This is a genomic window from Paenibacillus sp. FW507-14B1B, assembly GCF_058781425.1.
Window position 1 is genome coordinate 1 of record NZ_JBYSWS010000007.1, and the last position, 57671, is coordinate 57671.

Genomic DNA, 57671 nt, shown 5'->3' on the forward strand with positions numbered 1-57671 from the left:
AAACTCTCCATTAAAGTTAATGAAAAGAGCGATTCGCTCATTTAGAAAAACTGACGAGAATTAAAAATTCTCATTTTGATCTTACCGAAGTAAGATCGGTTTAACTCACTCGTTGTTCAGTTTTCAAAGGTCAATTCTTCGTTTGTCGTCCGCATCTCATTGTCAGCGGCGACTTTTATAATATATCATGTTTCCCTTTGTTTCGTCAAGAACTTTTTTTAAAATTCTTTAAGCGACATTTTCCGAAGAAACATTTATTGTTTCGCCTCTCGAAGGGGCGAAATATAATGTATCATATCTTTCAGTTAGTCGTCAACCTATTTTCAAAACTTTTTTATTGTCTCTTATTTTTATACTAATTAACAAACAAAAAAAGGGCTTCCGCCCTTATTAACTTACTACTTAATAGTCTATAGAATAACGAATATGCTCGTAACCATACAGTGTAGTTTCTTTCCACGCTGAGACTTCCTTTATGAGTTTACGATAAACTAATTTACGCAACATAAGTGGCAGTTCACTGCTTACTGGTTCAAGTTCTGGATGCTGCATAAGTTCCTGGATCGTCCAAGGCATTCTTCTACTCTTAAGTATTCTCAGTAACACAGCAGAACAATCAACCAGCTTTGACGTCATAGAGAACTCGAATGCGAGCATAACAAGTTCTATACGTTGCCCTAATGTCTCTGTGCTTTCTGTCAGTTCTTCAAATAATTTACGAACAGGTGTATTCAAACCAATAATCTGTTCGAACACTGCGGACTCAGGATGGATACCTCTTTCAATGAGTTCAATCTCAGCCCAGTAATGTAGGCCTTCAATAATGCTTTGATAGGCATCCAACTCTCGTCCACTTTTCATATGTAACTTAGCATCTGCATGTTTTCGCAAAAAGTGAGCAAATGCGACAAACAACTGTTGCTCCCGGAGAGAACCAGCAAACCCTAAAAAGTCACTACGTAATACGGCTAATCGACCATCTTTGTCGTTTATGATTTCACCATCCATCATACATTTTAGCAGCATACTATCCTGACCAGAGAAAAGAGCCTCCTGTAACTCTCCCATACCCACGCTTATAACTTGGCAATGTTCCCCACTAATAATGGCATGCTGAAGCACAGGCTCATCCACTTCTCGCTCATAAATAATGATAAGATTCATATCAAAGTCATGTATTGGTACGCCAGTAAATGTATTACCAGAATTCCGATAAGCGATTGCCCCTACAGCTTCATCGTCAACCGAATTGCTATAATAAAAAGAAAAGTTGGTTAATTCCACGATTCCCTCCATACATTTCTTGGCGAATTTTGGCCAATTCAGTTATAATGTAATTCTACATGTCCATGTAAGTTCCTTCTTTTATAGAATAACTATTTGAATGACAGGAGCACTTATCATGATCTTTAAGACTGCAAAGATTAATGCTTTTCGTACTTGGGGCTTGTTGCTGACAATGATCGGCATGGGTCTTATGGTACTCGGGACAGCTGGTATCGTCTTCTGGGGCCAATCCGGAAAAATCGTTGCCGGTATCGGTCTCGTGCTTGGACTAATCACGATGATGGGGAGCCTAGGTATCTACTTCTGGGCAGGCATGCTTTCTACAAGCGCTGTTCAACTCCAATGCCCTGAATGTTCTAAACTGACGAAAATGCTCGGAAAAACAGACCGCTGTATGTTTTGTCGAACGATGCTGACGTTAGATCCTAACGTGGCAAATGTAACAGCTGAAGAACTCGAAGCTCAGCAGGCTGCAGCTAAATCAACAGAAAACTTCTGATCGAGCGAAAACTACAACAGAGACCAATCATAATCATAATGTACAGAAATTTTAGGCACTAGCCGCTTTCAAAGCGATTTAAACGAACAATAGACAAAGGACCGACCCCAAAAGGGTCGGTCCTTTGTCGTAACAAGAAGATTTAATTATGAATACCTTTTAATACATGCCAAGCCTCTTGGACAGCAAGGCTACGTGTCCACGATGCAACTCCACCCAGCTCAAGCGATTGCGCCATCTCAACTCGAGCCTTGAGTGAGGTTTCGTCTTCAATCCAAATTCTTTTCAGTGTCTTATCTTCTTTGTACTCTACATAATTCTGTCCAGCAGCTGCATCAAACTGAGGTTCAAGTTTCTTCTCAAGGATCAACTTTCGAATCGTGTCCATGCCAACGGCAGTTGAGGACACCTTGCCCCCTCCATTCTCACCCTGCTCTGTCCATATACGTGTATACATAGGTATACCCAGAATCAATTTAGATGATGATACATCATCTTCTTCAATAATCCGCTCTATCGTTCTTCTCGACCAGGACAATGAAGATACTGATCCGGATTTTGGGCTCGAAGCCCAATGTTCGTCGTAAGACATAACCATCATGTAATCTACAGCCAATGCCAGTTCACGGCGGTCTAGGAATGCTGACCACATTTCACTATTTGATTTTGGCGTCACATCAATAGATATAATAAGTCCTTTTTGCTGAGCTAGAGGTTTCATTTCTCTCATGAACTGAACAAGGTTTTCTTTATCTTTTGTATACACGTTCTCAAAATCGATATTAATGCCGTCCAACTTATATGTCTCAGCATACTGAAGAATCTGTGTTATTGCACGAGACCTGGTTTCAAAAGATGATAAAAAGGAAGTGGTGATATCGGGATCAAAGCTATTACTCATAAGAGCCCATACCTCCATCTTTTGACCATGTGCCCACTGCACATATTCCGGGTCCGCCTTCGAATCGACGTTTCCTTCGCCATCCACTACACTAAACCAAGTAGGACTAACAACATTGATTCCTGGCAGTTTGCCAATAGATTTCGGATCTGGTCTTCGGGAATAAACAGCTTCCCATACCAGATTCACTGACTTTCCTTTCCACTCGGATTCAGCTCTTGAGACAGGTACGGGCAAAGTATCAACCTGCTTAACGCCTTGGGATTCGATCTGATCTGTCTTTACATAACCGGTAAACCCAGAATCCATCTGCACAAAATACCAACCTTGCTCCTCTCCCCACACACGAAGCCGCTCACCTGCAGGCATGTCCATAAGAATTGGAGACTTTACGGAAGCTCCCTCTCTTAAAGCCACTGTATCACCGCTCTTGGAAGGCTGAGCTTGAGCAAGTGTGATATGGTCACCGGCATTCATCAGAATGACGGCACTGTTCTCTCCTTCCTGATGTACGGTAATACCATAGGCTTTTTTCAAAGGAGCTATAGGCACATAAACCACACCATTGATTAGTTCAGGAACTTCAGAGAAGGAAGTATTCTTTCCGTTCCATTTTCCTTCATTACGATCTATCTTCATACGTGCAACTGTTGAGGCTGTTGTTAATATAATTGATTTTGTTTCTTTCTCATAACGTATATGTGAATCGACGACCTCTTGCAATACAGGCAGTGGAAGCTTTAAATCTTCCCCCGAGCCCATTGCCGGATAGTCCATCATCTTTCCTTGTACAAAAATCGGTTGTTTCATCCCTCGCCAGTCTGGCTCTGTATGTGTAGAATTCGGAAGCAGGTCCATCACTACCCACCAAAGTCCTGCCACAATAAGAATGATGCCAAATAATACAGACTTCCGCCCACGGCGGCGTCTTCTCTGTCTACTTCTAACTGCCAATGCTGTCCCCCCGTTTCACTTCACTCCATTTGTTGTGTATATAAAAAAATAAAAACGTGTGGAATCTGTTATTCCGCACGTTTTATGAGAACAGATATTTATTTACAGGATTTGCAGATCCCATACAGTTCCATTCGAAGTCCATTAACCTGAAATCCCGTGCTCTTCTCTGCCTCACGTTCTACATCTGCCAAAGAAGGATAACTGAAGTCCTCTATTTTGCCGCACTTTTCGCAAATCACATGATAATGATCGGAAACGTTGGCATCAAACCGGCTGGAGTTATCGCCGTAGGTAAGTTCACGCACCATGCCCGCTTCGATAAACATTTTCAAATTGTTATATACTGTAGCTACGCTCATACTTGGAAACTTAGGTTCCAGAGCACGATATATATCATCAGCAGTCGGATGACCCATCGATTCCACCAAATAGGCTAAAATCGCATGACGTTGCGGCGTAATGCGGACACCAGTTGTTTTCAATTGTTCCAGTGCATGCTGCACGGACGTTCCCATGTTGTCCACCGCCTTCATAGTATCAAGATTGTATTACTTAAAGTTTAAAACAGCTTATTTTTTATTGTACGGCTACCTTCGGAATTTTGTCAATGTGGAAGAGGCGTCTGCCCACGTTCAATTGGAATATCATACTTCGGGTAGCTTTTAAAGATATTAAGGTCACTGTTGCCCTCAATCTTGAGGTTAAACTCACCCGTTCCCTGTGTTCCCCGTACCGTCTTTTGCTCGACCGTAAAATACGGAATTTCCGTCTGGATGCTTCCATAGTTGATCACACCTTCAAAGTTGTAATCCCCTACCACAGGAATGTGAACATTCATCTCTCCGACACCACTGTATACATTCCAATCGCCACCGATAAGTCCGGAGCGCACATCTATACTTCCGTTGAGTGATTCAACATTCAGATTCTTTTCAGCGTCATACACCTTTATATTTCCATTCCGGGTCTTCAAGTCAATGTCTTTTGAAAATCTTTTTGCTAAAATATTGCCGACTTGCGTAGAAAATATACCATTACCTGTAACGTCAAATGCTTTTACATTGCCACGATTTGTAGATAACTTCACATCTCCCATTACATTTCGTACGTTCAGATCACCATTTAGTGTTTTGCCCGTCACATCTCCGTAAACACGACTTAGAGTGATTGGCCCATTTCCGCTTTCTAGCACAATATTACTGATTGCCTGTACATTCAACAATTTCAATGCACCATTCATCGTGCGAATCTCTAAATTAAAGCGTCGGTCATCCGGGATTGCGATATTCAGGTTCATCTTGGGTTGTCTTTTTCCAGATTGGCCATAAGCTTTACCCTTCGCCCGAATAATAATCGTATCCCCTTCGTCTGCTGCGACGGTCGACTGCTCTGCGATCCCTTCTGCCACTCCCTTATCTTCTTGATCCACCCATACTTCTGTATCCACGATAATATGATCTACATCTGACTTATAAAGCGTAATATCTCCATTCAAGTGATCTATCATGATTTTACCCGTGTTTAGAGAAACCGGAATTTCTAACGCTTTCAACTGAAAACTATTGTCCGCAGCTTCACTATAATCAACTCCGGCTGCCGTCAAATTCAGACTAACCCTATTCCAAAGATGAAGAAAATGTTCTTGTTGAGTCACAACAAAGACCGAAGCAACTATACATACTGAAATGATTACTCCACGAAAATCGCCACGAAAACGAAATTCTCCCTGTCGTCTCTGGATATAAGATACCGTGAATCGCAGTAAATACTCGATGCCCCAAATGATAAATAGGGCCGGCCACCATTTGAGCAGCAGAAAAATATGATCTGTACCATTCAATTCATCTGCAAGTAAAAGAGCTCCGGTAACGATAAGCAGAACGGATGCTGTATACCGTCCAATTCTAATTCTGTGCTTCATCCCTCTTCCCCCTACTCTCGTATTCCGGCATGACTATGACCGTTTTCGATTACGTCCTGTTTCACGAACCACAGCCAGCAATCCACCAAGGATAAGTAGTACGGCGGTTATCTCCGCGCCATAATCACGTATTCCAACTTGTAGCCACTGCGGTTTCTGATGAAATAAAATCAGAAGTACTCCACCCCCTACAAGCATCAAACCAAATGAAAGCCCACGTTCCCCCTGAAACGGATTTGCCCTAGAAGGCTTGTCATCTTGAATATTCGTGGTGAATGCTGTAGTTTCCTCACGCCGACGCCGGGAGAGTATAAAATCCGCCGTTTGAAGTACATCGTATACGTTATAAAAGTATCCAATTGGAATGAGTAGACCCAGTATAATAAGTAACGGCACATTGATCTGCATACCGATGGATGAGAAATATAACATTGCCGATATATCAAGTATAAGCAGCATTATAAATGTAATTCCTTTACGATATAGGCCCAAGTAGACATGTCCCATGCCCGGGAACAGAGCTGCTAGCAAGAGTGCGGGGAATTTTCGCCGTCTTCTCTGTAATCCCGAATGCTTTTTTACCCTTAGTGTTCTTTTCAATTTCGACTTCGGCTTATGTATTGGTGCTTGATGCTCCGGTACATTCATGAGATGTTCTCCTTCCCGTTCAATAGTACGTACACTTGTCTTGATAGTACCCTAAACGAAAGGCACAGTAACTGTAAAATAACTGGATAACCTATAAAATAAAAAGCCACTGCCCTTAATTTATAAGGGAGTGGCGTTTCTCTCTGTGATCTATTCTGCAGTCACCATCGTCACTCCACCCATATCACGGACCTGTTGAGTCAGTCTTACAGGATCGAATTTCCTGTCCGACAGCACTTGTAATGAGATTTCAACACCTGCGATGGCCGGCTGAACATCTCCATATGGGATAGCGCTTCGTTCGTTAATAATCAGCTTCTTGATCACGCAGCCTTCATGCTTAAGCATTGCGGAAATACCATCTAAAAGTCCAGGAGCATTCGAAGCATGTATTGTAATGAGGTGAAGCTTACTCCCCCGAATGTAGCGCTGCTCCAATTTATTGAACACAACCAGATTTAGAAGAATCAGCATCGTAGAAACGATAGCGGCAAAGTAAAAGCCTGCTCCTATAGCAAGGCCAACTGCTCCAACCACCCAGATCGACGCAGCTGTTGTAAGTCCTGTAATGGATTTACCAGTAAACAAAATGGTACCGGCACCAAGGAAACCAATTCCTGTAATTACAGCTGTCGCCAGACGGGCGGGGTCAATTCGCACATTTACCTCTTTCACAAAATCTGTAAAGCCATAAATCGAAAGTAACATAATAAGGGTCGAGCCTAGACATACCAAAATATGAGTTCGAAGTCCTGCTGCATGATTAGAACGTTCACGTTCCAGCCCAATTAATCCTCCCATTAACATGGAGAGAAGTAATCGTACCAGAATATTTAAATTATCAATAACCCAAGGGTTATTCAAAGCCGTCCCTCCTTTTTTCTAGGTGTTAGTGATAGAGAGATAAAACTCCGTTAGCTCCACACCTGGCGCCACTTCAAATGTATGTACCGGTGTGAACCCAAATTTTTTGTACAAACTGACCGCTGGGGTGTTCTTTGTTCCCGTCGATACGATAAACAACGAGGTGTTCGCATACGTATCCAGTATATATCGTATCAGATTTGCTGCAATCCCTTTTCTAAAATGAGCTGGATGCACCATCATTCTAGAAATTGTCACCTGAGTATCTTCCTTTTCCACTGCAATAGCACCAATCAATTCTTCATCTTCATTGAACACACCGTAAAAATCTTCGCCACTTGATGAAATGGTATCGAATGTGTCCATAAGCGGGGGGAGTTCTGTGAAACCGATCAATTTTCCTTCTAAAGGATACGCCATGTGCTGTAATGCCCATATTTGTTGTACTGTGTCACGACTCTCTAATGACAAAGAACGTATCATCCCCTCTAACCTCCTGTAGTACTGCCTCTAAAAAGCCCGTACTTATATATAATCCCTACGAAGCTAAATGATAACGGGAAAGCTCTAATCAGAAAAAGAACTCGCCTGATTGCACAGGCAAGCTCATCTTCACAAATAAATATATTAACTATTCAATACATCAACCAGTAATTGATTAGCAAGCGCCGGATTCGCTTTACCTTTACTCTCTTTCATAACCTGACCCACGAGGAAACCAATCGCTTTCTGTTTCCCAGCTTTATAGTCCTCCACGGACTGAGGATTAGCAGCGACCACTTGCTCTACAATAGCTTTGATCGCTCCTTCATCACTGATCTGAACGAGCCCTTGCTCTTCCACGATCGCTTGAGGAAGTTTACCGGTCTCCAGCATCGCTTTAAAGACAGTCTTTGCGATTTTGCTGCTGATCGTACCCTTTTCAATTAAACCTATCATCTCGCCGAGGCCTTGTCCGGTGATCTTCACCTGTGAGAGCTCAAGGTTGTTAGCGTTCAGGTAACCCATCAGATCACCCATAATCCAGTTAGCAACGGATTTGGCATCTTTCGTATAGTTAAGGCTATCCTCAAAGAAATCAGCCAGCGGTTTCGAAGCAGTGATAACTCCAGCATCATAATCCGGTAGACCATATTCCGAAGTATATCGAGCCTTACGTGCATCAGGCAGCTCTGGAATCGTAGCTCGTACTGTCTCTTTCCACTCGTCACTAATTCGTACCGTCACCAAGTCTGGATCTGGGAAGTAGCGATAGTCGTGAGCTTGTTCCTTACCACGCATAGAAAGAGTCTTTCCTTGAGCTTCATCCCAGCGGCGAGTTTCCTGAACAATTACACCGCCCTCGTCAAGAGTTTCTGATTGTCTATATTCTTCATATTCCAATCCACGCTGAACACCGCGGAATGAGTTCATATTCTTAAGCTCAGCCTTGGTTCCAAGCTCTTTCTGTCCCCAAGGACGAAGACTGATGTTAGCATCACATCTTAGAGAGCCCTCTTCCATCTTCACATCAGATACATCACAGTACTGCATGATCGCACGAATCTTTTCCAGATAAGCCTTAGCTTCTTCCGGTGAAGAGATGTCCGGCTCGGAGACAATCTCCACAAGTGGAGTACCCACACGGTTAAAATCAACAAGTGATGCATAGCCTCCATCGACATGTGTCAATTTACCCGCATCTTCCTCCAAGTGAAGACGTGTGATTCCGATTCTTTTCGTCTTGCCATCCACTTCAATGTCGATCCATCCATTCAAGCCGATTGGCTGATCGTTCTGCGAAATTTGATACGCTTTTGGCGAATCTGGATAGAAGTAATTCTTTCGGTCAAACCTGCTAACGTCTCCAATTGTACAGTTGAGAGCCATCGCTGCTTTGATCGCATATTCTACGGCCTGACGGTTCAGTACCGGCAGCACACCAGGATGCCCTAAACAGATCGGACACGTATGTGTGTTAGGTGGAGCTCCGAACTCCGTGGAGCATCCACAAAATATTTTGGAATTCGTATGCAATTCAACGTGAACCTCAAGTCCGATTACCGTTTCATATTTAGATGTAGACATGTTTTTGTTTCCCTCCTTCTCTGACGGGCACTTTATAGCGTAGGCCGCTGTTTGTGGTGTTCAGTATTTTGTTCATAAGCGTGAGCAACTCGCAGTACAGTAGACTCATCAAAAGCTTTACCTATCACCTGCATACCTACAGGCATACCACCTGCAAAACCGCAAGGCACACTAATGGCAGGCACACCTGCAAGGCTGACCGGAATAGTCAATATATCATTCAAATACATCGTCAGCGGATCATCAACCTGAGCTCCGAGTTTGAAAGCAGTCGTCGGTGCTGTTGGTCCGATGATGACATCATATTGTTCGAATACTTTATCAAAATCTTGCTTAATGAGTGTCCGTACCTTTTGTGCCTTCAAATAGTAAGCATCATAGTAACCGGAACTAAGTGCATAAGTTCCTAGCATAATCCGGCGCTTCACTTCATCACCGAAGCCTTGGCTACGGGATTCATGATATAGATCTAACAGGTTTCCTGTATCGATACGTTGTCCGTAACGAACCCCATCAAAACGAGCCAGGTTCGAAGATGCCTCTGAGGAAGCGAGCAGATAATAAGTAGCCACGGCATATTCTGTATGAGGCAAGGATACCTCTTCCCATACTGCGCCCAAGCCTTCAAGAACCTTCAAAGCGTTCATTACACTTTCTTTCACTTCAGGGTCGACGCCTTCACCCAAGTATTCTTTAGGAACAGCAATACGAAGTCCGGAAATATCTCCGCTGAGTGCGCTAGCATAATCAGGGATGTCCACTTTCGCAGAGGTCGAGTCCATGGAGTCATAACCAGCGATCGCTTGTAGCACGTAGGCAGAATCTTCAACATTTTTAGTTAAAGGTCCGATCTGGTCAAGCGACGAGGCAAAAGCAACCAAACCAAAACGGGATACAAGGCCGTATGTAGGCTTCAGACCAACAACGCCACAGTATGAAGCTGGCTGGCGGATAGATCCGCCTGTATCTGATCCGAGTGTGAAGTATGCTTCTCCCGCAGCAACAGCTGCTGCCGATCCACCACTTGATCCCCCAGGTACTCGCTCCAGATTCCATGGATTATGAACTGGAGAAAAGCTCGAATTCTCATTCGATCCGCCCATGGCAAATTCATCCATGTTGAGCTTACCAAGCGTTACTGTATCAGCCGCACGAAGCTTAGACGTAACGGTAGCATCATAAACTGGATTAAAATTAGACAAGAACTGGCTTGCACAAGTTGTACGAAGTCCTTCCGTCACAATATTATCCTTAATACCCACTGGTAGGCCGAACAAAGGGCCCCGAGCTTCACCCGAAACCAGCTTGTCATCAAGCCGCTTCGCTGCACGGCGAGCTCCATCCTCATTCAGTGTAATATAAGCCTTTACTCGATCTTCACGCTCCTGGATATTTTGAAATGCGTGATCTACCAGATCGGTAACCGATAGCTCCTTCTCTTGCAGCTTGTTATGTATCTCTGACAATTTATAATCAAACAGACTCAAGACTGTGTCCTCCCTTCAATTTCTACTCTAGTACCGCTGGTACTTTAAACTGTCCATCTTCCTCATCTGGTGCATTAAGAAGTACCTTCTCAATCGGTAAGCTTTCACGCACCTCGTCTTCTCGCATCACATTGCTAAGATCAAGTACATGCGTTGTAGGCTGTACACCTTCTGTGTCCAATTCATTTAACTTCTCGGCATATTGTAAAATTGCGTTCAGCTGGCCGGTGAACATTTGCTCTTCCTCCGGTGTCAAATTCAGACGGGCTAGCTTAGCAACATGCTGAACGTCTTTTGGTGTAATGTTCATCATTTTCACTCCTCTTCGTTCCCCTTCTATACTAAAGGGATAAAGTCTGCGGATAACTTTTCTCATTATATTGTAGAAACATGGACAATTCAATCATAAGGGATATTGCAAAAAGAGCCGGCCCTTAGGCCGACTCTCTTAAATCCAAGCTCGAAGATTCACTTGTTTGATGAAGTCTGCCTGAGACAATGTTTCCTGTGTCTCTTCTTCTTCCTCTTCGGCGGATTCCAAATCCCCGTTCATCAATTGATGAAACAACTTTTCATTATATGTCGACAGGGCAAAATCGATCAGCGCTTCCCGCTCGACACGCTCGGCTTCCTGCTTCAACACAACAGATTCCAGTTCAATATCATCAGCTGGAACAAAAAAATTACGGTTGAGGGAAGGAATTCGAACCACGTAATCGAACGCGTTGTCCGGATTTCGATCATATGCAATCACATAGGCATACTGACCAATCGGAAGATTCTGCTCAAAGGTGTCCTCGATGATTGTAACCTTTTCCCCTAAACGCAGCATCGTCTACCTCCTGAGATGTCATTCTTTTATCTCAATAGTCTACTAAAAAGTAATAGAGATGTCCATGCTGTTTACATAAAAGCTAATGCAGCATTTATTCTAAACTTGTGAGGATAAGGGTCTTTGTCTTAATAACTTCGCTCCTATGGCAACGGACAGTATCAAAATGATCACTGCAGACCAGACAGGTGCCCATGTTATAACGCCACTTCCCGTAAGCCAATCTACTGCAATTTGACTAAGTCTTCCTGGATTCCACATCCAGTTGGAAGGGAGTAGGCTGGAGAGCAATGAGCAAACAGCTGCTATGCCTAGACTAATAAAGGCTACGGCAGGCCCTTTAAGTATTGCACCAAGTGGCAGCACAAGCGTCACAATCCAGGCGAGCCATAGGGCATAAATTGCACCTGCCCCCATAAGCATATCCCATTCCACCGGGCCAATTAACTGATAAGTATAGTAAGCCGATCCCGCCAATCCGAGTCCAATGGAAAGCAAGAGTATGGTCATCATCGCTGCCCATTTGGCAGTGATTACAGAAACGGTTGAAACCGAGCGAGCCAGTACCAATTCTATCGTACCCGTCGCGCGTTCACCGGCGACTACATTCATTGCAGATAACACGAGAACCAAAAGTCCAATCGTACTGAACTGACTTAAGGTTGCAGCAATAACCTCCGCTGGAGGTGGTGTTGTAAACAGTGCAGCTGCTTCAGGCGGAATATCCCCTGACATGCTAAGGATTTCTGGTAGATAGACTGTTGTCACCGGCTGCATGATGCCAAGCAGTAAGAAAACGATGGGCACCCATATGAATTTATGGTTACGCCAAGCTTCAAGCATTTCCTTCTGATAATAGATCCAAATTCCTTTCATGAGCCCACCACCTTCATAAACATATCTTCAAGTGAGGATGCTCCGGCTTCAAAACGTAGAAGTCCAATTCCTGTATCGGCAATCTCGCGAAGTAGAGTCGTTCGAGCAAGATCCATATCTGTTACGAATAACTTGGCTCCGTATGCCCCAAACTCTGACTCTTCTATAAATTCACGATTGGTCAAACTATTTAGCCATTTCTTCTCTCGTTCCCTATGCTCCACCTCAATAATCAACACGGGTTGACGATATTTCATGCGTAGCTCTGCAAGCGTACCGCTCTCTGCCATACGCCCATCTACCATAAGTACCATATCATCGCAGATTTCTTCAGCATCATGAAGCACATGTGTAGAAAATAAAATTGTAACATCTCCACGTAGTGTAGTCATGAGATCCATAACCTCTCGGCGTCCAATTGGATCAAGCGCCGATACCGGTTCATCGAGCAAAATTAGCTCTGGTCTATGAACAAGGGCCTGTGCAATACCGAGCCTTTGCTTCATTCCTCCGGAATAACCAGATATACGGCGTTTGGCGGCTTGCTGTAGACCGACCATTTCCAGCACCTCCGAGCTTCGTTCTACTGCCTTACGTTTCGAAAGCCCTGACAGTTTGGCACTAAAGTTCAAATATTCGATCCCAGACATCCAACCATAAAACTTTGGGTACTGTGGTAAATAACCGATACGATTTCTCCAGTTGATTATCGGTTCTGCACCAGCGGGTATATAAGATATCTCTCCTTGAGTAGGTGTGAGAAGTCCTGCCAGCATACGTAATGTCGTTGTTTTGCCAGCACCATTTGGACCGAGAAGTGCAGTGCAGCTTCCACGCTGTAACACGAACGACAATTCATTAACAGGTACTACACTTCCGATTCTTTTGGTGAGATCTCTAATTCTAAGCAGCTCATTCGTCATACTTCCTTCCTCCCAGCAACAAAGTAAGCGATGCTACCTACTATATTTAATAGTACAATGATGAGCACCCACATCCATTTCGGACCACGCAAGTTCGCCGTCTCTACCTTATACAAGGATATCAACGCAGTAACCATCAGTACGAACTGTAATGCAATCAGAGGCCAGATTAATCCCCAGTTGATATTCATATCCATTCCAATCACCTGACTTTCTTTATCATATATAGAAGCAATTAATTTTTTCGATAATCTCGGCGAATCACAATGAGCCAATACAGCAGTAGTGGAACAGGTAGCGATATCGATCCCCATAGTCCCCAGAACCAAGCCATTTTGCCTAAATCTCGACTTCTTGCATTCCGGAAAAGCCAGGCCCCCTGTAATAATACAAGTATGCAAAGCAAGACCAACAGCCACAGTGGGAGTGTGCTTATATCTTCCTTCATTGGATCTCCCTCTTTCCTTTACCTCTAACTCCCTCGCTAAATAACAAAATAGCGATGCCTGTTAACAAGCTAATTCCGTGAATAATTAAGAAAACTCTTGGTATTGCCAATGCTGCCATCAAACAGCTGCCTACGATGAATACCGCAACCAAGAGAAAAATCAAAAACTCTTTTCTCTGCCGGAGATGACGATTCTTAGCAGTTCGCACAGCCAACATCTCCAATTCCTCAAAGGAGGGGGAATTCACCTCTTCAAACATCTGATCCAATCGATCAAATTGACGATTTAAGCCTTCCATCCACAGTTCATCCTCAAGATTAGGATCCTTCGCCATGTTCACTCATCTCCTTTTCGTAATTGTCGTATACCGTAGGCTACTCGCGATTTCACTGTACCTGCTGGAATGCCGAGCATTTCACCGATCTCATCATATCCATATCCGTAATAGTGCTTAAGCAATATAGCAACACGATGTTCTTCCGTTAATTCGGACAAGCCTTGGAGTAAATCGGTCCATTCCGCTCCCCGGTATTCCACTTGCCATCGCATAGCTCTTGCTGTTTGCTGTTGTTCCTGCACAAGCCATGCTTTCTCCCGTTTCTTCTTCCTAGTCCCATCAATATATAGTCGAGTAGCGATCGTAATCATCCAGGATGTGAACGAGGAAGTGCCATTATATCGAGAGATGTTCTCCATACATCGCACAATGGTATCCTGTGCAGTGTCCTCAGCCAGCATTGGGTCCATCGTTACCTTGATTAGGTACTTATATAGGAAGGAGTAGTGCTTCTTGAACAACTGCGCCATTGCAGCTGTATCTCCTTGTTGTGCTCTGCGAATTAAATCCTTGTCATCAAGGACCATGATGTATCCATCACCTTCTTTCACGTTCTACCTTAATACGTTTAAGATGATCATTTCGTTCAAATCAATCTATATATTTATCGTGCACTAAAAAGTTACGGATTAGATCAATCATTCAAAAATATGTATGCATTTAAGGCCATCGTACGTTGATAACATGAAAAAAGAAGCCCTCCCCGAGCAAAAAAATCTACTTACGGGAAGACTTCTTATTCCTACTTTCTTCTTATCTATGTCGAAGATTCTGTAAACGATGGTGCCAAGGCTGTCGAAATAAACTTGCACCGCTAATAAATCGATCCCAAACAACCTTGGAATTCTTCTCCGTCTCTATTAAGCGATATAATTCTGTGCTATCAGCGATTTGTTCACACCGAACGATGAAAGAATTGTCCAAAAGCGATAGGTCATCATACTTCACAACATTTCCCCCTACACCCTGCCAAATATGAGCGCATAAAAAAAGAACGCAAACCGGGATATACTCCACAGTCTGCGTGCTTCGCAATGGTTATCAATTAATTAACCGTATTGTATCAATCTTGTCTTCATTTGTCTAGCATTAAGCCTCATTATTTGTCGGATATTTCCTATTTAGCTATTCGCCGAAATATATGGGTTCCTCTGTTTCTCATAACCGATGGTTGTACGAGGACCGTGTCCTGGATAAACAGTGACTTCATCAGGGAAGGTATAGAGCGTGTTCTGAATCGAATCGATCAGATCACGTTCACGTCCACCCGTTAAGTCTGTTCGACCCACACCCATCCGGAATAACACATCCCCAGAGAACAAATCATTCCCGCACAAAAAGCTAACACTTCCTGGAGAGTGACCCGGTGTATGATACACCGTAAAGGTATGACCAATGAAGTCCAGCTTCTGCCCAGCGGCAAGATCGAATTCAGCTGGATCTGTAGATAGAGGTGGACTTACCTCTGGCCAATTCAATGAGCCGTTTAATTTCGGATTCGCGAGCCAATCACTTTCCAGATCATGCAGATAGACCGGGCAGCCTTTAAGTTTCCGGATTTCTTCTACGCCACCCATGTGGTCAAAATGAGCATGTGTCAGTAAAATGGCTTCAATGTCTAAATCAGCAATCCGTCTAACAAGTGCTCCAGGATTCATACCCGGATCTATAATGATAGCCTTGCCTTCCTCTGATCCAGTTATTAAATATGCATTCGTCTGCAACGGTCCTAAGTTAAATGTTTCAATATTCAGCATGTCATTAAAACCCTGAGATCAATTCACGCAGTTCTGAAATAATGACTGCGCTAGACTCTTTTCCTTCCCCATAAGCTTGTATCATCTCTTGGCGAACCCGTGCCATCTTCTCCTGATAATGAGGGGCTTCACGATCACTGTTATCCTTCTTGAACTCGATCATATACTTCTGAACATGTGCAGGTCTTGGTCCCCACTGGCCAAGTACGTAACCGCCAGTGTCTGCAAAAATAACAATTGGAACGGAGCGTCCTCCCATGGTCAGAAACTGATCCATCACATCTAAATGCTGCTCCATTACGAGCACTTCGGTGTCGAACCCAGCCGTTTCAAGTGCATGGAAGACTACCGGTACATTACGAACTACATCTCCACACCAATCAGCAGCTAGAATAAGCACACGAATATCATCTCGAAACTGAAGACTTTCGAAGAATTCACGATCTTCATCACGATTCCATGAGAATTGATCATAATTAGCTTGAAACTCTTCCTTATTCTTCTCCATCCCCTCCATAAACTGCTTCGGGGAAATTCCGGTACCTAGCTTGTGAGATAAATCAACTGCCATATTTAAGACCTCCCTTTTCTGGATCTAATCCATTTGATTACAAAATAAATAATCATAAGTGCTAACGCGCCAAGCAAAAAATCTCGAACAAATGGAGCTGCCTTCTCATCAATATTCTCCCATTGTTCTCCAAGCACCAGACCCAAATATAAAAATAACGCCGTCCATGGTATGACCGCCAGGGTGGTAAGAAGCGTAAAGCGCCAAACGTTCATCTTGGAAATACCTGCCGGAATAGAAATCGCATGTCGTACGACGGGAACAAAACGGGCAGTAAAAATTACGCCTGTGCCGTACTTCTTAAACCAATCCTCAGCGTAATCGACATGCTTCTTCTTAATCAAGATATACTTCCCGTACTTATCGAGAATGGGCCTGCCGCCGTATCGTCCGATCCAATACACAAACAGCTGGGCCATAACCCCACCGATTGTACCGAAAATCATAGCTCCAAAAAAGTTAATCTCACCGATGAAAACGAGATACCCGCCATATGCAAGCACAATTTCACTCGGTATAACTTCAACCATAAGACCAAGCATAATACCGAAATACCCTAGGCTCTGTATCCAGTCAAACAATCGTCCGACCAAATCATAAACAACCTCCACGTTCTCCCCTCTTCCTGACAAGCCATCGCTCTTTATATTAACTTATTCTATCACAGCTCTGGACATGCCTTCTAGTGAGCCCAATTGATTCGTCGCTTGTGACTCTGGCCTGTATTATCACATATGGTAAGTTAAAAGGAGTGAGCACAACTTATGCATACATCTCACAATAAGCAGACTGGCAGTCGCCCACCCACACCCAGAGGCATTCGTAGAGCCTGCGGCAAGGAACTGTACCGGACGACAAAGCGACTCAAGCAGTATGTTTCACCCGAATTAATCAAGCAGGGGGAAGATCTGTATTACCGAAAAGTGATTGGTAACCTCATCTGGATTCACGATAACTACAGTAATAAAAAAGCGCTGTGTGACTGGTGGGAGAAAGAGGTATGTGCTGAACTTGCTGAACTATGGCAAATACCTGAAAAACCGCTGGCTTCCGCGTTTAGAGATGCTTTTGGCGGATAACAAGAGGCTGTGTTATAGATTTAATTATTCGTTCCAGTCTTTCACCTTCTAGTGTCGCTTGTTGTGTAATCCGGAAATTCCGATCATTTCTGACCTTAACATCTGTTGCAAGTAGTTCCCCCCTACTTCGATACAATTCATAGAGACCGAGCGCGGCATATGCTGTATGTACAGCTACTTCTTCTCTGCCTGAAGCCCACTGCTTCTGAGCGATATTCGCTAGATAAAATACAGCTTGTGTATGTTTGGTAGCATTATATTTGTCGTTATTTAAGCTGATTCGATACCATTTTGCAGCCTGAACAGCATCTCCGCTCATCGCATGTAATTCAGCCATTTTCCAAGTGAGCTCCGGATGACCCGGTGAGCGGTTAAGACTATTCATCAAAAGAAGGACCGCTTCGCCTGTTGAAAGTTGATTGGACAGCAACAATACAGGTTCTATTGAAGCAGGGTTCCAGCTTATTGCTGATTTCAACAACTTCTCACGCTCTCCCATGTTCGAAGAATGCATTGCCTGTTCATACGCATGGTTACTCTTCCAGTATGAAAAAGCCAGCGCTGTCCAAACGGTTATTCCAACCATGCCTAACACGAATATATGACGCAGGGTGAAGGTTCGATGTGGCTGAGATAAAAGTGTGATCTTGAGGTTAATTTCTTTCCTCTCACTCTCATCTCCCATTACAGCAAGCCAAATAAGCAGAAGCCATATCAAACCAAAGCTCCAATCAAAGTCGATCATACTATGAAGTAATAGGACTAGGAATGAAGGAAGTAGGCGTGGGCAGTTACGGCGAATTCGGAATGCAGCCATGAACAGTAATGTTAAGACGATCAAAAGACCGATGCTACCGATGTTTAACAGTAAATCGATGTAGCCGCTATGGACTTCAGAACCCACATAAGGCTCTGACTGAATTGCTCGGTATGATAGGCGCCATGTGTCTCCACCTTGTCCAAGCCATGGTGCGGACTGAAATAAATCCAATGCATCTTTATACATAAGCTGACGGGCACTCACTGTCTCTCCTTCTCCAGCTAAACGTGAGCCCACCGGGATTAATACCGTAAGAAATGCAATGATGTAACAAACGGCTGCCGTGATCAGGCTAACTGGATGCGAGTGAACGGCGTCCTGTGGCTGAGCAGAAGCCATGCTATGCGAATGCCCGAGGGCGGAACTCGCGGTAGCGGGTAGCCCACTGCCGGGGCTGTGCTTCGCAGCCCGGCATAGCAGCAGGCCGGCGAATATGCTGCCGGCCCAAAGCCCGGCCAGCCATAGCAGGCCGGGCAACACCGCTGGAGCCAGCTGGACGATTGCCAGCTGGCTGTAGAGCAGTGCCGCGCCTAGTATGGGCGCGGCAGCAGCCGCAAAGATCGGCACCGCGAAGCGCCGATCTGCGGCCAGCCCGGCCGCGCACGCTAGTGCGGCCGCGATCCAGGCGCCGCGCGACTCCGTCAGGAGCAGCGCGGCGGTATATGGCGCGAGCGGCAGCAATGCCGCCGCAGCGCGAAGCCAGGAAGCCCGCCCTCGGAGCGCGGCGGGCAGCGCAAACAGCCGCTCGAGCAGCATGGCGGCCATCACTGCCCCGAACGCGTTCGGGTATTGCATTAGACCGCCAAGCCTCGCGCCTGTAGCGCTAATGGAAAGATCATCCGTACGAAATATCCCGTACGGCACATCAAGCAGTCCGTATACGGACAGAAACGCACTGCCACACAAAATCATACCAGTTGTATGCCAGACCCATCGGAGCAGCTTACCGTCCTCTCGCCCTCTTTTAACGATCCAGGAAATCCATAGAACACTGCCATACAAACCCCAGCGAATAATTTCATCCCCCGTTCCCTTCATAGACAAAGGTTTATTCACCCCGTGCCATGTGTAAATGAACAGCATAAATCCTGTAAGAATCAACAATGGAAATAGTGGGCTTTTATGCTGAGTTGAGATTTTTTTATCACCAAAAGCTAAATAAACCATAAGGAATAGCAGACAGACTACTCCCCAAAATGTGCTGATTGCATATACATCCCGATCAAAAAACAATCCAGCCTGCAGACTGGCACTCCACATCACAAGCATTAGTATCCATACACCCATATACTGAACTACCTTATTCATGAATTCCCCCCTTTCACATTGATGATCCGTGTTTATCGCTTTCTATATCTCCATTGTGGTCGAGCACCAAACATTGTATTCGAACGTCAGGCTTGGAAAGTCGTAATTCGTAAAGTAAAAAAAAGCGGATTGATCTTGGTCAAGTCCAAGGTCAATCCGCTACATAAAACTTCATCTACTTCACTTCATCATTTGCTTCTTCCGACAATCTTGCTTGTGGAATCAGATCCCGGCAAGCTTTCTCCAAATATGGAGCAGCGCTCAAGAAATCCCTGAATGCCGTATATTCCTGCCACAATCTATCCTTATCTCCTGCCGTTCCCTTCACAGCCCGAATGAGGATATTTTTCGGTGTATGCTCCATATCAATAAACTCTAGCAACTGAGTACGATACCCCATGATATCAAGCAGCTTCGCACGGATCGCATCCGTTGCAAGTGCAGAAAAGCGCTCCTTCAAGATCCCATGTGACAAGAGAGGATCCATTACAGGATTCTTCACTTGTGAGAACAGCTCGTGCTGACAGCAAGGAACGGATAGAATAACCGATGCCCCCCAGCGAACTGCCTTTTCCAGAGCCGCATCTGTTGCCGTATCACAAGCATGCAATGTAACCACCATATCTACTTGCTCTAATTCATCATAATCCGCAATGTCCCCGACAAGAAATTGCAATTGTGAATAATTCAGCTTTTTCGCCAGCAGACTACAGTGTTCGATGACATCTGCTTTCAGATCCAAACCGACGATTTTCAACGATCTTCGCACGGTGACCGCCAAATAGTGATAAAGTGCAAAAGTAAGATAGGATTTGCCGCAGCCAAAGTCCACAATTGTCAATGGACGATCATCCGGCAAATGAGGAAGCACATCCTCAACCATTTCTAAAAAACGGTTGATCTGCTTAAACTTATCGTACTTTCTCGCAAAAACTTTCCCTTCGTCATTCATAATCCCAAGCTCTACTAAGAACGGGACAGGAATCCCTTCTTCCAGTACATAGGTCTTTTTACGATTATGAGACATGTCACTTTGTGTCTTCGTAGGTGACTTGGTTAGAATAGACACCTTGTATTTTTTAGATACAAGCACCTGGAAATCTGCTTCTGGTGTACAGATGATCGCTTGTCGGAACGTTTCTTCCATTAGCTTCGTCATTACAGCTTCAGCTTCTTCAGCAAGCACATTCTGATGTGTTACCTTCGTTCCAGAATAGTAGGCAAATTGATAATGGAGCTTGTTTTTTAATTCAACGGGTTTAACCGTCACTTTCGTATAAGAAATCCCATCCCGCTTGCGCAGCTGGCTGAGGGTAGCTGTAATCAAAGATGTATCATCAATGATTTGGTGAATAAGTTTACGCAGTGCATCCAAGTGGGTACATCTCACTTTCATGTTGTATTTGCAGCCCATAAAACCACATTAAATATGATAACATCCCCGGTCAATGTTGCCCAAGTTATGCTTACAAATTTCTAGATCAACATCCGGTTTTCTTCGTATCCATCCCATGTAAAAATCGTTCATTCCATTCCTTAAGTCCTTCCTCCACCTCGATCAGCGGAAGTCCTCCTCGCTCCAACACTTCCAGCTGAAGTGCAAGAAGTCGTTCATAAAAAAGCTTACCTATCTCATAGTCTAAAGCTTCACGTCCAAGTAGTCGATAGAGGCTGTCCTCTGCCGTAGCAAACTTGCCTTCCTGTACAGCGTATGTAAATAAAAGGTGTTCTGTCGCATCAGGTAACCCCTGTACACGGACCCGCTTCAGGAGATCATTAATACGGTGCGGTAGCTCGTATAAACGCGGATTACCACCATGTATCGATGCGGATAGATATAAGTGAAGGACCTTCACGAATAAAGTATTCCCTTCCTCCTGCTTATCCATATCCACAAGAATATCAGCCTCTTCCTCTAAAAGCCTCGCTGCACTCTGAAGCTTGTCCGCCTCAACGAGTTCACCATTACGGAAGAGCTGAACGATGTCCTCTGGAGATAAAGAATGTAACAGTTTTGAATTCAAACGGAATTGACGACTTAGCATCTCATCGATTTCCCAGAGGGCTTCGGTATGCTTCTTCTGCTGCTTCAATCCGAATACCTTGGATAACATCTGCGTCATTTCCTCCACAAGACGAAGAAGATAATCCTTCCGATACATACCGCTTCCTCATTTCTAAACTAATCTCTTCCTATTAATATCCTTATAAATTGTAAAATATCTGTCTGTAGATTACCAGTACATGAATTCACTTGCTAAATATAAAAAAAGCCGGAGCATCTCATCTCCGGCTTCACACTTCTCACCTTCATTTAGCAAAAAATCATGAGGAGTGAACGTTATTTAAAAATTGTTGAATGGCTTCGCTCAATTCTTCCGGTTTCTCCATCATACTCATATGTCCCGCCTCATTAATAACAACCTGCGTCACATTAGGATGATCGGTTGTAAAGACACGTTCAGTTGGTATGAGCCCATCTTTCTCCCCTGCAACTAACAAGACCGGAAGAGGTGACGCGGATAGAACATCACGTCGATCTGGTCTCTCTCGCATCGCAAGTGCTGCACCGATGGCTCCTTGCGGAGGTGTTAAATAGCCTATTTCCTTGGCCTTTTGGATACATTCCGGCTGTCTTTCTTCCATTCCCGGTGCAAATAGACCTGGTACAAGACTATCAACAAAGTTCGTGATCCCCTCTTGTTGAATAACACTTACCGCTTTTACCCTCTTCTCCTTGGCTTCCTCCGAATCCGGAAAACCTGTAGAGTGGATCAATCCAAATGCATTCAACCTTGAAGAGTATCGTTGGACAAATGACAACGTTATGTATCCTCCAAGCGAATGTCCAAGCAGTGTCGCCTTTTCAATCTCCAGCTCGTCCATCAGAAGCAGCACATCATCAGCCATCTGTTCAATTGTATAGGGTCCCATCGGCGCATCTGAGCGTCCATGACCTCTAAGATCCGGTACAATGACCCGGTAGTCGTGCAGATAATTCAGTACCTGTTCCCAGTAAGAGGAGCTTCCGCAATATCCATGCAGCAGAATAACGGGTTCTCCCTGTCCCTGTTCCAGATAACATATCGTATGACCGTTGCATTGTACTTTATCCATTACAATACCCTTCTTTCTATTTATTGCTGCTATTTGAAGCAGCTACAGTTTTGTAAAGATGTACTATTATTAACCCATATATCGGTCCGATTGAAACGTCTATCTTCAAGGTTTTAGTCCGAAGGCAGATGCTGCAGCCTGTGCTATCTCCTCCGCCATATTCATCACCAAGTAAAGCGAAGTCACTTGCAGCGTCCAGTACGGCTTAGGTCCCTGTACATTCACCACTGCAGCAATACTATAATCTCCTACAGAAGGAAGTGGTTTTCCCACAGACTGGGCAGGATGAAGAGGGCCAGCAGATACAAAGAAGCTATGGACAGAAGAAGCCTGGCCTAAGCAAGCATCAATGGCAATCACAACCGTTCCTGCTTCAACCTCCATAAGCTTCGCCTCAAGATTACAAGCATCACACGGATCGGGGAGCGTTCCAATTACATTTGGAAATCCATATTCGAGCAGCCTGCTTCCTGTCAGAGGGCCTAGCGCATCACCTGTTGAACGGTCAGTGCCAATACATACAAAAGTAATCTGGTCCTTGGAATATAGCTGGGATATGTTTGTGAAAAAGCTATGCAATTGTTCTCCTGACAATTTGATTTTTGTTGCAGGTTCTGCCTGCCGAAATCCCGCATAATCGCCCATTACCTTCCCCCTTCAAATACAAGCATTTGCTACAGATGCATACAACATATGACTTATCATTCTCCTGATTTTAACCTAATGCGTAAACGGTGGCAAAAACATTGGTTCGTCCGGCGGCGACATGGTACAATACAGGAACGAAATGAGTGAGAGGAATGGTGCCAAATATGGATCTGAATGAACAATCTCAAGAGAACATTGAGTATATGATTGAACAAATTAAGCTAAAGCTCCGCATGGCTTCAGGTGCTGCAATGCAGGCTTCAGCCTTCTCCAAAGATCAATACGAAGATATACGTGACCTGTATGATATGGTTATGAGTAAGAAGACACTAAGTATCTCTGAGGTAGAAGCTCTTGTATCAGAGCTTGGACGCTTGCGTAATAACTAATCTTTAAAGTGTAAATGTTAGCTAAAAGCCCCCACCACGGCCCTTTCTGAAAGGAAAACCGCGGTGGGGGCTATTTCAATTTCTTAGTGAAGTCATTACGGTAAATCAATCAAAATCAATTCTGCATCTCCATCACTTGAAGTACCTTTAAGTGTAATCTGATCGCATCCTTGAAGACGAGCAGCATCGCCTGGAGTTAAGTCAAATGATCCATCTTCACAGGAGATTTCAATATTACCTTTGATAAGATACACATGGACTCTACGTCCCTCCGCAAGAGAATAATTGATTTGCGTTCCGGTCTCAAGAACTGATCCATAGATTATGGTATCTAGAGCAATTGAAAGTGGAGCTTCTCCATCACGCCCACTAACCAAAGGCAACAAACCATTTTTCTGCTGGTCCCGCTCAAAAGTCTTTTGATGACGTGTTGAAGTGATATCCGGCTGATTCGGTAAGAACCACATCTGAATAAAACGTGCATCCTCCGTATCTGATCCATTCTTCTCACCATGCGTTAATCCACGTCCGGTGCTAACAACTTGAACAGACCCCGTTTCGAGCCGTTCCTTACCATTCTCATCTTCGTACTGAATGTTGCCTTCCAATACAATATTAACGATTTCCAAGTCATGGTGTAGTTCCGGATCAAACATCCCGCCTGGCTTTAGAATATGGTCATTATGAGCCAGAAGAGAACCGAAGTGCGCATTATGCGGATCGTCGTACTCCGCAAAAGAAAAGCTATATTCGCTGTGTACACATTCTTTTTGTGATGTATGTCTTTCCGCCGCAGTCATGATCTTAATCATGCCCGCTCACCTCCGCGTCTTCACTTTCCATGTAGGAAAGCGAGATAAAGTTTTCTCCCTTGTGGGATTATACTTTAATACCCCGGCGGATTTTAAATTAATCATTAATCTGAATATAGTCCTTAACTGAAGCAACTAAGATATGAGGAAACTGATTTATCTAAACGCGTTGTAAAGTAAAGACCGTCTCGGCTCTACCCACCTTTTGTCCCCCATCATTATAGATATCCTTGGTGTATGCTTCCTTTAAACGATCTATGGTGGCTTTGTTCTTATAGCCGATCTGATCAAGAATGGATTCCGCAACATAGCCCCACTCTTCTTCAGAACCATCCAATATTTTGAATGTTATCCCCAGTCTCTCTTCCTTGAGCCCAAAGCAGTAAACTCCCTTAAAACCACCCTTAGCAACAATATTCTTATCCTGTAGCAGCAAAGTATCTACTCTGCCGCTTCCTGCCACCATAAAGGGGTGAGTATTCATCGCCTTCGTAATCGTCTTAACTGCTAAGCGTGTAGCTTCGTCTTCAATTCGATCCGGACAAGCAAGCTTCATATAAGCTGTTGCTAAAGCATGCATAGGTAATGCAAACACCGGAAGACCACAGCCGTCTGTTCCGAGAGTAATCTCATCTGTAGATAAGCCACTCATATAGGCTACCGTATTTAATACTTCCTGCTGTACAGGGTGGTTAGGGTTCTCATAACCTTCAAGAGTATATCCCTTCATCTGACTGTAAGCTAATAAGCCCAGATGTTTACCGGAACAATTATGATGAAGTTTACGTTTATTACTTCTGTTACGAATTAAAGAATGTCTAGCTTCATCATCAAGCGGGTAACTAGAGGCACATACAAGCCGATCTTCACCAATCCCTGTTTTGTTCAGAAGGTTAATCAATATCTCTTGGTGCTCATGCTCCCCTCGGTGAGATGCAGTCATAATTGCAATTTCCTGATCTGTCAAATGATAATGATTCGCTAATTGTGCACGAATAGCAGGAATAGCCTGCAGAGGCTTAGCAGAAGACCGAGTGAACGTTACATAGTTAGGGTCACCCGCATACGCTTCAACCTTACCCTCTTCATTAACGATACATATATGCCCACTATGGGCGCACTCCATAACATCTGCACGATATTCCTTCACTAGCATTGTCTCCATGATGCCTCTCTCCTTCTGTTGCTTCATCCCTAAGTTGCTTTTTTAAGTATAGTACAAAAATCAATATAGATCAGTAGGCAAAAATAAACACAAGTAAACATTACGAATTTTGTAAAGCTTCAAAATCTTCAAAATTCAACACTTTTCTCATTCTTACTTATAATTTTTACACAATACCTTTCATTTACTCTATTTCTCATGTTTCTTGTTTCAGTGCCAACTCTCAAGTTTAAATACCAGATAAGCAAGCCCAAACAAACAAGGGTCAAGACATCTGAATAAGGAGGCGATGATATGTGGGGAATTATTATCAGCATCGTGATGGCAATTGTTATTGGAATCATCGGTGATGCCTTAGTGGGTAATGATATGCCAGGTGGTATTATCGGCTCCATGGTTGCCGGCTTTGTCGGTGCTTGGCTCGGACCCATGCTCATGGGTTCATGGGGGCCTGAAATCGGCGGTTTCGCAATCGTTCCAGCTATTATCGGTACAGCTATCTTCGTATTCCTGCTGGGACTCGTATCCAAAATGTTTAGACGCACTACCTAATCTTCCCGATTAGACATATTAAATGAAATTAATCTAAAGGAGTGAATGTCATGAATCACACAGAACAAGAATATCCGGTACAGAGTGGATCAACTTTCTTTAAGGGTGCTTTCATTGGAGCTTTGGTTGGAGCTGCAGCAGCCCTCCTTTTCGCCCCAAAACCAGGTCGTGAACTCCGTGGAGATTTGTCCGAAAAGATTACATTAGTTACGGATAAAACCAAAGAGGTCGCTGGTGTTGTTGGTGATAAAGCTACAGACATTGCTAAGACTGTAGGCACAAAAGCTTCCGACGTTATGACCACAGTCAATGAAAGTCGAGGCAACATCATGGCAAGTGTTAAACAAGCTTCTAATGATGTAAGTGATGAAGTTGCAACTGCTTCCGATGACGTCAAACATGTGACGAAAAATGCTTCCTCTGACGTCAGCCAAGAGTTGAAGACACCTAGAATCTAAACCGCAACTTTCGGGTTATAGCCAGCTGACACAGCTGGCTATTTTTGTTTCAGCTTCTTCCCCATCATTTTCAAAGGAAAGTAGGGATTCGATATGAGCAAAGCAGCCCCCTATAATGGCAGTGGAAGTACAATTGAACATTCAGATCGTCCTGAGCGTTCACGTAAACGCAACCATGAGCGAGATCGTGACAGGAATATAAAAAGAGAAGAATCTTCAAAACACTCTGCTCAAAAGTCGAATACTCGCGGAGTATATGAGGTAGAAGAGCATCCCTTTGAGTTAAGACATGAGGTCAAACGACTGAATACTCGTCTGGACAAAATTGCAGATTCTCTTGAAAAATCTGACTTTAAGGACATTGTTGAGAACTACATGAACCCTAAAAAGCGGATGATTACCAATTTTACCGCTGGTCTTTCAAGAGGACTTGGAATGACTGTAGGTACTGCTATCGTTTTGGGTCTGTTAGGTTATATCTTAAGTTTAGTTGTTAATTTAAATCTCCCGGTTATTGGGGATTTTATCAGCAATCTTCTCAGCTATGTTGAAACTTCTAAATGAAAATGACATTAATTCACAAAAGATTAATGGTTACATCAAATAAAAAAAGAGGCCAATAAAGCTGGGATGGCCTCCAAAAGTTAGAAACGATAATTTCATCAAGCAGCTTTCTAATGAGTTCGGTACTGTACTGAGCTCATTTTTAATTTTTCCTGCAACTGTTCAATAAGGTAATAATACGATTAATTCAACCTAAAGAACCAATTGACTATATGTTCTTATCCCGAGATTTAACCCTAAGAATATCCCCTGTCCATCCCTTCATATGCATCCACAAATACATGCCTGCGGTCATGGCTAGTGTTAATAACATAGAGGCTGTGAAACCCCATGAATACTTGATTAAAGGAAGATTATCGAAGTTCATCCCCCATATTGCACCTATTACCGTGGCCGGTGTAAAGATGACTGTCATGATCGTCAGGGTCTTCATGATCTCATTTCCTCGAAATCCAGCTATCGCATTGTCGATGGAGACAAGTGTATCGATTTCACGTTCATAATGATGAAATAACCTTTCCATTCGTTCTACCCTATAAAATAGTTGTTTATAAAATCGGCTATCATCTAAATCTTCTTGATACCCCTCTTTGGAAGCCGTAATCAATTCCTGAAAGGATATAAATAAATTGTTCCAAAAGATCAACTCGAACCTTGATGTTAAAATACTATCCATTAAATAGCGCTTATTCTGATGCTTCATCCCTGCCTCCAGTTTCCGCAGGCGATGCTCAAACTTATCCATTCCAACATGAAAATAATGCAGGATGGCTCTGGAGAGGACAAACATCCCATCAATCGGCCTCGTACATTGATGCAGCATGGAGACGCGCCCCTCCTCTCGCATAATTCCTCTCGTATGTTCATCCAGATTAAAGGTGATTAACGCGTCTCCATCAATATAAAAATAAAACTGCTCATTCGTATGATTATCATTTATAGCAGAAGCAACGGTATAGAGAATAGAACCCACCATAATAGGATTTTTCCCATCAGGAAAATGAACAGACAAATAGTTCTTATCTTGAAGCGTTGAAACAAAGTCAAACCATTTCGATGAATAAGGAAATTGATTACGTAATTCTCCAATTAGAGGTGAATCCCAATCCCTGATTTGAAGGTCATACCAACTCCAGCCACCTCCAAAATGATATACATTGTCTTCCTTATCCAGCTGCAAGATCGTCACCCATCACTCACGTCCTTCTTCATTTGTCCTATTTCTTATCACTAAAAAGGCACGCTTATCCTTCTTTCAGGAATAGCGTGCCTTTATGTAGGCTGGTCTTTACACCTGATATAGAAAGGCTTGTCCATATCAATACGATGAATTAGACATAATTTGTTTCAGCTTCTCTGTTGCTCTCTTCTGTATACGAGACACACTCATCTGTGAAACACCGAGTTTCTGGGCAATGGCTCTCTGCGATTGACCATCTTGGAACGCAAGTAGTAAGACCTTTTGCTCCTGCTCTTTCAACTGACTTAAAGCCTGCTGCAAATCCATTCGCTTCTCGACGGAATCAAAATCATTCACATCCGAGCTAATAAGCTCACCAAGTGTAGCGCCGGTCTCTTCCTGTGATAATGGAGAATCAAGGGATACATAATGATAGCACTCACGCCCTGCAAGAACTTCTAGCGTCTCCTCAACAGTCAATTCCAGGTACTCAGCAATCTCCTGTACAGCCGGTGATCTTTCTAGTTTGATGGTTAATTCATCGATAGCATGCTGAACGAGTGCGCCCTTCTCCTTAATTCGGCGTGGAACTTGGATATACCAAGATTTATCTCGCAAAAAGTTCTTCATGTGACCGATCATACTCTTCATCGCATAAGGCTCAAAAGGAATACCTAGACTTATATCATATTGTTGAAGCAGACGGATCAGAGCCATCTGTCCAACCTGATATAAGTCCTCATAAAGGTCTGGCCTATTACGGGCTATTTTGCCTGAAGCCATCTTAACCATAGGTTCATACTTTTTAATTAAGACCGTAGCGATCTCATTATCTTTCGTCTGCTGGTATTCCCAGATCAGACTAATTGCTTCATCTCTTGACTCAGGGGGAGTCACCTTTTCACTCATACTGGCTCCTCGCTTCTCGCAAGCCGCTTAGTAAGAATAACCTGTGTACCCTTTCCTGTTTGATTCGTCACACTTACTTCATCCATAAGTGCCTCCATGAGATAGAAGCCAAGACCACCAATTTGAACTTCATTCAATTCTTTATCATGAAGAGTTGTACGGTTATCTACCCGTTCATCACTATCAAAACTCTCCCCTTCGTCTTTGACTGTGATGGATAACGAATCAGCAGAAACGTCGAACACAACTTCAACCATACCTGCTTCTTGCCCATATGCATATAAAACCGAGTTATTGCAAGCTTCTGAAACCGCAACTTTCATGTCTTCGATCTCTTCATAAGAAAATCCCATTTTTGATGCAATACCATACAAATTCAAACGAACAATATCAACATATTCTGCACTGGCAGGTAAATTCAGCGTAACTTTATGTGCTTCAGCATTCATTATTTTCTTTCCTTTCCTATTGGGAATTCTCCTGAGGGGCAAAGAACTTCGCAATACCGGTCATATCAAACAGCTTCTGAATTTGTTGTGGAACCTCTTCAACAGCAAAGCGTGCTTGCATGCCATGTCTTGCTTTTAAAATGGATAATAGAATTCCAATCCCTGTACTGTCTATATATGTCATTTCCTTCATGTTGACGATCAAATCCATTTCAGAATTGCTCACAAGTGGTTCCATAACTAATCGAAAATCTGGTGCAACGGACAAATCAAGTTCTCCGCTTAAAAACACCGTGCAGACACCTTCACTCATGTGAGTCTTAGCATTGAATTTATCATTATTGTTTGTATTCATAGACACTCTCTCCCGCAATTTGTTTTTCATTACAAATAACCCGTTATTTCATGTGTTGAAACAACCCAGCAACCATTTTGTTCATGGTTTTTTTTGACATGACAGGTGCGGTCGATTTACATCACCGATTGTTGCCCATGAGATAGGACATGCTCATGATATGTGGGCAGTGCATACTTAGACAAGACTTGCTTAATACCGTTAATTTTTACTGGCTTACTGATATATTCATCCATACCAGCTTCCAGACAACGTGTCTGTATACCATCCATTACATTAGCCGTCATTGCAACAATCACAGACCTCTTTCCAAACAACTGTTGTTTCCGAATTAATCGGGTAGCCTCCAGACCATCCATGACTGGCATTTGAAGGTCCATAAATATCATGTCATAATGATGTCCTGCCCTTACCAGCTTCACAGCCTGATCTCCATCTTCAGCAATGTCTGCTTCTAAACCTATCTTACCAAGCATACTTAACATAAGCTTTCGATTAATGGGATGATCATCTACAACGAGTACATTCGGTAAACAGTTCTTTTCTTTCATATCATATGCATCATCGGGTTTATCTTGGCCTCGCAGCGGGTCTTCTTCCTCATGCTGACGAACCTTAATCGTAAACAAGAACGTTGCGCCCTTCTCTTCTGTAGATTCTACCCTGATTTCTCCACCCATCATCTGAACCAATGACCTACAGATTGCAAGACCGAGGCCAGTCCCGCCATACTTACGAGTCATAGATGAATCCAGTTGGGAGAATGGCTTAAATAATCGGTCGACCTTATCCGCCGAAATCCCAATGCCAGTATCCTTGATATTAAACTCAAGGGTTAGGGATTCATTCTCTCTCTCAATCAGAGAAACGACGAGATAAACTCCCCCCTGATTCGTAAACTTAACCGCATTAGATACGAGATTCATTAACACCTGTCGCAGACGTCCCATATCTCCATACACCATTTTGGGGATTTGATCTTCAATAAAGTACAGCAACTCTAAATTCTTCTTATTAGCTTCAGCTGAAAAAAGTCCAAATACCTCTTGCACACAAGATTTCAGTTCAAATGGATGCTCTTCGAGCTCCATCTTCCCAGACTCCATCTTCGTAAAGTCTAAAATGTCATTGATGATAGATACAAGTGCATCAGCACTGTTCCGAATGATGTCTGCATATTCCCTCTGTTCATCCTGTAGGTCACTATCCATCAAAAGATCAATCATCCCGATCACCCCATTCATAGGTGTACGAATTTCATGACTCATCATGGCTAGGAATTCGGTTTTTGCTTTGGCTGCTATCTCAGCTGCATCCTTTGCTTGTACAAGTTCATGATTGATCTTTTCCAGTTCCTGAGTCTTTTGATGAAGCAGCATAGACTGTGTTTTGAGTCTTTTGTTCGTCAAATACATATCTACAAAACCCTCAATCTTAGACTTCAGAATCTGGGGGATAAACGGTTTGACCATATAATCAATAGCACCGGCAGAGTATCCAGCAAAGAGATGTTCCGCCTCCTTGCTGTTCGCCGATATAAAGATGATGGGAATGTCTTTCGTCTTGTCTCTTGCTTTTATTAACCGTGCTGTCTCAATTCCGTCCATGCCTGGCATTTGAACATCAAGAACAATCACAGCGAAGTCATATTTCAAAAGACATCTTAATGCTTCTTCCCCGGAAGTAGCCTTAATCAGCGTGTATTGTTCGCTGTCTAGTACAGCTTCCAGGGCAAGCAAATTCTCAGGGCGGTCATCTACCAGCAAAATATGAATTGGATCATGAAACACCATGGAATCCTCCTAAAACTCTATTTAATCTTCCGGTAAATCTTCTCTGCCCGATCAAGCGCTTCATACGAATCACTATAATTCGTAAAATGAATCGACTCCTTGGCTCCTAGTACGAGAATACCAAAATGGCTTAAGCTCTCATGAAATAGTCCATGCACGTGATTGCGAAGTTCATCGTTAAAATAAATCATGACATTCCTGCAAAAGATGACATTAAACTCATTAAATGAACGATCCGTCGCTAAGTTATGTTCTGCAAAGATCATGTTTTTCTTAAGGAACGGATGAAAAATAACCGAGTTATACTTCGCCGTATAATATTCGGAGAACGAGCGTGTTCCGCCCGCCTCCAAATAGTTCTTGGTGTATTGTTTCATGCGCTTAATATCAAAAACGCCTTCCTTGGCTTGCTGCAATGATCGTGAATTCATGTCCGTAGCATAAATGCGCGCCTTATCGTAAAGACCTTCCTCATGCAGCAAAATAGCCATGGAATATACCTCTTCACCTGTAGAACATCCAGCATGCCAAATACGAATATATGGATAAGTTCTCAGGAGTGGCACTACCTTTTGCCTAAATGTTAGGAATAAGTTAGGATCCCTGAACATTTCCGTGACCGGAATGGATAAATTATATATAAGGCGTTCAAAGCACGCCCGCTCATGTAAAACCTTTTCTTGCAATGACGATATGGAGGACAGACCTTCGGCATGCACATGATGCCAGATTCTTCGCCTCAATGAAGGGAGAGCATAGTTGCGAAAATCATAACCATAAAATCGATGAATGCCTTCAAGCAAAAGCTCAATCTCGATTTGTTCCAGCTCCCGGTCGTTATGCTCCTCCGTGTTTAATTCAATATCCGTTTGGTCACTTGATGCCATGATTGTACACCGACTTTCTCCCTTTACGTTAATCTATCAATTATTCTTTACCCAAAACTCTCTCTTACGAATACAGCCATACGCGCATCAGAGAAAGAAGTTGCTCTGTTTGAATTGGCTTTTTCATGTAATCGGAGGCACCCGCCTCAATACATTTCGCCCGATCTTCTTTCATTGCTTTTGCCGTGAGCGCAATGATTGGCATCTTTTCAAATTGAGGCATTTGACGCAACCTGCTCATTGCCTCATAGCCGTCCATTTCCGGCATCATCATATCCATTAGCACGAGGTCGTAGTTCGGATCAGCCTCTAATAGCTCTAATGCTTCGCGTCCGTTCTCGGCAAAAGTTACCTCCATGTTGTAACCTTCCAGCACACTCGAAAGGGCAAACACATTTCGAATATCATCATCTACAAGCATGATTTTTTTGCCTTCAAAAAGAACTTCTTTATTATGCAGCTTCTGCAATATTTTACGCTTATCTTCCGGTAAATTCGCCTCTACTCGGTGCAAGAACAGTGTCGTCTCATCCAGCAATCTCTCTGGTGATTTAACATCCTTAATAATAATCGACTCCGCATATTTACGCAGACGGGTTTCTTCCTTGCTATCGAGTTCTTTCCCCGTATAAATAATGATTGGTAAATCGACAAGCTTCTCATCATCACGAATTTGATCAAGCAAATCAAAGCCTGTCATATCCGTCAACATCAAATCAAGGACCATACAGTCATATCTCTGTGTTCTTAGCTTCTCAAGAGCTTCCTTACCTGTAGATACAGCTGTAATCGAAACATCATCATGACCAATAAGTTCAATGATGGAATGACGTTGAATATCGTCATCCTCAACGATGAGTAGTTGTTTCATAGATTGTTCCGCATAGGACTCAATATGAGAAAAGGCTCCTTCAAGCGCTTCACGAGAAGAAGGTTTCTTCAGGTAAGCGATCGCCCCCATCATAAGTCCTTGCTTCACTTCATCCACAACGGAAACGACGTGTACAGGAATATGACGTGTTACCGCTGAGCTCTTCAGCTCACCCAGTACAGACCACCCATCCATAACCGGCAGTTGAATATCTAGAATAATGGCGTCAGGCTTGTACGATTGGGCCATCTTAAGACCGACGTCCCCTTGCAATGCGACTAATGCTTTAAAGCCGCGACCTCTTGCCATATCCAGCAAGATCTTAGCAAACTTATCGTCATCCTCAACGATTAAGAGTACCTTATCTGTAGGTCCGATATCATCCCGATCATCTTCAATCTGAATGGATGGATTAGCTTTCCCTTCTTTAACTTTTTTAGGAGCAACAAAGCTTTTATCTATTAGAAGTTCACTTGTTGTTTGAGTTGTAGCTGCCGCTTCTTGCTTCGCTGAGTCTATGGCTTGTTCACAAGGTAAATACAATGTAAAGCAGCTACCCTGTCCTTCTTCAGATTCGAGATTTATGCCGCCCCCTAGGAGACGTGCCAATTCCCTGCTGATGGACAATCCAAGTCCCGTTCCTCCATATTTTCGACTCGTTGTTCCATCGACCTGTTGGAAGGCTTCGAATATCAAGTCTGTTTTATCTGCTGGAATACCAATTCCCGTATCGATCACAGAGAAAGCAATATAATTACGTTCACGATCCAAGAAAAACGGAAGTTTATCCGGATTACCATGAGTTACGTTGACTTCAACTGAACCCTTACTTGTAAACTTAAAGGCATTGGAAAGCAGGTTTCGAAGGACCTGCTTCACCCTGTGACCATCCGTAATAATGCTCTCAGGCACACCATCCTCGACATGAACTTTCAGTGCAAGGCCTTTCTTAAATGCAACAGGAGCAAAGTTCTGCTGAACAAACGCTTCGATTTCGGTCATATGCACAGCTTCATTATTAATCTCCATCTTGCCTGCATCCACTTTGGATAGGTCAAGAATCTCATCGATCATTTTAAGAAGGTCCGCACCCGACATATAAATCGTCTGAGCGTATTCAATCTGCTTAGCTGTTAAGTTACCACCTTTATTCTCAGAAAGAAGCTGGGAAAGGATCAGCAAGCTATTGAGTGGTGTTCGAAGCTCATGTGACATATTGGCCATAAACTCCGATTTGTATTTGGTCGTAACCGAGAGCTGCATCGCTTGCTTCTCCAACTGTTCTTTCGCTTTCTCAATTTCGAGATTCTTCTCTTCCACTTCTTGAACCTGTTCTTCCAGTGCACGAGTCTTAGCAACAAGCTCTGTATTGTAATGTTCCAGTTCCTCTTGCTGACGCTGAAGTAGCTCCTCTGAGCGTTTAAGCGCCTCTGTCTGCTCTTCCAAATTCTCATTCGAACGACGAAGTTCCTCTTGCTGAGTCTGAAGCTCTTCTGATTGACATTGTAGTTCTTCTGTAAGTGCTTGAGATTCACGCAAGAGTTCTTCTACTCTCATACGTCCCATAATACTGTTGAGCAAAGTCCCTAGTGACAGACTTAACTGGGATATGAGCTGCTCCTGAAGTGAAGTGAATTGTTCAAAAGAAGCCATTTCCAAGACACCAAGCAACTCATTTTCGAACAAGATTGGATAAATCATAATCGACCCTGGCTTGGACGATCCCCATGCAGATTGAACCTGCATGTAATTCTCTGGCGGATTATTCAGCATAATCGATTTCTTATCTAGTGCCACCTGTCCCACCAGACCTTCTCCAATCGTAAAGGAACTTCTAGGTACATCGCCACCTTCAAAAGCATACGATCCTCGAACCATTAGTTTATTCGGATCTTTATCTTCCTGACGGATATATAGGGCACCATAATGAGCACCAATCACTGGGGTAAACTCACTCATAAAGCGCTGGCCAACTTCTTCTAGGGATTCAATCCCTTCAAGTAATTCAGTAACTCTGGCCAAGTTAGAGTTCAACCAGGACTGATCACGCTGAGCTTCTAAGTACGTCTGCTCCAGTCTCTGCTTCTCTTCAATATCCTCTGCCATTTCTTTGAACACCTGAGCTACTTGTCCAATCTCATCTTTTGAGGTGACCTCAATCTCTTGGATCTCCCTCATACGACCCTGGCCAAAGCTTTTGATCATCAAGTTCACCACATTAATTCCACGAGTAATACTCGGAACTACCCATAGGATAACGATCAATCCAATCAAAAGTCCCACGGCCATAAAAAAAGTTGTCATCTGAATAGAGCGTTCATAAGCTGTTTTGGCTTCATCAATATCTTCTGTTATCCTTGCATTCTGGTAACTCGATAATGCATTCAGACTGTTTAACATTTCTTCTTGGACAGCCTGTCCTGCTGTAATTCGGTAGGAGTTAGCTGCATCAATATTGCCATCTGAAAGAAGATCCAGTGCTTTAGATTGATATCCTCCGTATTCCGATCTAGCCTTCTCAATCCGATCAAGCAATTGCTGTTCTTCAGCCGAATTCCCACTCTTCTTAAGGGACTCCAAGATAGTATCTACCTTCTGATCCATCTCTTTAATGCGGTTCACGGCTTGCTCTGAATTAGCTGTTTCATCACTCAGCATCATGTTCGTAAGTGCACGTGCCATATCATTCACTTGTCCACGCACTGCATTGGAATCACGAACCTTTAAATAGCGCTCGCTATATATCGTATCGAGTTGACTGTTCATAAAGCTGATTCGATCATAACCTACCAAGGTTAATACAAGCATGATTGCCAGCAGGGTCGTGAACCCGATAACTAATTTACTTCTAATCTTCATTCTGTTCCCCCACTCCCTTTAAGGGTGATCCATACGAGACATTTGTCGTCATCTCGTTCCTCCGCTGGATTATCCACAAAAAATTGTTCCTTCATCTCTTCTTCTCTCCACTTATGAGAAACACTTAAATGACGCTTCAAGTAATCAAGCTTGTCCTCATGACTTCCAGATACAAGCTCCAGAATACCATCCGTGTACATAGCAAGATGTGCATTCCCTTCATAATGAAAACTCCGTGGCTCCATCCCATCAATGCGATCAAATAATCCTACAGGACAGCATCCTTGATCAAGAGTCATCACCGAACCGTCTTCTTGAAAGAACAACGCAGGCGGATGGCCAGCATTCACATAATCGACTCGCTTCATACGCGTATCAACAACCAAATAGATAGCCGTAAAATAATACTGAATCAATTGATTCTCTAGATGAAGCTGATTGAATCTACGATTAAGTTCTTGAATAACTTTCTCCGGCTCTACATAAGTGGTCACCGTGTCTTTCAACACAGAAGCAATAAACATACAGAATAATGACGATGAAATTCCATGTCCCATCATATCAAGAAGTATAATCCCATACCGGCCTTCACCAAGTGGATACCAAGCATACAAGTCACCTGCTAATTCAGCAGACGGCTGATATAAGGCATGAATCTCAAAAGATTCATCTTCAATAGGTAGACTCAACACTGCATTTTGCACCATGGCAGCTAACGTTAATTCATCTTTAATCCGCTGTTCTCTGTCTTTGTGCCAATCCTTTTCATGTTTCAGACGAAGAGCTAGGCGAATGCGGGCCATCAGTTCGACTTTATTGATCGGCTTTGTCACATAGTCTACGGCCCCAGCATCAAGTGCCTCGGCCAGCTTTTTCGAATCACCTACAGCCGTCACCATAATAATCGGAATATCTTTCAGATGGTCATATTGCTGTACGATTCGACAAGCTTCGATTCCATCCATCTCTGGCATCATCATATCTAGTAATATCAAATCAACGTCAACGCGTTTGGGTCGTAATTCTGAGGAGTTATCCCCAATACCGATATACTCCAGCATTTCTATGGCTGAAGACGCAGTTACAATATTCCGGTATTGTTCTTTCTTAAGAATTTCTCGGATAATTATGACGTTAGTCGGATTGTCATCAACAATTAGTATTCTCATAGCTCTCTCCTTAACGATACTCTCTATGCGATTAGACATCCTTTCTCGAACTATTATACTATATAAATCACTTAATAGATTGTTTCGAGAATGGCTCCACCTCATGAAAAATCCATTTATTTCAAAAACATAGATAAGGAATGAGACAGTCCTGTCCCATTCCTTATCTATGTTTAAAGCCCTATATTCTACATGGAAATGTACCGGACGCGCTAGCTCAAGCGTGATCTTTTTTAGCAATAACGAGAACTTTCCCCATGTCCAGTTGCTTCTCATAAAAGTCGGCTTCTGCCTCTGTAAATCCTAAAGATACAATCTTAGCACGAAGTTCGTCACCACGGGAGCGGAACAAGTTGGCAATCGAATCAAACACGCCTTCTTCCTTGATCCCAATCTCTTTAGCTTCTGAAGCTTGAGCGATACGCTCTGTCTTGTCAGAATCATGCGCGATTACATAAATATGATCTGCAGCGTAACCGGAAGTTGCTAAGTTCTGAATTTCTTGAACGGCCAAAGTTCCATTCTCAACAATTTTTGCATAGGCTTGTTTATTAGTAGTTTCCATAATTTAAAACCTCCTATAGGAATGTACTAGGTTAGAGCCCTAGATTATTTAACCGATTTTGAAACTTTTGAAACAGGTTATTCGCTATATTCGAAAAATAAATCGACACCAACGATATTCCCGTCCATATGATCTTTAAATACCTTAATAACTTGGTGGTCCTGCACGTACACATCTCCATCCTCGCCTTTGAAATAAGGATGACCAAGAGAGTCCGTAATGTGACCGGTTGTCAGTAGAATAGACTGATCATTCACCTGAATGGATTTAGCCGAAGGCTCCACATGAACGTAATCCGTCAACCCGTCAAAGAGGCCAACCGTCATATCTTTATAATGGTACTCCGTTGTACCTAATAAAGGATCCTGTGTAACTTCAAGCGGCTCGCCCAGCTTACGAATCACATCTTGCGCAGTGTCCGCTAGAGCAATTCCATTAAGCGTCTCATAACGATCAATCTGCTCTTTCTGCGGAGCAGGAGCATCTGAAAGCATTGAGGCTTGGTTTACAGGTGCAGTCATTTCAGTTGCGGACACAGGCGGGAAGCCTACTCCGCCACTTAAGGGCGAAAGCATACCCATCAACAGCAGCACGACATTCAACATATTACTTCACCCTTTCTATTCTTACAGACAACCGGTTCAGTACTTACCGATGTCCAGTCCCTTAACGGGCCTTCTGACGACGAAATTTACTCCATATCCCTGCTGCAACATCAACATAATTTAACCATTTTCCCGCATTCGAAGATTTAGACTCATGGTATACGGAATCATAACTCTGAAAAGTTCGATCCTGAGCTGTCATTGGCACTACGGGTTGTTGCAGTTCCTTCTTCTTCATGGTCGTGTTTGCTTTAGACTGATTGAACTTGCTAACAACTCCCGAAGATACCTGTTTAACTGCAAAGGTCACCTCACTGAGCGCTTCACCCAAATTCTTAACCGTATCCATCACTGGATCAATCTGCTTCATTTTGTGTTGGACATCGACGGTTATATCGTTCGTGTTACGAATCGTCTGCTTCACTTCATAACTAAGTTCATCAATTGTGGTCTGAACTTCTTGAAGTGTTTGAGTCACCTTATCCAGAGAGCTTGTTGCTGCCTTCAAAGTCTTAATTAGAAAGAAGACAAGAATTGCAAAAGCAATAGCGATAATCGCAACACTAATCTGTGTCAGCATTAACATGACCTCACTTTCCAGTATGTTTGTCTCGATATTTCATAGTTACCCTCTCTCTTTCAGTACGAAACAATACTCATGATGATCGGTGTATGCCATCTTGCCCTTCTGTTTCAAGCTAAATCCTCTAGGTTAAATGAGAACTACGAGGCGCTGGGAAGTTCGTTCCCGTGCCTTGAATGGAAGCCAATCTCTACATAATAGAACACATCAAGAAATGACGAGAAATGCCTCCTATCTAAAAAAATATATGAAAGAAGGGTGAATTATTATGTTAAGATGGTCAGTCATATTGTTAGTCATTGCACTCGTCGCTGGAATTTTCGGTTTCTTTGGAATCGTAGAGGCTGCAACAAGTATCGCAAAAGTACTGTTCTTCATCTTCTTGGTTCTGTTCATCGTCTCTCTCTTTACCGGTCGAAGAAGATCAATGTAGCCATTCAATACTAATTTACTAAAGCCACTACAAAGAGATATGAAAAAGGTTAGCAATACAAAAGAACAGCCTCTGGTCAATTGACCAGAGGCTGTTCTTTTTATTTACCATAATGAAGGAATGGATAACCAATCGATTTTAAATGTAAGTTTCATCCCTTCATCCAGGAAATCAACTTTTTTAACCGTAACAAGATCAGGAAGATATTCTTTTAAGGAAATTTCAATAGGGTCAAGTTTGAAAACAGAGGCTGGAATATCTAAGCTTCGAAGTGTCGTCAACTGATGCTCCAAGAATAGCTTACTTCCATTTGCAGTCATATGGAACTGAAGTGTCGCACCAAAAGGCAGTACCCCCCATTTCCCATTCACATCTGCTGTCATATTCTGACCGTCTATATGAAAATCAGCTCCTGTAAGATCAACCCCAACATTATGTTTATTCATATATTCAATCATGTTTTTTTTGCTCATCTGTGCGAACTCATCTTCACTTAGTACAATTTCTGGCTGACGTGTTTCCACCATTTTAATAATTTTGTCTTTTACATCAATTGAATGGTACTTTAGATCCAGGCTCTTTGACGGTGAAATGTACCAAATCCCTGCTCCAACGATGATTACAATAAATATCAACAGTCCAAGCAGTATCCGTCCGCCTTTGTTCTTACGGCGACTCATCGGCTTCCCTCCTCGGATGTACCTTTATTTCGAACATGAATACTGTTCCAAAGTATAGCTGAATCGCACTACCTTGTCACGTCATACCCACTGAACTCGTTATTAACTGAAGTGTTAAAGCCCACACTTTTCAAAAAACAACTTGATAAATTGGTTCAATTTACCTTCTTGGTGGTTAAATCGATAATGTCGCTACATAAATCAAATTTCTAGGAGGAGACGAAACAATGAAAAAAACAATTAGTATTGCAACAATGCTGGGCCTTGCACTATCCATGACTGCGGTAGCAGGTGCTGATCCTATTAAAGCTACAGAATTAGTTCCAGCTACTACAACTACTCCTGTCGTTAAAGAAGCAGACTCAGATTCACTGAATATCCCAACACTCGACGAGCCAATCATCAAAGCACATGAGGTCGTGCTTAATCCGACTAAAATTATCGAACTTACTTCAAAAACATACTTCTACGATGCACCTAATGGTAAAATCATCGGTGCTCTCGCACCTCAGAAAGTAAATACGACTAGAACCAACTCTCAAGAAGTAGTTGAAGGTGAGTGGGTTGAAATTTATACGTGGCTCGGAGCTGCTTGGATTTACGTAAAATAGCAACTAATAACATAGAGCATATAAAAAGGACTGCGACGAAATCGCAGTCCTTTTTATATGCCTGTTCTCAGATTTAAATCTCCTTCGGTTCAACATGTACATGAACATTCATAATGTTATGGTACTTCACCATACGTTCCTCAATGGTATCACTAATTCGGTGTCCTTCGATGACACTTAACTGTGGATCCACCTCTACAACGACATCTACCAGTACGTGGTTACCATGAATTCTGGCTTTAACATCCTTAATCCCTTCTACTCCTGGGGTCTTCGCAATAGTTCGTCTTAGATCCAGCAGCCGCTCCTCATCGAATCCATCCGTAAGACTATGTGTACAGTCTCGAAAGATTTCATACGCCGTTTTACAGATAAGTACCCCTACTGCAAGCGCAGCTACCGTATCAAGCCAGGGGAGACCAAACTGAGCACCAATGATACCTACCGCGGCTCCAACACTGACCATTGCATCTGACAGATTATCCTTGGCAGCAGCCATCAATGCCTGATTATTAATCTGCTTAGCTAATCGAACGTTGTAACGATAAACGCCGTACATCGCAACCGCACACAGTCCTGCTACTCCAGCCGACAGTACATCTGGTGTAGATTTGCTTCCCTCGAAAAAGGAACTTATCGCTTCCATAAGCACCTGTAGACCAACCACTGCCATAATAAATGAGGCAATTAACGCAGCTACCGTCTCTGCTCTAAAATGCCCATAAGCATGATCTGAATCTGGTGGTTTGCGTGAAATCTTCAATCCAATAAGTACCGCCAAGGAAGCAACAATATCTGTTAAGTTGTTGAATCCGTCGGCAGTCAGGGCGCTGGAAGCAAATATGTAACCACAGAATAATTTAAAAGCCGAGAGGATTAGATAAGCGATAATACTAATCCATGCTCCCCGCTCTCCCTTTTTGATGTCATCATATGCGTTCACCGGGAAATGTCTCTCCTTTACTGCTTCTCCTATGGCCAATAAGGCCTTTTTTCAAAACTTCTTTATTATCCTAGCAAAGGCATAGGTTGTGGGTCTAGAGAAACGTTGTGAGTCTAGAGAAACCTTGTGAGTTGGACGAAAAAGAGTTGCTCCAGGCAAAAATGCCGTTTTCCAACCGATATATTTATTGTTGCCCTTGCCGTCCGTTTTAAAAACGAATAAAATGAGGACAACTCATAATCCGAGGAGGAAACAATCATGTCGGAAAACAACGATTCACGCAAGGTGAGTCTAGCTGATGCGATCCGTCAGAAACTGGAGCAAAAGAAACAACAAAACACTTCTACAAAACAAGGTTCATTCCAGCCTGGTACAACGCAAAAAATGAAGAGTCAAAACAACAAGAAGCCGAACAACCAGCGCCGTCGTACAGGCGTGTAAATCGTCACCTCAATCAGACCAAAAAAGCTGCCCTTCCATTGAAGGTGCAGCTTTTTCGTATGCAAATTGGTATTATACCTCAGCTGGATACATACTATCCCGAAGAGCTTTGATTTCTTCACTCTCCAGATACTCATCATAACTCATCTGACGATCGATAACACCGTTAGGTGTAATCTCGATAATCCGATTCGCAATGGTCTGAATGAACTGATGGTCATGCGAAGTGAACAGGATCGTTCCATCGAAATCAATCAGTCCGTTATTGAGCGCAGTGATGGATTCGAGGTCCAAGTGGTTCGTAGGCTCATCAAAGATAAGCACATTCGCACCATTGAGCATCATTTTAGCCAGCATACAACGAACTTTCTCTCCACCGGACAGAACGCTCGCCTTCTTCAGTGCTTCCTCACCGGAGAACAACATACGTCCAAGGAATCCGCGCAGGAATGTCTCATCCTGATCTTTGGAGTATTGACGAAGCCATTCTACTAGGTTCAAATCAACACCGTCAAAATAAGCGGAGTTATCTTTCGGGAAGTAGGCTTGAGTCGTCGTTACACCCCAGCTATATTCTCCTGCTTCCGCTTCGGTTTCCCCAGTGATAACTTGGAACAACGTAGACTTCGGCAGACCGTTCGGTCCTACAAAAGCAATCTTGTCGCCTTTGTTTACAACAAAGCTAACGTTGTCGAGAACCTTCTCACCTTCAATAGACTTCGTAATGCCATCCACCGTTAGAAGCTGCTTACCTGCTTCACGCTCTGGTTTAAAGTTAAGGAACGGATATTTACGGTTCGAAGGACGAAGGTCATCCAGCGTAATTTTATCGAGCTGCTTCTTACGGGAAGTCGCCTGCTTGGATTTGGAGGCATTCGCCGAGAAGCGCTGAATAAATGCTTGAAGTTCCTTGATCTTCTCTTCTTTCTTCTTGTTCGATTCACGCTGAAGTTCAAGCGCCAGCTTACTGGACTCATACCAGAAGTCATAGTTACCGACATACAGTTGAATCTTACCAAAATCGATATCCGCAATATGCGTACATACCTTGTTCAAGAAGTGACGGTCATGGGATACAACGATAACGGTACCTTCATAATCCATCAAGAAATTCTCGAGCCATTGAATGGACTCTAGATCCAAGTGGTTGGTAGGCTCATCGAGGAGCAGGTTGTTCGGACGACCGAACAAAGCTTGCGCCAAGAGAACTCGAACCTTTTCGTTACCGCTCAGTTCCGCCATCTTCTTATCATGAAGCTCACGCGGAATACCCAGTCCGATCAATAGTGCAGCAGCATCTGGCTCAGCATCCCAACCATTTAGCTCAGCAAACTCACCTTCGAGTTCACCAGCACGCATACCGTCTTCTTCAGAGAAATCAGCTTTAGCGTAAAGTTCGTCTTTCTCCTTCATGATCTTGTAAAGGCGTGAGTGCCCCATAATAACTGTCTCTAGAACCGGATACTCGTCATACTCATAATGGTTCTGTTTAAGAACGGCCATCCGCTCATTAGGCGTCATATGAACTTCGCCTTGGTTCGGCTCGATTTCACCGGACAAGATTTTGAGGAAAGTGGACTTTCCTGCACCGTTGGCTCCGATCAAGCCGTAACAGTTGCCGGGTGTGAATTTTATATTTACATCTTCAAATAGTGCTCGTTTGCCATAGCGGAGCGTAATCCCGCTTGTACTGATCATTAAGCATTACCATCCTTTTTAACTATTGGTTTGTGCACATTATAGCATAAGAACTCCTTTTAACGAAGCTTTGCCGCTTAAAAACGTCATTCTGACGCATTCGAACAGATAAAGTCCTATAACAATGGAAAAAACCTCCTGAATTAATCCTGTCGGCCGACAGGTCTCAGAAGGCTTGTTAAGAGCAGTTCTTCTATAGAATCCATGAATCAGGACTCTACAGCTCTCCGTTCAGGTTGTACCTTAAAAGTCTCTCCATAACTCAGCACACGAATTTGATCCTCACCGATTCCGAGACGTTCGCGCTCGATTTCCATTCGCTCAAGTGCCTCCTGCGCTGTATCATCTGCAAGACGAAATGTTCCGTAATGCATGGGGATCATGGTCTCAGCCTTCACATCCAAAAATGCCTGCAGCGCTTCCTCTGGATTGACATGCTGTGATGTCATGAACCATTCGGGCTCATAAGCTCCAATCGGCATCAATGCAATATGAATATTAAATCGGTTACCGATTTCTTTAAATCCTGGGAAATACCCGCTATCTCCCGCAAAATATAAGTTTGGTGGAAGAATACGCGTGGTATCATGAGAATCCGTATTCTCATCTGGCTTATCCTTCTGCTGAAGTTCAGGCTCCAGCACAAATCCACCCCAATGCGAGGTATTGGTGTCAAACGGTGTGCGCCTTGTCCAGTGCTGGGTAGGAACGAAGGTTATGGTAACGCCGCCAATCGTTGTGGTCTCCCACCATTTCAGCTCAATGACACGCCTAAACCCTTTGCTCATCATTTTACGCTTAAGCCCTACAGGGACGATAATGGTTGTACCCTCCCGGTACAGCTTTCGAATGGACGAAAAATGCATGTGGTCATAATGCGAATGCGATATGAGGATAACATCAAGCGGTGGTATCTCAGCAATAGGAATACCTGGCTCTCCAAGACGTTTTGAAAGCCCCATCCTTTTCGCCCATACCGGATCAGTCACAATATTAAGCCCTTCATATTGGATGAAAAATGTCGCATGTCCGACCCAGGTTACGGAGGTTTCGTGCCTATTTCCGTGTAAATATTCAAGATCAGGCGTCAGATTCGGAATGACGTATGAATAGTCTTTTTTCTTATTTCGTCGTTCGTCACGCCACTGCTTAAATTGCTTCAATGTCTTATCTGTACTGACGTTATCGATATTGTTATAGCGGATTTTTGGCATTATGCCTCCTCCTTCCATACGTTAATTTTACCCCATTTATTCGTAAGTGCTCAACTTTGCTAGCAAAATGAACAATATTAATTTTATTCAGAAGGATCTTTAAACTTCATTGCATATATCACCATAAAAACGATCGAAACCGCAACAGTCAGCATGGGAGCGATAAAAATAGTGAAATACTCCATTGCTTCTCACCCCTTTTTACCGGATTTTCCGAGAATGTAATTGGCATCAAACAGAAAAAGCCGCATGAGCAAGACAAGTGACGGAATCAACACACATAAACCAAGCACAAACGCTGTAATCATAGAAATCGCCATGGTGTCGTTCGTGATGCTTTCATGAATATTGATATATTTATACAGCACGTATGGTAAATGTGACCGTCCATATCCGTACCAAGCAAAGGCAAATTGAAGCATAACCATAATAAAAGCTAGTCCAAGCCATTTCTTCTTCCAAACCGCATAAACCGCAAACAGGAAGCACAGGAATGATGCTATAAACATCCAAGACATATCCAGCATAGCTCTAAAATGTTCTGGATTTTGCCGATTTAAGGTCAAAAATGCAAAGAACGAACACAATATGGTTGGTCCACTCCAAATTAGTGCGTACCCTCGGACGATGCCAAAAGCAACTTCATCCCCCGCTCGTTTCGCGTAATAAGACAAGAACATAGCCGAGATATACAGGACACTAACAAGAGCAAGCAGAATGACAGACCATGTATACGGGTTCGTGAAGAAGCTAATCCAATCGATCAGTACCTTATCACCCTCCAGATAGATAATTCCTCCCTCTGAAATGGCAAGAATCGTGGACAGTGCTGCAGGAATGAGCAGCCCTGTTGCTCCATACAGTCCCATATATATGATGTTGTTATCCTTGTTGCTACCATAAGTATTATAAGCATAGTAGGCTCCCCGAATCGCAAGTAGCACGGTAGCAAGGCTCCCAGGAACAAGGAGTGCCGTACCGTAATAGAACGCTGCATCAGGAAAAAATCCAACAAGCCCTACGACGAAGAAGATCAAAAACACATTGGTTACTTCCCACACCGGTGATAGATACCTTTGAATAATGTTATGTATCTTGTTCTCATGCCCGGTCAAGACGCTGTAATAGCTGAAAAATCCAGCTCCGAAATCAATTGACGCGACGATCAAATACCCGAACAAAAACGTCCAAAGAATCGCAATTGCCACTACTCCGTAACTCATTATGCATTGCCTCCTTTGTCATTCAGTTCAAGCATTCTAAGCTCGTCCTCCGCATTCTTATTACGAAACAACTTGCCCAGGACCCGTATTGCAGAAACCGACAACACCAAGTATAAAATAATGAACAGCACAAGCATCCACCCTACACTTGTTGAGGTAGTCGCTGCTTCAGACACTTTCATGTACCCTCTCAGCATCCACGGTTGTCTGCCTACTTCCGCCAAGAACCAACCCAGCCAGATCGCTACCAAAGCCAGCGGACCAAGTGCAAATAGAGCAATAAGCAGCCATTTGGGATACGGCTTTTTACCCGGAAGTTTTTTACGGAAGATATACAACAGTGGAATGACAAGAAGCATTACACCATTCGTAACTTTTAAATCAAAGAAGTAATGCACCATAAGTGGTGGACGTTCATCTTCAGGAAATTCATTCAGACCGATTACTTTCGTATCGGGCCGGTTCCCGGCAAGAATACTCAGTGCATACGGGATTTTCAAAGCGTATCTGATATCATGATTCTCATCTAACACCCCACCATAAATTAGAGGAGCTTTCTCCATCGTCTCAAAATGCCATTCTGCTGCAGCCAGCTTCTCCGGTTGATACTTCGCAAGAAACTTACCCGAGAAATCACCGATAGCCACTGTGGCAACTGCAAAAACAAAAGTGGAAATGACCGTCAGTTTCAGCGCCTTTTTGAAATAGGGATGCTTGCTTCCTCTTAGAAGACAGAAGGCCGCTATACTTGCAAGTGCAGCAGCACTTGTCGTGTAAGCTGACGCCAGCACATGGCTAACCTTCGTTGGTGTCGCCGGGTTGAACATCGCTACAAACGGATTGATATTCGTAAACACACCATCCACCAGCTCAAAACCTTGAGGCTGGTTCATAAATGCGTTCAAACTCGTAATGAATATAGCTGAAGCAGAGGATGCGATTGCAACTGGAATCAATAGCAGAAGGTGAGTCATTTTATTCTTAAAACGATCCCACGTATACAAATAGATTCCCAGAAATATCGCTTCGATAAAAAATGCAAAGGTCTCCATAAAGAGCGGCAGCGCAATCGCCTTACCTGCAACTCTCATGAAGGTTGGCCACAGCAGACTCAGTTGTAATCCAATCGCCGTACCTGTGACGACACCGACTGCGACTGTAATAACAAACCCTCTTGCCCAGCGGCGTGCCATCAACGTGTAATGGTTATCTCCGGTACGAATGCCGCGCCATTCAGCAAGTGCAAGCATTAAAGGGATACCAACGCCAATCGTAGCAAGAACAATATGTACAAATAAAGTTAATGCGGTTAATATCCGGCTCATCAAAACAGGGTCCAGCGATGACATAAGGTTCACTCCTTGTTGTTTGGGCTTAAATAATAAGTTGTATATGGACTAACTGAAGTAATGCATAAAGCGAATCAAGGCCTTTACCGTTCCATAGAGCATGATCGCTGCTACAACAAAACAGACCAGGGCAAGTCTTTTTTCCTGCTTATTCGATAGCATAAATAGCCTCCTTCTATCACCATTATCAGTTTTACAATCCCTTCCTCTTTTTATCCAAGAAAGGTTTAAAAAGTTTATGGTTCGTGAGTTATGTTTGTTCCTGTCTTCAAAAGAGGTACAATAGGTAAGAATGAGAAGGAGGTTAATTACGATGAAAATTACGTTTATCGAGCCTACCCCGAGTCCAAACTCCATGAAGCTCCACTTGGATGAATCACTCGAACCCGGGATTCGCAAAACATATACGACAGATAATGAACGCTCTGCTCCTACATGGATTCGTGAGCTTTTGCATATTCCTGGGGTGAAAAGTGTATTTCATACTGCCGATTTTATTGCTCTAGATCGAAAGGGAAGCGCTGACTGGCCTTCTATTCTTGGTGAGGTTCAAGAGAAATTTGGACAGCAAGGTCTGAAGACAGGTCTTGAAGACAGTACGAGTGAACAATCCGGTTTTGGAGAAGCAGAGGTATTTGTACAGTTATTCCGGGGAATACCGATGCAGATTCGTGTAAAAGGTGAAGGACGCGAAGAGCGTATTGCCCTCTCCCCTCGCTTCACTCAAGCGGTAACTGAGGTTGCCTCGGCCATGCTCATCAAGGAACGGAAATTGAAAGACTATGGTGTTCGTTACGGTGAACTGGCCGATATTGCCCGCGAAGTCGAGCAGGAAATTGAAGCTGCATATCCACAAGAACGATTGGACAAGGTGGTTGCTCAGGCGATCGCGCACGGTATAGGAGAGGAAGAATTTGTTGAGCAGCGCCGTAAGCTAACGGATGAGGAAATCCAAACCGCAATGAAACATCCAGATTGGCGTGTGCGTTATGCAGCCTTTGAGCTCTTGGAGCCGAAGGAAGAACATATTTCGATTCTCTCGGGCGCTTTAAAAGATCCTAAAATGCAGATTAGACGTCTCGCGGTTGTATACCTGGGCGATCTTCGTACACCTGAAGCAATGGAGCTTCTATATGAAGCGATGCGTGATGACACACCTGCCGTACGCCGCACAGCCGGAGATACATTGTCCGATATCGGTGATGCAGCAGCTACACCTGTTATGATGGAGACACTAAAAGACAGCAGCAAACTGGTACGGTGGCGCGCCGCTCGCTTCCTGTATGAAGTTGGTACAGAGGATGCTCGTGCTGCACTCGAGGAAGCTGCGCAAGATCCAGAATTTGAAGTGAGTCTGCAGGCTAGAATGGCCCTCGAGCGGATTGAATCTGGAGAAGAAGCTGCAGGAACCGTATGGCAGCAAATGGCGAAGCGATCTAAACAATAACAGCGGATGTTATATTTAACCATTGATCCAACCGCATTTCTTGTCTTATACTTAGACTCTCTTCAAATAAAAGAATAATTAGATAGCCTCATCATTCCACGATGAGGTAGAGGTTGCGAATAGGATCAGTAGATGTGTTAAGGTGAAGAGACACCCATGACGCACAGTTGAAAGGCCTATTCGCCGAAGTATGTGTTATGCTCTTGTAACGCCTGCTGGGGCCGCTCCTGAAAGGGACGGAACTGTCACGGGAGTTGTATCCCGTGTTGTGCTATCTTCATGGAGGTTGATGCGGTATACCAAGGGCCGCAGGTCATAACCTGCGGCCCTATTTATGTTATTTCCTACCTTGTGATATGAATGTAGAAAGAAGGAGTGTTGTTCAACATGAGATCCAAGAAAGCACCAGCGACTTCTCTTAAGCCAAGTTTAAAAGCACGGCATATGACAATGATCGCTCTGGGTGGCTCGATCGGAACCGGTCTGTTTCTTGCAAGTGGAGGCGCCATTGCTTCAGCAGGACCAGGCGGAGCCCTTATCGCTTATGCTGCCGTAGGTTTGATGGTATATTTTCTGATGACGAGTCTGGGGGAGCTGGCGACTTATCTGCCGGATTCAGGATCCTTCAGTACTTATGCGACACGCTTTGTTAGTCCCGCTTTCGGTTTTGCTGTTGGCTGGAACTTCTGGTATAACTGGGCCGTCACCATCGCCGCTGAACTTGCGGCTGCTACGGTAATTATTAAATTCTGGTTCCCGGACAGCCCGTCATTCCTATGGAGCCTCTTGTTCCTTGCTATTATGTTCGGTCTGAATTTTCTCTCAGCCAAAGGTTATGGTGAATCGGAATACTGGTTCGCTATGATTAAGATAATCACGGTTGTCCTGTTTCTGATCGTCGGCGTTTCCATGATCTTCGGGATTCTTGGTGGTGAGGCAGTTGGCTTCACGAACTTCAATATGGACGGCGGTTCTATGCACGGTGGATTCTTCGCTCTGGTTGGTGTGTTTATGGCTGCAGGCTTCTCGTTCCAAGGGACTGAGCTGATTGGGGTAGCTGCTGGAGAAAGTGAAAATCCAAGAGAGAATGTTCCTCGTGCGATTCGCCAAGTGTTCTGGCGCATTCTGATCTTCTATATTTTCGCTATCCTGGTTATCGGTCTGCTTATTCCATATACAGATCCAAGTCTGCTGCAGTCCGGTGTGGACAATATTGGTGTCAGTCCGTTTACACTAGTGTTTGAAAAAGCCGGTCTTGCCTTCGCAGCTTCAGTTATGAACGCAGTCATCTTGAGTTCGGTACTGTCTGCCGGTAACTCGGGCATGTATGCATCTACTCGTGTATTGTATGCAATGGCTAAGCAAGGCATGGCACCTAAATGGCTCAGTCGATTGAACAGTCGTGGTGTGCCGGTAGGAGCCCTAATTGTGACAACTTCTGTAGGTATGCTTGCTTTCCTAGCTTCCTTTTTCGGAGACGGCGTTGTCTATATCTGGCTTCTAAACGCATCAGGAATGTGCGGATTTATTAACTGGCTTGCGATTGCTATTAGTCATTACCGCTTCCGTAAAGCTTATATCGCACAAGGCCATGATCTGAAAGATCTGCCATTCCGTGCTCGCTGGTTCCCATTCGGTCCATTATTCGCATTTGTACTCTGCTTGATTGCCATTCTCGGACAAGGTGGTTTTAGTGGAGATATTGATTGGTATACAATTATCGCAACTTACTTTAGCATACCGCTCTTCCTTTCCATCTGGTTCGGTTACCGTCTTGTGAAGAAAAGCCGAATTATCCCACTTAAGGAATGTGATTTGAGTACGAAGACTAATCTATAATATAAAAACAGGCCGCTCAAGGGTTAACCCTTGAGCGGCCTGTTGTTTTAAGTGATGAGATTTGCTTACCACGAGATGTGGACCTTCAAATCATCCGTATCATCCAGAAGACTATGATAGTATCTAATCGCACCCACACCTGATTTACGCTGAAGATTCTGCAGCACAACTAACAAGTCCGTTTCCTTCCCATCGAACCTAAAGACCAGCTCCGATCTACCTGCTTTATTCGCTGCCTTCACCTTGCCCTGTAAATCACTATATGTCTTTACGATCGCTTCTTTCTCATAGAGATGGTAATCTAATTCTTTCATGAGCTTCTGGTAAAGTCCAGATTTAGGAGATCCCTCAGATACTAATGCCTTTAAGGTATTCCGGTACAATGTATCGGCCTTCGGATAGGTTTTCGTCCACGTATGGTCTTTACCCATCTGTGCGTCATTCCTTAGATAATAGGTGTAGGATACCGTTCCATCACGGTTAGGAACCGGATCATTCCATGTTGTATCTAAGTGATACCATTTCCCATCCACTAGAACCAGATTCCAAGCATGAAGCTGTCCCTGTGGATTTCCTTCAGCATATGCTGTACCTTCAACGATCTTATTCTGAATTCCCGACTCTTTCAGCAGCTTATAGGTTAATAAAGAGTAACCCTGGCATACTGTGCTGCCACTACTTAGCCCATCATAGGCAGTATATTTCTGAAGTGAAGTATCATATTTCAAATTCAATATGACCCAATCGTTAATGGCCTTCACTTTCTCATGATCATTCATCCCCGGCTTCAACAGATCCTTCAGAATCTCCTTCACCTTCTGATTCACATATGCAGTCTGCTCCGCCGTTTCACGGTAAGTTAAACGAACAGTGACGTCAGCAGAGCTTGAGGTACCGCGATAATCATAGCTGTAGCTAGCAATTGTATAGTGAATATAGGGGTCGCTATCCATCGCCTGATCGAGCGCATTCTTAAGATGTGTCTTTAATGACTTGGTATGGCCCTGATACACAAAACGAACGGTAGATTCCCTGCTATTCATTGCAGCAAGCAGCTTCTGTTGAATCGCGTTAACGGATTTCACAACTGCTTTATTGGAATTGGCATATACATCACTGATTTCAACCGGTTCAGGGACTGCAGCAACGGTAACCGCTAATGTCCCGACCAGCAGCAGTTTTATAAATGCCGCCCGGTTTAATTTCATGGGTACACCCGCCCTTCGTCTTCCACACTCTCTGCATGGTTATTGTATCATATTACCCATGGGCCGTAAGCTTCTGTTTAGCCTTTCCAAGTTCAAAACAAGGATTGTCTACGCTGATCAGATAACCTTCAAGAAGGCAATGGTTACCACATGAAATTTTCGTTCATGAACGAATCACTCTTCCCTGCAAGTTCAGACAAACGTAGTAGCACTTCCGCAGCCTCTGCACGTGTAACGACCCGCTGAGGCATGAACTTTCCATCAATCACAGGGATTAATCCCAGCTTCATCGTAATAATCGCAGCTCCTTTATTCATTACAGAAGCGGAATCGCTAGCTCCAGGAATGACATCATCTTTGGTGAAGGTAAGACCCAGTTTCTCATAATTCAACATCTGAGTCAGCATAAGAGCAAGTTCGTCTCGAGTAATCTTACGTTCTGTACTAAAGGAGGCATCCGGCTCATATGGGAGCCAATTCTGTGAAACTAAACTCTGAATCGCTTTATAATATTTATTCTCTGGCTTAATACTTCCGTATGGCTCTGTGTTCTCCCCATAATACTGATCCAAAGATGAGTTCAGGGCTCTGGCAACGAACAGATACCAGTCTCCAGTCGTGATTTCCTGATCAGGAGATATCTTCTGATCTGCATCCGGAATCATCACGCGATACTGAACCATTGTATTCAGTGCTGCTTCTGACTTATGTCCCTTCGTATCTTTTGCAGGAGCAGCCTCTGTGTTCGAATACTCAAGCAGGATCGTATCATGCCACTTTCCAGTTATAGCATCAAGTGGAATTGAAATTAAGTACACCGAGTTGATATCCTTCCGTACCGGATAATACACGAGCTTCGTGCTCGGCTCACCTGATCCATTCATGGACATATAGCCACCATATTGAGCGAACTTAAGCTTTAACTCCGTCTCCTTTAGAAAGGCTGCCTTCGCTTCCGCTTCTGTAATAACAGGCTTACTATTTAACGGCAAGTCAGATATTTGTGCAAACGAATAGTTAGCGAACTGGTTCACTTGTCCATCCATTCCGACTGCGATTGAAAGGGTATCTCCTGAAATCGGTATACCACCAGCGTATCGGGTAAATGAAAATTGATAGTTCTGATACGGATCATTTTTTCCTGGCTCAACTGTGCTCGTTAGTTTCCATTCCTTAGCAGCATCGGGTGTTAATCTGGAAATGGTACGAAACGCAATTTTCTCGGCATCTTTTTTCGATACCTTATTCACTGCGGATGTTTTATCCTGTTCAGACTTCATACCTGATTCAAAACGATAGGAATAAAAGTTATACGTATAAATCTGACCTGTCTTTGAATCGACCTCTACGGAGAGATCCCTACCATTTTGCAAATCACTAAACGAGATACTCCACACACTAGATTCCTTGTCACTCCAGCGTTTTCCCAGTCTTTTGTTGGTTGCTTTATAATTTTTTGAGATATCCATTTGCGATTGGACCCATTTAACAGCCTCATCTCCACTGGATAAAGGCTTCGGAGAAGGCGTATACACACCAGATGAAGTTGGAATGTCTACCGGCTTGAATTGATCTGCCTTAATCGGTTCCCCCCCATAATCTAGCACGTCTCCTGTATTCGCATCAATCGAGAAGCCCGCCTCCGTCTTCGGAACATACCCCAAGAAATATGACCCCTGCGTTCTAGCAAACTGTGAAGAAGAAGGAATGTAAGATAACTCAACTTCAAAAGATTCTTCATATTGTTTTCTAGCTGCTTCCGCTGAAACTTTAGCTACTGAAGAAGCCGGTGTTATCTCAGACTGCTTCGTTCGATTGAACGTTGTTACCTGACCTTGCTCATCGAGCGATATACTAATCATATCTGCGTCTGAAGGGATGCCATTTACAGATACATTAAAGTAAAACTCATATGTAGTGGGACTAAATAATGATTTCGTCATACCCATATACAGGGGATTCTCAACTAGTTCGTTTGCATTGACGCTCTTTATGTTCTTCTTAATCCATTCCATTGCCTTCTTGGAAGCTGCCTCTCTGCCTAGTGGTTGCGTGGGCCCTTCCTGTAAAGACATCAACAGATAACGCGGTATATACACGGATACAATTTCACCGGTGACTGCATTCACTGAAGCGCTAAATCCAGTCCCCCGATTTCCTTTTTGAAAAGAGAACATAATCTCCCATACCTTTGCACCTGTGCTTGAATAGTTCTGTTCTGCGAATTCAGCATTCGTTGCCGTCGCTTTATTCAGCATTGGAAACAATCTTTTTATCGTCTCTTCCGCTTGCTTGGCCGAAATTTTGGCTCCTTCTGGAATCTCTGTGCTCATATTCTGTGCCACTGTTTCTACAATTCCCCCTGCGTCTACTTGCGTAACGGTAACCACTCCATGACTTGAATCCCCCCATACTGGTTGTGCAAGACAGAGCATAGCCGTGGCTGTAACAGCACATACGGTAGACTTCATCTGAACAGACTTTTTAGACTTGTTCTTCAATTCATTCGCTCCCTTCACATGGCTCGGTATTTAGCATTAAGCTCAACTGGAACAGTACCATGCTCTTACGTGCAGCGATGTGTTCAACATAGAAAGTATGATCTGTGCAGCAAGGTCATAATAACTCTCCTACAGTACAAACGGTTGTAAGGGTCGTCTGGTTACGCCCTGTTAACACGATATTTTAGGAAAATCCAACAATCCCATAGCATGTCACTCTATTTCTTATGTTTGAAATTATGAAAATAGACCTGTCTTGTCCAGACAAAAAAACGCCGCCCCTAACCAGGGACAGCGTAAATATCTAACAATAGCAATGAATCACCGGTATTCCATTAGCTGCTGACTCAGCTCGCGTGTTGCTCCATACACGCGCTGATAAGACGCAAACAATGCATTATACTTCGCCACGTTATCTGGATTCGGCTCGTATTTCTGTGCCGGACGTAAGAATGCAGATGCACACCCCTTCAGACTCGGGAACCAGCCGCAACCGTATGCTGCTAGCATAGCAGCCCCCATCGCGGGCCCTTGCTCACTTTCAAGCTTTACAATCTCGGCATTAAAGATATCGGCTTGCATCTGGAGCCAGCTGTCATTCTTGGCACCGCCACCGATCGAGATCACCGTGTCGATCGTTTTGCCAGAAGCTCGTAAGATATCGATGGATTCACGTAACGAAAAAGTGATTCCTTCAAGCACCGCACGTGCAAAATGTGGGAGCTTATGCACTGCATCCATGCCAATAAAGCTGCCACGAATATTCGCATCCGGATGTGGCGTACGCTCACCCACAATATATGGTGTGAACAGAAGTCCACTACTGCCAGCTGGAATTTCATGAATCCCATCTAGCAACTCATCAAAGGATATGTCAGGAGCAAACGTTCTTTTGAACCATTCCAGACTGTATCCTGCCGCAAGGGTTACTCCCATAATATAGTATGCATCTTTCTCACTGTGATTGAAAAAATGCACTTTGCCTTCGAAGTCCACCTCTTTACGATCTTCGTAAGAAAGCACCACACCAGACGTTCCTATACTGCACATGGTCTGCCCTTCAGCAAGAATGCCTGCACCCATTGCACCGCAAGCATTATCAGCCCCACCAGTAAATACTTTCGTAGCCTCTAAAAGCCCGGATTGCTCCGCAATCTCCGGAAGCAGCGTTCCGCTTAGGTCGAATGACTCCACTAGTGGAGGACAGAAGGAATGTGGTAAATGGAATGTATCCAAAATATCAGTACTCCAGGCTTTTCCGGCCACATCCAGCAGCAACGTTCCTGCGGCATCCGAATAATCCATAGTTATATTTCCAGTTAAGCAGTAACGCACATAATCCTTCGGTAACAGAAATACAGCCGCTTGTGTTAGAATGTCAGGCTCATGTTCCTGTACCCAGAGGATCTTAGGAAGCGTAAAGCCTTCCAGTGCACGATTGCGCGTAATACGAAGAAGCTTATCTCCAAGCGCATCCTCTATTCGGCGGCATTGTTCTGTCGTCCGGGTGTCGTTCCAAAGAATTGCTGGACGAAGCACCTTGCCCTCCTCATCTAACAGAACCAAACCGTGCATCTGTCCTGAGAAGCTCAGTCCTTCAATGTGAGAGGGTTCAATCGCGTTCTCTTCTATTAAACGCTTTAAAGAAAGGAGTGTCTTCTCTACCCAATCTTCCGGGCGCTGTTCACTATAACCTGGTTTTGGCTGACTCAGCGGGTAGGCTTCCGAATGCTCTGCTACCACTTTCCCACCACGATCTACGAGCACCGTCTTTACTGCACTTGTGCCAAGATCGACTCCGATCACATAACTCATCATGATTCCTCCTCATGGTTAGTCGCAGCAAGTTAGATACCTGGATCTGCTCTGCTGAAACCTTTGGGGTGAAACAGCTTCACCGGCTTCCCTTATGGGAGCCGGTGAAGTTAATCATTTCTCATAGAGCATACGCCGAGTAGGCATATTCCATCAGGTTTAGTTAGCAAGAATGTACTGATTAAGCAGGCCTTTAAGCATTTCTTGGCGACCAGATTCATTCTTACGAGGTGTCTCGTTGTTCAGCGCATACTCAGCCAAGGAAGCCAAGGTCGCTTTACCAGATACTACGTCCGCACCGATTCCTTCAGTGAAGCTGCTGTAACGTTTCGCGATAAAGTCTTCGAAGACACGGTCTTCAATCAGCTTGGCAGCTACCTTCAAGCCTTTTGCATAAGTGTCCATACCTGCAATATGTGCAAGGAATAGATCCTCAGGCTCGAAGGATGGACGACGCACCTTCGCGTCAAAGTTCACACCACCACGGCCAAGGCCATCATTCATGAGCACCTCATACAGAGTTAGTGTTGCATCATAAATATTTACCGGGAACTCATCTGTATCCCAGCCAATCAGCATGTCCCCTTGGTTCGCATCCAGCGAGCCCAGCATTCCGTTCAAGCGAGCTACGCGAAGCTCGTGTTCAAATGTATGACCAGCTAGTGTTGCATGGTTCGCTTCAAGGTTCAATTTGAAGTGTTTATCAAGTCCGTATTTTTGCAAGAATGCAATTGTCGTAGCGGCATCAAAGTCATA

Annotated in this window: 61 protein-coding genes and 1 riboswitch (1 of these 62 running past the window's edge); of the genes, 11 read left to right on the forward strand and 50 right to left on the reverse strand. The window is 43.7% G+C overall.

The genetic code is table 11. The annotated features are described in order from the left end of the window. Window positions 1-402: 402 nt before the first annotated feature. On the reverse strand, window positions 403-1284 hold the full coding sequence (locus AC3WJJ_RS23555) for a hypothetical protein (protein ID WP_492544361.1): 882 nt from the start codon (window positions 1282-1284) through the stop codon (window positions 403-405). Between the two features lie 118 nt (window positions 1285-1402). On the opposite strand from AC3WJJ_RS23555, the gene AC3WJJ_RS23560 reads away from it, so the two are divergent. Beyond that, on the forward strand, window positions 1403-1786 hold the full coding sequence (locus AC3WJJ_RS23560; RefSeq protein WP_422658299.1) for a YgzB family protein: 384 nt from the start codon (window positions 1403-1405) through the stop codon (window positions 1784-1786). Between the two features lie 142 nt (window positions 1787-1928). On the opposite strand, the gene AC3WJJ_RS23565 is transcribed toward AC3WJJ_RS23560, so the two are convergent. The 20 genes from AC3WJJ_RS23565 to uptA all read right to left on the reverse strand — a co-directional run bounded on the left by AC3WJJ_RS23565 (window position 1929) and on the right by uptA (window position 16987). Next, the gene (locus AC3WJJ_RS23565; protein WP_492544363.1) at window positions 1929-3641 is read right to left on the reverse strand and encodes a glycosyl hydrolase family 18 protein; all 1713 of its coding nucleotides are present in this window, start codon (window positions 3639-3641) and stop codon (window positions 1929-1931) included. Between the two features lie 98 nt (window positions 3642-3739). Further along, the gene (perR, locus tag AC3WJJ_RS23570) at window positions 3740-4159 is read right to left on the reverse strand and encodes a peroxide-responsive transcriptional repressor PerR (RefSeq protein ID WP_492544365.1); all 420 of its coding nucleotides are present in this window, start codon (window positions 4157-4159) and stop codon (window positions 3740-3742) included. A gap of 89 nt (window positions 4160-4248) precedes the next feature. Then, entirely contained in the window at window positions 4249-5565 is a 1317-nt protein-coding gene (locus AC3WJJ_RS23575; protein WP_492544367.1) for a DUF4097 family beta strand repeat-containing protein, read from the reverse strand. A 33-nt stretch (window positions 5566-5598) separates the two neighbouring features. Beyond that, a complete protein-coding gene (locus AC3WJJ_RS23580; RefSeq protein WP_492544369.1) occupies window positions 5599-6213 on the reverse strand; it encodes a hypothetical protein in 615 nt (204 codons plus the stop codon). A 150-nt stretch (window positions 6214-6363) separates the two neighbouring features. Then, window positions 6364-7077, reverse strand: a complete 714-nt coding sequence (locus tag AC3WJJ_RS23585; RefSeq protein WP_422658303.1) for an MgtC/SapB family protein — start codon at window positions 7075-7077, stop codon at window positions 6364-6366. 18 nt (window positions 7078-7095) lie between these two features. Continuing rightward, window positions 7096-7560: a GNAT family N-acetyltransferase gene (locus AC3WJJ_RS23590; RefSeq protein ID WP_492544371.1), complete on the reverse strand. Its 465-nt coding sequence runs from the start codon at window positions 7558-7560 to the stop codon at window positions 7096-7098. A 144-nt stretch (window positions 7561-7704) separates the two neighbouring features. Beyond that, window positions 7705-9144, reverse strand: a complete 1440-nt coding sequence (gene gatB / locus AC3WJJ_RS23595; protein WP_492544373.1) for an Asp-tRNA(Asn)/Glu-tRNA(Gln) amidotransferase subunit GatB — start codon at window positions 9142-9144, stop codon at window positions 7705-7707. 32 nt (window positions 9145-9176) lie between these two features. Continuing rightward, the gene (gatA, locus tag AC3WJJ_RS23600; RefSeq protein ID WP_422658306.1) at window positions 9177-10631 is read right to left on the reverse strand and encodes an Asp-tRNA(Asn)/Glu-tRNA(Gln) amidotransferase subunit GatA; all 1455 of its coding nucleotides are present in this window, start codon (window positions 10629-10631) and stop codon (window positions 9177-9179) included. Between the two features lie 22 nt (window positions 10632-10653). Then, on the reverse strand, window positions 10654-10941 hold the full coding sequence (gene gatC, locus AC3WJJ_RS23605) for an Asp-tRNA(Asn)/Glu-tRNA(Gln) amidotransferase subunit GatC (RefSeq protein WP_422658307.1): 288 nt from the start codon (window positions 10939-10941) through the stop codon (window positions 10654-10656). A gap of 138 nt (window positions 10942-11079) precedes the next feature. After that, on the reverse strand, window positions 11080-11463 hold the full coding sequence (locus AC3WJJ_RS23610) for an ATPase (protein ID WP_492544376.1): 384 nt from the start codon (window positions 11461-11463) through the stop codon (window positions 11080-11082). 99 nt (window positions 11464-11562) lie between these two features. Further along, complete coding sequence (locus AC3WJJ_RS23615; RefSeq protein ID WP_492544378.1) at window positions 11563-12339, reverse strand: ABC transporter permease; 777 nt, start codon at window positions 12337-12339, stop codon at window positions 11563-11565. Beyond that, window positions 12336-13262, reverse strand: coding sequence for an ABC transporter ATP-binding protein (locus AC3WJJ_RS23620; protein WP_492544380.1), 927 nt, complete (start codon window positions 13260-13262; stop codon window positions 12336-12338). The genes AC3WJJ_RS23615 and AC3WJJ_RS23620 overlap by 4 nt, the downstream gene beginning before the upstream one ends. Beyond that, window positions 13259-13453, reverse strand: a complete 195-nt coding sequence (locus AC3WJJ_RS23625; protein ID WP_422658311.1) for a PLDc N-terminal domain-containing protein — start codon at window positions 13451-13453, stop codon at window positions 13259-13261. The genes AC3WJJ_RS23620 and AC3WJJ_RS23625 overlap by 4 nt, the downstream gene beginning before the upstream one ends. Before the next feature lie 44 nt (window positions 13454-13497). Further along, window positions 13498-13710, reverse strand: coding sequence for a hypothetical protein (locus AC3WJJ_RS23630; protein ID WP_422658312.1), 213 nt, complete (start codon window positions 13708-13710; stop codon window positions 13498-13500). After that, on the reverse strand, window positions 13707-14045 hold the full coding sequence (locus AC3WJJ_RS23635; RefSeq protein ID WP_492544382.1) for a YxlC family protein: 339 nt from the start codon (window positions 14043-14045) through the stop codon (window positions 13707-13709). The genes AC3WJJ_RS23630 and AC3WJJ_RS23635 overlap by 4 nt, the downstream gene beginning before the upstream one ends. Before the next feature lie 2 nt (window positions 14046-14047). After that, the gene (gene sigY / locus AC3WJJ_RS23640) at window positions 14048-14575 is read right to left on the reverse strand and encodes an RNA polymerase sigma factor SigY (RefSeq protein WP_492544611.1); all 528 of its coding nucleotides are present in this window, start codon (window positions 14573-14575) and stop codon (window positions 14048-14050) included. Between the two features lie 226 nt (window positions 14576-14801). After that, window positions 14802-14996 (reverse strand): hypothetical protein, encoded by a 195-nt coding sequence (locus AC3WJJ_RS23645; RefSeq protein ID WP_422658314.1) that lies wholly within the window; start codon window positions 14994-14996, stop codon window positions 14802-14804. Window positions 14997-15169: 173 nt separating this feature from the next. Then, window positions 15170-15805 (reverse strand): MBL fold metallo-hydrolase, encoded by a 636-nt coding sequence (locus AC3WJJ_RS23650; protein WP_492544384.1) that lies wholly within the window; start codon window positions 15803-15805, stop codon window positions 15170-15172. Between the two features lie 4 nt (window positions 15806-15809). Then, the gene (locus AC3WJJ_RS23655) at window positions 15810-16376 is read right to left on the reverse strand and encodes a thioredoxin family protein (protein WP_492544386.1); all 567 of its coding nucleotides are present in this window, start codon (window positions 16374-16376) and stop codon (window positions 15810-15812) included. Window positions 16377-16378: 2 nt separating this feature from the next. Next, window positions 16379-16987 carry an undecaprenyl phosphate transporter UptA gene (uptA, locus tag AC3WJJ_RS23660; RefSeq protein WP_422658317.1) on the reverse strand — a complete coding sequence of 203 codons (609 nt, stop codon included), beginning with the start codon at window positions 16985-16987 and terminating at the stop codon, window positions 16379-16381. 153 nt (window positions 16988-17140) lie between these two features. Between uptA and AC3WJJ_RS23665 the strand changes: the two genes are divergently transcribed. After that, complete coding sequence (locus tag AC3WJJ_RS23665; protein ID WP_492544388.1) at window positions 17141-17455, forward strand: hypothetical protein; 315 nt, start codon at window positions 17141-17143, stop codon at window positions 17453-17455. Here the strand turns inward: AC3WJJ_RS23665 and AC3WJJ_RS23670 are convergent. From AC3WJJ_RS23670 to yyaC, 5 genes are all read right to left on the reverse strand, one after another. Beyond that, a complete protein-coding gene (locus AC3WJJ_RS23670) occupies window positions 17433-19583 on the reverse strand; it encodes an O-antigen ligase family protein (RefSeq protein ID WP_492544390.1) in 2151 nt (716 codons plus the stop codon). The genes AC3WJJ_RS23665 and AC3WJJ_RS23670 overlap by 23 nt on opposite strands. A gap of 175 nt (window positions 19584-19758) precedes the next feature. After that, window positions 19759-20979, reverse strand: a complete 1221-nt coding sequence (locus AC3WJJ_RS23675) for a class I SAM-dependent methyltransferase (protein WP_492544392.1) — start codon at window positions 20977-20979, stop codon at window positions 19759-19761. A gap of 85 nt (window positions 20980-21064) precedes the next feature. Further along, complete coding sequence (locus AC3WJJ_RS23680) at window positions 21065-21745, reverse strand: DUF6483 family protein (RefSeq protein WP_492544394.1); 681 nt, start codon at window positions 21743-21745, stop codon at window positions 21065-21067. A 163-nt stretch (window positions 21746-21908) separates the two neighbouring features. Then, window positions 21909-22700, reverse strand: a complete 792-nt coding sequence (locus tag AC3WJJ_RS23685) for an alpha/beta fold hydrolase (protein ID WP_422658322.1) — start codon at window positions 22698-22700, stop codon at window positions 21909-21911. A 105-nt stretch (window positions 22701-22805) separates the two neighbouring features. Next, window positions 22806-23345: a spore protease YyaC gene (gene yyaC / locus AC3WJJ_RS23690; protein ID WP_492544396.1), complete on the reverse strand. Its 540-nt coding sequence runs from the start codon at window positions 23343-23345 to the stop codon at window positions 22806-22808. 167 nt (window positions 23346-23512) lie between these two features. Between yyaC and AC3WJJ_RS23695 the strand changes: the two genes are divergently transcribed. Beyond that, entirely contained in the window at window positions 23513-23737 is a 225-nt protein-coding gene (locus tag AC3WJJ_RS23695) for a DUF1128 domain-containing protein (protein ID WP_492544398.1), read from the forward strand. Between the two features lie 95 nt (window positions 23738-23832). On the opposite strand, the gene AC3WJJ_RS23700 is transcribed toward AC3WJJ_RS23695, so the two are convergent. Both AC3WJJ_RS23700 and AC3WJJ_RS23705 read right to left on the reverse strand, forming a co-directional pair. Continuing rightward, window positions 23833-24549: a pirin family protein gene (locus AC3WJJ_RS23700; RefSeq protein WP_492544400.1), complete on the reverse strand. Its 717-nt coding sequence runs from the start codon at window positions 24547-24549 to the stop codon at window positions 23833-23835. Between the two features lie 160 nt (window positions 24550-24709). Continuing rightward, the gene (locus AC3WJJ_RS23705) at window positions 24710-25714 is read right to left on the reverse strand and encodes an asparaginase (protein ID WP_492544402.1); all 1005 of its coding nucleotides are present in this window, start codon (window positions 25712-25714) and stop codon (window positions 24710-24712) included. Window positions 25715-26008: 294 nt separating this feature from the next. Here AC3WJJ_RS23705 and AC3WJJ_RS23710 point away from each other — a divergent pair, with 294 nt between their 5' ends. From AC3WJJ_RS23710 to AC3WJJ_RS23720, 3 genes are all read left to right on the forward strand, one after another. Then, window positions 26009-26266, forward strand: a complete 258-nt coding sequence (locus AC3WJJ_RS23710; RefSeq protein ID WP_422658327.1) for a GlsB/YeaQ/YmgE family stress response membrane protein — start codon at window positions 26009-26011, stop codon at window positions 26264-26266. Window positions 26267-26316: 50 nt separating this feature from the next. Beyond that, the gene (locus AC3WJJ_RS23715) at window positions 26317-26724 is read left to right on the forward strand and encodes a YtxH domain-containing protein (RefSeq protein ID WP_492544404.1); all 408 of its coding nucleotides are present in this window, start codon (window positions 26317-26319) and stop codon (window positions 26722-26724) included. A gap of 93 nt (window positions 26725-26817) precedes the next feature. Continuing rightward, window positions 26818-27288, forward strand: a complete 471-nt coding sequence (locus AC3WJJ_RS23720; RefSeq protein ID WP_492544406.1) for a DUF5665 domain-containing protein — start codon at window positions 26818-26820, stop codon at window positions 27286-27288. A gap of 208 nt (window positions 27289-27496) precedes the next feature. Here AC3WJJ_RS23720 and AC3WJJ_RS23725 read toward each other — a convergent pair whose 3' ends face one another. The 11 genes from AC3WJJ_RS23725 to AC3WJJ_RS23775 form a co-directional block, all read right to left on the reverse strand. Further along, complete coding sequence (locus AC3WJJ_RS23725; RefSeq protein WP_492544408.1) at window positions 27497-28477, reverse strand: magnesium transporter CorA family protein; 981 nt, start codon at window positions 28475-28477, stop codon at window positions 27497-27499. A 129-nt stretch (window positions 28478-28606) separates the two neighbouring features. Beyond that, entirely contained in the window at window positions 28607-29377 is a 771-nt protein-coding gene (locus tag AC3WJJ_RS23730; protein WP_422658331.1) for a sigma-70 family RNA polymerase sigma factor, read from the reverse strand. After that, window positions 29374-29826, reverse strand: a complete 453-nt coding sequence (rsbW, locus tag AC3WJJ_RS23735; protein ID WP_422658332.1) for an anti-sigma B factor RsbW — start codon at window positions 29824-29826, stop codon at window positions 29374-29376. The genes AC3WJJ_RS23730 and rsbW overlap by 4 nt, the downstream gene beginning before the upstream one ends. A gap of 16 nt (window positions 29827-29842) precedes the next feature. After that, window positions 29843-30181: an STAS domain-containing protein gene (locus AC3WJJ_RS23740; RefSeq protein WP_492544411.1), complete on the reverse strand. Its 339-nt coding sequence runs from the start codon at window positions 30179-30181 to the stop codon at window positions 29843-29845. Between the two features lie 116 nt (window positions 30182-30297). Continuing rightward, window positions 30298-31974, reverse strand: coding sequence for a response regulator (locus tag AC3WJJ_RS23745; RefSeq protein WP_492544413.1), 1677 nt, complete (start codon window positions 31972-31974; stop codon window positions 30298-30300). 17 nt (window positions 31975-31991) lie between these two features. Beyond that, complete coding sequence (locus AC3WJJ_RS23750; RefSeq protein ID WP_492544415.1) at window positions 31992-32861, reverse strand: CheR family methyltransferase; 870 nt, start codon at window positions 32859-32861, stop codon at window positions 31992-31994. 64 nt (window positions 32862-32925) lie between these two features. Next, on the reverse strand, window positions 32926-36591 hold the full coding sequence (locus tag AC3WJJ_RS23755) for a response regulator (protein WP_492544417.1): 3666 nt from the start codon (window positions 36589-36591) through the stop codon (window positions 32926-32928). After that, complete coding sequence (locus AC3WJJ_RS23760) at window positions 36588-37760, reverse strand: PP2C family protein-serine/threonine phosphatase (RefSeq protein WP_492544419.1); 1173 nt, start codon at window positions 37758-37760, stop codon at window positions 36588-36590. The genes AC3WJJ_RS23755 and AC3WJJ_RS23760 overlap by 4 nt, the downstream gene beginning before the upstream one ends. A gap of 217 nt (window positions 37761-37977) precedes the next feature. Beyond that, window positions 37978-38325, reverse strand: coding sequence for a YflT domain-containing protein (locus AC3WJJ_RS23765; protein ID WP_422658337.1), 348 nt, complete (start codon window positions 38323-38325; stop codon window positions 37978-37980). A 77-nt stretch (window positions 38326-38402) separates the two neighbouring features. Continuing rightward, complete coding sequence (locus AC3WJJ_RS23770) at window positions 38403-38930, reverse strand: hypothetical protein (protein ID WP_492544421.1); 528 nt, start codon at window positions 38928-38930, stop codon at window positions 38403-38405. 61 nt (window positions 38931-38991) lie between these two features. Next, window positions 38992-39510: a DUF948 domain-containing protein gene (locus AC3WJJ_RS23775; RefSeq protein WP_492544423.1), complete on the reverse strand. Its 519-nt coding sequence runs from the start codon at window positions 39508-39510 to the stop codon at window positions 38992-38994. 271 nt (window positions 39511-39781) lie between these two features. On the opposite strand from AC3WJJ_RS23775, the gene AC3WJJ_RS23780 reads away from it, so the two are divergent. Further along, window positions 39782-39946 carry a DUF1328 domain-containing protein gene (locus AC3WJJ_RS23780; RefSeq protein ID WP_422658339.1) on the forward strand — a complete coding sequence of 55 codons (165 nt, stop codon included), beginning with the start codon at window positions 39782-39784 and terminating at the stop codon, window positions 39944-39946. A 104-nt stretch (window positions 39947-40050) separates the two neighbouring features. Here the strand turns inward: AC3WJJ_RS23780 and AC3WJJ_RS23785 are convergent, their stop codons facing one another. After that, window positions 40051-40626 carry a hypothetical protein gene (locus AC3WJJ_RS23785; protein ID WP_492544425.1) on the reverse strand — a complete coding sequence of 192 codons (576 nt, stop codon included), beginning with the start codon at window positions 40624-40626 and terminating at the stop codon, window positions 40051-40053. 227 nt (window positions 40627-40853) lie between these two features. On the opposite strand from AC3WJJ_RS23785, the gene AC3WJJ_RS23790 reads away from it, so the two are divergent. Then, complete coding sequence (locus AC3WJJ_RS23790) at window positions 40854-41237, forward strand: hypothetical protein (protein WP_492544427.1); 384 nt, start codon at window positions 40854-40856, stop codon at window positions 41235-41237. Window positions 41238-41310: 73 nt separating this feature from the next. On the opposite strand, the gene AC3WJJ_RS23795 is transcribed toward AC3WJJ_RS23790, so the two are convergent. Further along, a complete protein-coding gene (locus tag AC3WJJ_RS23795) occupies window positions 41311-42180 on the reverse strand; it encodes a cation diffusion facilitator family transporter (RefSeq protein WP_492544429.1) in 870 nt (289 codons plus the stop codon). Window positions 42181-42438: 258 nt separating this feature from the next. Between AC3WJJ_RS23795 and AC3WJJ_RS23800 the strand changes: the two genes are divergently transcribed. Next, window positions 42439-42621, forward strand: a complete 183-nt coding sequence (locus AC3WJJ_RS23800; RefSeq protein ID WP_492544431.1) for a hypothetical protein — start codon at window positions 42439-42441, stop codon at window positions 42619-42621. A gap of 72 nt (window positions 42622-42693) precedes the next feature. On the opposite strand, the gene AC3WJJ_RS23805 is transcribed toward AC3WJJ_RS23800, so the two are convergent. From AC3WJJ_RS23805 to AC3WJJ_RS23825, 5 genes are all read right to left on the reverse strand, one after another. Then, window positions 42694-44319, reverse strand: a complete 1626-nt coding sequence (locus tag AC3WJJ_RS23805; protein ID WP_492544433.1) for an ABC-F family ATP-binding cassette domain-containing protein — start codon at window positions 44317-44319, stop codon at window positions 42694-42696. A 209-nt stretch (window positions 44320-44528) separates the two neighbouring features. Then, a complete protein-coding gene (locus AC3WJJ_RS23810) occupies window positions 44529-45533 on the reverse strand; it encodes an MBL fold metallo-hydrolase (protein ID WP_492544435.1) in 1005 nt (334 codons plus the stop codon). A gap of 83 nt (window positions 45534-45616) precedes the next feature. Further along, complete coding sequence (gene cydS, locus AC3WJJ_RS23815; RefSeq protein WP_422658346.1) at window positions 45617-45718, reverse strand: cytochrome bd oxidase small subunit CydS family protein; 102 nt, start codon at window positions 45716-45718, stop codon at window positions 45617-45619. Window positions 45719-45724: 6 nt separating this feature from the next. Next, entirely contained in the window at window positions 45725-46756 is a 1032-nt protein-coding gene (locus tag AC3WJJ_RS23820) for a cytochrome d ubiquinol oxidase subunit II (RefSeq protein ID WP_492544437.1), read from the reverse strand. Beyond that, the gene (locus AC3WJJ_RS23825) at window positions 46756-48105 is read right to left on the reverse strand and encodes a cytochrome ubiquinol oxidase subunit I (protein WP_422658348.1); all 1350 of its coding nucleotides are present in this window, start codon (window positions 48103-48105) and stop codon (window positions 46756-46758) included. Before AC3WJJ_RS23825 ends, AC3WJJ_RS23820 begins: the two co-directional genes overlap by 1 nt. A 313-nt stretch (window positions 48106-48418) precedes the next feature. Here AC3WJJ_RS23825 and AC3WJJ_RS23830 point away from each other — a divergent pair, with 313 nt between their 5' ends. Continuing rightward, a complete protein-coding gene (locus AC3WJJ_RS23830) occupies window positions 48419-49552 on the forward strand; it encodes a virulence factor (RefSeq protein WP_492544440.1) in 1134 nt (377 codons plus the stop codon). A gap of 99 nt (window positions 49553-49651) precedes the next feature. Further along, window positions 49652-49834: riboswitch (Lysine riboswitch) on the forward strand. A 105-nt stretch (window positions 49835-49939) separates the two neighbouring features. Next, window positions 49940-51391 (forward strand): amino acid permease, encoded by a 1452-nt coding sequence (locus AC3WJJ_RS23835; protein ID WP_492544442.1) that lies wholly within the window; start codon window positions 49940-49942, stop codon window positions 51389-51391. Between the two features lie 65 nt (window positions 51392-51456). Here AC3WJJ_RS23835 and AC3WJJ_RS23840 read toward each other — a convergent pair whose 3' ends face one another. The 4 genes from AC3WJJ_RS23840 to xylA all read right to left on the reverse strand — a co-directional run. Then, window positions 51457-52599: a transglutaminase domain-containing protein gene (locus AC3WJJ_RS23840; protein ID WP_492544444.1), complete on the reverse strand. Its 1143-nt coding sequence runs from the start codon at window positions 52597-52599 to the stop codon at window positions 51457-51459. A gap of 143 nt (window positions 52600-52742) precedes the next feature. Further along, window positions 52743-55100 carry a YcdB/YcdC domain-containing protein gene (locus tag AC3WJJ_RS23845; RefSeq protein ID WP_492544446.1) on the reverse strand — a complete coding sequence of 786 codons (2358 nt, stop codon included), beginning with the start codon at window positions 55098-55100 and terminating at the stop codon, window positions 52743-52745. Between the two features lie 321 nt (window positions 55101-55421). Beyond that, window positions 55422-56915 (reverse strand): xylulokinase, encoded by a 1494-nt coding sequence (gene xylB / locus AC3WJJ_RS23850; protein ID WP_492544448.1) that lies wholly within the window; start codon window positions 56913-56915, stop codon window positions 55422-55424. Window positions 56916-57074: 159 nt separating this feature from the next. Next, window positions 57075-57671 carry the final stretch of a xylose isomerase gene (xylA, locus tag AC3WJJ_RS23855; RefSeq protein ID WP_492544450.1) on the reverse strand. 720 nt of this gene lie beyond the right edge of the window, so 597 of the gene's 1317 nt are visible here — the last part of the coding sequence; its start codon lies off the right edge, out of view; the stop codon is at window positions 57075-57077.

Bases quoted from the DNA above. Each gene is read 5' to 3' on its own strand.
- AC3WJJ_RS23560 (WP_422658299.1), top strand. From the start codon at position 1,403: ATGATCTTTAAGACTGCAAAGATTAATGCTTTTCGTACTTGGGGCTTG.
- perR (WP_492544365.1), bottom strand. From the start codon at position 4,159: ATGGGAACGTCCGTGCAGCATGCACTGGAACAATTGAAAACAACTGGT.
- AC3WJJ_RS23575 (WP_492544367.1), bottom strand. From the start codon at position 5,565: ATGAAGCACAGAATTAGAATTGGACGGTATACAGCATCCGTTCTGCTT.
- AC3WJJ_RS23580 (WP_492544369.1), bottom strand. From the start codon at position 6,213: ATGAATGTACCGGAGCATCAAGCACCAATACATAAGCCGAAGTCGAAA.
- AC3WJJ_RS23590 (WP_492544371.1), bottom strand. From the start codon at position 7,560: ATGATACGTTCTTTGTCATTAGAGAGTCGTGACACAGTACAACAAATA.
- gatB (WP_492544373.1), bottom strand. From the start codon at position 9,144: ATGTCTACATCTAAATATGAAACGGTAATCGGACTTGAGGTTCACGTT.
- gatC (WP_422658307.1), bottom strand. From the start codon at position 10,941: ATGAACATTACACCAAAAGACGTTCAGCATGTTGCTAAGCTAGCCCGT.
- AC3WJJ_RS23610 (WP_492544376.1), bottom strand. From the start codon at position 11,463: ATGCTGCGTTTAGGGGAAAAGGTTACAATCATCGAGGACACCTTTGAG.
- AC3WJJ_RS23615 (WP_492544378.1), bottom strand. From the start codon at position 12,339: ATGAAAGGAATTTGGATCTATTATCAGAAGGAAATGCTTGAAGCTTGG.
- AC3WJJ_RS23620 (WP_492544380.1), bottom strand. From the start codon at position 13,262: ATGACGAATGAGCTGCTTAGAATTAGAGATCTCACCAAAAGAATCGGA.
- AC3WJJ_RS23625 (WP_422658311.1), bottom strand. From the start codon at position 13,453: ATGAATATCAACTGGGGATTAATCTGGCCTCTGATTGCATTACAGTTC.
- AC3WJJ_RS23630 (WP_422658312.1), bottom strand. From the start codon at position 13,710: ATGAAGGAAGATATAAGCACACTCCCACTGTGGCTGTTGGTCTTGCTT.
- AC3WJJ_RS23635 (WP_492544382.1), bottom strand. From the start codon at position 14,045: ATGGCGAAGGATCCTAATCTTGAGGATGAACTGTGGATGGAAGGCTTA.
- sigY (WP_492544611.1), bottom strand. From the start codon at position 14,575: ATGGTCCTTGATGACAAGGATTTAATTCGCAGAGCACAACAAGGAGAT.
- AC3WJJ_RS23650 (WP_492544384.1), bottom strand. From the start codon at position 15,805: ATGCTGAATATTGAAACATTTAACTTAGGACCGTTGCAGACGAATGCA.
- AC3WJJ_RS23655 (WP_492544386.1), bottom strand. From the start codon at position 16,376: ATGGCAGTTGATTTATCTCACAAGCTAGGTACCGGAATTTCCCCGAAG.
- AC3WJJ_RS23665 (WP_492544388.1), top strand. From the start codon at position 17,141: ATGCATACATCTCACAATAAGCAGACTGGCAGTCGCCCACCCACACCC.
- AC3WJJ_RS23670 (WP_492544390.1), bottom strand. From the start codon at position 19,583: ATGAATAAGGTAGTTCAGTATATGGGTGTATGGATACTAATGCTTGTG.
- AC3WJJ_RS23675 (WP_492544392.1), bottom strand. From the start codon at position 20,979: ATGAAAGTGAGATGTACCCACTTGGATGCACTGCGTAAACTTATTCAC.
- AC3WJJ_RS23680 (WP_492544394.1), bottom strand. From the start codon at position 21,745: ATGTATCGGAAGGATTATCTTCTTCGTCTTGTGGAGGAAATGACGCAG.
- AC3WJJ_RS23685 (WP_422658322.1), bottom strand. From the start codon at position 22,700: ATGGATAAAGTACAATGCAACGGTCATACGATATGTTATCTGGAACAG.
- yyaC (WP_492544396.1), bottom strand. From the start codon at position 23,345: ATGGGCGATTATGCGGGATTTCGGCAGGCAGAACCTGCAACAAAAATC.
- AC3WJJ_RS23695 (WP_492544398.1), top strand. From the start codon at position 23,513: ATGGATCTGAATGAACAATCTCAAGAGAACATTGAGTATATGATTGAA.
- AC3WJJ_RS23700 (WP_492544400.1), bottom strand. From the start codon at position 24,549: ATGATTAAGATCATGACTGCGGCGGAAAGACATACATCACAAAAAGAA.
- AC3WJJ_RS23705 (WP_492544402.1), bottom strand. From the start codon at position 25,714: ATGGAGACAATGCTAGTGAAGGAATATCGTGCAGATGTTATGGAGTGC.
- AC3WJJ_RS23710 (WP_422658327.1), top strand. From the start codon at position 26,009: ATGTGGGGAATTATTATCAGCATCGTGATGGCAATTGTTATTGGAATC.
- AC3WJJ_RS23715 (WP_492544404.1), top strand. From the start codon at position 26,317: ATGAATCACACAGAACAAGAATATCCGGTACAGAGTGGATCAACTTTC.
- AC3WJJ_RS23720 (WP_492544406.1), top strand. From the start codon at position 26,818: ATGAGCAAAGCAGCCCCCTATAATGGCAGTGGAAGTACAATTGAACAT.
- AC3WJJ_RS23730 (WP_422658331.1), bottom strand. From the start codon at position 29,377: ATGAGTGAAAAGGTGACTCCCCCTGAGTCAAGAGATGAAGCAATTAGT.
- rsbW (WP_422658332.1), bottom strand. From the start codon at position 29,826: ATGAATGCTGAAGCACATAAAGTTACGCTGAATTTACCTGCCAGTGCA.
- AC3WJJ_RS23740 (WP_492544411.1), bottom strand. From the start codon at position 30,181: ATGAATACAAACAATAATGATAAATTCAATGCTAAGACTCACATGAGT.
- AC3WJJ_RS23745 (WP_492544413.1), bottom strand. From the start codon at position 31,974: ATGGTGTTTCATGATCCAATTCATATTTTGCTGGTAGATGACCGCCCT.
- AC3WJJ_RS23750 (WP_492544415.1), bottom strand. From the start codon at position 32,861: ATGGCATCAAGTGACCAAACGGATATTGAATTAAACACGGAGGAGCAT.
- AC3WJJ_RS23755 (WP_492544417.1), bottom strand. From the start codon at position 36,591: ATGAAGATTAGAAGTAAATTAGTTATCGGGTTCACGACCCTGCTGGCA.
- AC3WJJ_RS23760 (WP_492544419.1), bottom strand. From the start codon at position 37,760: ATGAGAATACTAATTGTTGATGACAATCCGACTAACGTCATAATTATC.
- AC3WJJ_RS23765 (WP_422658337.1), bottom strand. From the start codon at position 38,325: ATGGAAACTACTAATAAACAAGCCTATGCAAAAATTGTTGAGAATGGA.
- AC3WJJ_RS23770 (WP_492544421.1), bottom strand. From the start codon at position 38,930: ATGTTGAATGTCGTGCTGCTGTTGATGGGTATGCTTTCGCCCTTAAGT.
- AC3WJJ_RS23775 (WP_492544423.1), bottom strand. From the start codon at position 39,510: ATGCTGACACAGATTAGTGTTGCGATTATCGCTATTGCTTTTGCAATT.
- AC3WJJ_RS23780 (WP_422658339.1), top strand. From the start codon at position 39,782: ATGTTAAGATGGTCAGTCATATTGTTAGTCATTGCACTCGTCGCTGGA.
- AC3WJJ_RS23785 (WP_492544425.1), bottom strand. From the start codon at position 40,626: ATGAGTCGCCGTAAGAACAAAGGCGGACGGATACTGCTTGGACTGTTG.
- AC3WJJ_RS23790 (WP_492544427.1), top strand. From the start codon at position 40,854: ATGAAAAAAACAATTAGTATTGCAACAATGCTGGGCCTTGCACTATCC.
- AC3WJJ_RS23800 (WP_492544431.1), top strand. From the start codon at position 42,439: ATGTCGGAAAACAACGATTCACGCAAGGTGAGTCTAGCTGATGCGATC.
- AC3WJJ_RS23805 (WP_492544433.1), bottom strand. From the start codon at position 44,319: ATGATCAGTACAAGCGGGATTACGCTCCGCTATGGCAAACGAGCACTA.
- AC3WJJ_RS23810 (WP_492544435.1), bottom strand. From the start codon at position 45,533: ATGCCAAAAATCCGCTATAACAATATCGATAACGTCAGTACAGATAAG.
- cydS (WP_422658346.1), bottom strand. From the start codon at position 45,718: ATGGAGTATTTCACTATTTTTATCGCTCCCATGCTGACTGTTGCGGTT.
- AC3WJJ_RS23820 (WP_492544437.1), bottom strand. From the start codon at position 46,756: ATGAGTTACGGAGTAGTGGCAATTGCGATTCTTTGGACGTTTTTGTTC.
- AC3WJJ_RS23825 (WP_422658348.1), bottom strand. From the start codon at position 48,105: ATGTCATCGCTGGACCCTGTTTTGATGAGCCGGATATTAACCGCATTA.
- AC3WJJ_RS23830 (WP_492544440.1), top strand. From the start codon at position 48,419: ATGAAAATTACGTTTATCGAGCCTACCCCGAGTCCAAACTCCATGAAG.
- AC3WJJ_RS23835 (WP_492544442.1), top strand. From the start codon at position 49,940: ATGAGATCCAAGAAAGCACCAGCGACTTCTCTTAAGCCAAGTTTAAAA.
- AC3WJJ_RS23840 (WP_492544444.1), bottom strand. From the start codon at position 52,599: ATGAAATTAAACCGGGCGGCATTTATAAAACTGCTGCTGGTCGGGACA.
- xylB (WP_492544448.1), bottom strand. From the start codon at position 56,915: ATGAGTTATGTGATCGGAGTCGATCTTGGCACAAGTGCAGTAAAGACG.